Annotated in this window: 44 protein-coding genes (2 of these 44 only partly in view); 19 read left to right on the top strand and 25 right to left on the bottom strand. The window is 66.9% G+C overall.

Going from position 1 to position 57671, the window contains the following annotated elements:
• Together LO55_RS10735 and LO55_RS27190 are read right to left on the bottom strand one after the other, a co-directional pair.
• A protein-coding gene (locus tag LO55_RS10735; protein ID WP_005665436.1) for an MBL fold metallo-hydrolase crosses the window boundary here: on the bottom strand, positions 1-775 show its 5' portion. It extends 188 nt beyond the left edge of the window; the window shows 775 of its 963 coding nt (coding positions 1-775); its start codon is at positions 773-775; its stop codon lies beyond the left edge, outside the window.
• Positions 776-802: 27 nt separating this feature from the next.
• Positions 803-931 carry a hypothetical protein gene (locus tag LO55_RS27190; protein ID WP_267871909.1) on the bottom strand — a complete coding sequence of 43 codons (129 nt, stop codon included), beginning with the start codon at positions 929-931 and terminating at the stop codon, positions 803-805.
• On the opposite strand from LO55_RS27190, the gene LO55_RS10740 reads away from it, so the two are divergent.
• The gene (locus tag LO55_RS10740; protein ID WP_005665437.1) at positions 924-1340 is read left to right on the top strand and encodes a hypothetical protein; all 417 of its coding nucleotides are present in this window, start codon (positions 924-926) and stop codon (positions 1338-1340) included. The two genes, LO55_RS27190 and LO55_RS10740, sit on opposite strands and share 8 nt — an antisense overlap.
• A 9-nt stretch (positions 1341-1349) precedes the next feature.
• Here LO55_RS10740 and LO55_RS10745 read toward each other — a convergent pair whose 3' ends face one another.
• From LO55_RS10745 to LO55_RS10755, 3 genes are read right to left on the bottom strand one after another with little or no spacing between them, the layout of a single operon-like run.
• Entirely contained in the window at positions 1350-2261 is a 912-nt protein-coding gene (locus LO55_RS10745) for an NAD(P)/FAD-dependent oxidoreductase (protein WP_071361450.1), read from the bottom strand.
• The gene (locus tag LO55_RS10750) at positions 2245-2706 is read right to left on the bottom strand and encodes an Rrf2 family transcriptional regulator (protein WP_005665442.1); all 462 of its coding nucleotides are present in this window, start codon (positions 2704-2706) and stop codon (positions 2245-2247) included. Before LO55_RS10750 ends, LO55_RS10745 begins: the two co-directional genes overlap by 17 nt.
• A 42-nt stretch (positions 2707-2748) precedes the next feature.
• Positions 2749-3153, bottom strand: a complete 405-nt coding sequence (locus tag LO55_RS10755) for a YbaN family protein (protein ID WP_005665445.1) — start codon at positions 3151-3153, stop codon at positions 2749-2751.
• 256 nt (positions 3154-3409) lie between these two features.
• Here LO55_RS10755 and LO55_RS10760 point away from each other — a divergent pair, with 256 nt between their 5' ends.
• Positions 3410-5341 (top strand): sensor domain-containing diguanylate cyclase, encoded by a 1932-nt coding sequence (locus tag LO55_RS10760; RefSeq protein ID WP_071361451.1) that lies wholly within the window; start codon positions 3410-3412, stop codon positions 5339-5341.
• A 94-nt stretch (positions 5342-5435) separates the two neighbouring features.
• Here LO55_RS10760 and LO55_RS10765 read toward each other — a convergent pair whose 3' ends face one another.
• Positions 5436-7778 (bottom strand): CHASE domain-containing protein, encoded by a 2343-nt coding sequence (locus tag LO55_RS10765; protein WP_071361452.1) that lies wholly within the window; start codon positions 7776-7778, stop codon positions 5436-5438.
• 136 nt (positions 7779-7914) lie between these two features.
• Here LO55_RS10765 and LO55_RS10770 point away from each other — a divergent pair, with 136 nt between their 5' ends.
• The 4 genes from LO55_RS10770 to LO55_RS10785 all read left to right on the top strand — a co-directional run bounded on the left by LO55_RS10770 (position 7915) and on the right by LO55_RS10785 (position 11725).
• Complete coding sequence (locus LO55_RS10770) at positions 7915-8367, top strand: hypothetical protein (protein WP_071361453.1); 453 nt, start codon at positions 7915-7917, stop codon at positions 8365-8367.
• Positions 8368-8431: 64 nt separating this feature from the next.
• Positions 8432-9052: an LON peptidase substrate-binding domain-containing protein gene (locus LO55_RS10775; protein WP_071363757.1), complete on the top strand. Its 621-nt coding sequence runs from the start codon at positions 8432-8434 to the stop codon at positions 9050-9052.
• A 22-nt stretch (positions 9053-9074) separates the two neighbouring features.
• The gene (locus tag LO55_RS10780) at positions 9075-9833 is read left to right on the top strand and encodes an anti-sigma factor (protein WP_071361454.1); all 759 of its coding nucleotides are present in this window, start codon (positions 9075-9077) and stop codon (positions 9831-9833) included.
• 314 nt (positions 9834-10147) lie between these two features.
• A complete protein-coding gene (locus tag LO55_RS10785; RefSeq protein WP_071361455.1) occupies positions 10148-11725 on the top strand; it encodes a DEAD/DEAH box helicase in 1578 nt (525 codons plus the stop codon).
• 45 nt (positions 11726-11770) lie between these two features.
• Here LO55_RS10785 and LO55_RS10790 read toward each other — a convergent pair whose 3' ends face one another.
• The 3 genes from LO55_RS10790 to LO55_RS10800 are packed head-to-tail and all read right to left on the bottom strand — an operon-like array spanning position 11771 to position 14700.
• Positions 11771-13192 carry a sensor histidine kinase gene (locus tag LO55_RS10790; RefSeq protein ID WP_071361456.1) on the bottom strand — a complete coding sequence of 474 codons (1422 nt, stop codon included), beginning with the start codon at positions 13190-13192 and terminating at the stop codon, positions 11771-11773.
• On the bottom strand, positions 13179-13865 hold the full coding sequence (locus LO55_RS10795) for a response regulator transcription factor (RefSeq protein WP_071361457.1): 687 nt from the start codon (positions 13863-13865) through the stop codon (positions 13179-13181). Before LO55_RS10795 ends, LO55_RS10790 begins: the two co-directional genes overlap by 14 nt.
• 4 nt (positions 13866-13869) lie before the next feature.
• Positions 13870-14700: a MipA/OmpV family protein gene (locus LO55_RS10800; protein ID WP_071361458.1), complete on the bottom strand. Its 831-nt coding sequence runs from the start codon at positions 14698-14700 to the stop codon at positions 13870-13872.
• A gap of 154 nt (positions 14701-14854) precedes the next feature.
• Here LO55_RS10800 and LO55_RS10805 point away from each other — a divergent pair, with 154 nt between their 5' ends.
• Positions 14855-15034: a hypothetical protein gene (locus tag LO55_RS10805; protein ID WP_143054500.1), complete on the top strand. Its 180-nt coding sequence runs from the start codon at positions 14855-14857 to the stop codon at positions 15032-15034.
• 133 nt (positions 15035-15167) lie between these two features.
• Positions 15168-16274, top strand: coding sequence for a sensor histidine kinase (locus LO55_RS10810; protein ID WP_071361460.1), 1107 nt, complete (start codon positions 15168-15170; stop codon positions 16272-16274).
• A 37-nt stretch (positions 16275-16311) separates the two neighbouring features.
• Here the strand turns inward: LO55_RS10810 and LO55_RS10815 are convergent, their stop codons facing one another.
• From LO55_RS10815 to LO55_RS10880, 14 genes are all read right to left on the bottom strand, one after another.
• Positions 16312-18021, bottom strand: a complete 1710-nt coding sequence (locus tag LO55_RS10815) for a response regulator (RefSeq protein WP_071361461.1) — start codon at positions 18019-18021, stop codon at positions 16312-16314.
• A 177-nt stretch (positions 18022-18198) separates the two neighbouring features.
• Positions 18199-20316: a DUF7024 domain-containing protein gene (locus tag LO55_RS10820; protein ID WP_071361462.1), complete on the bottom strand. Its 2118-nt coding sequence runs from the start codon at positions 20314-20316 to the stop codon at positions 18199-18201.
• Between the two features lie 462 nt (positions 20317-20778).
• A complete protein-coding gene (locus LO55_RS26985; protein ID WP_229410122.1) occupies positions 20779-21108 on the bottom strand; it encodes a PIG-L family deacetylase in 330 nt (109 codons plus the stop codon).
• Entirely contained in the window at positions 21098-21952 is an 855-nt protein-coding gene (locus tag LO55_RS10830) for a GNAT family N-acetyltransferase (RefSeq protein ID WP_071361463.1), read from the bottom strand. Before LO55_RS10830 ends, LO55_RS26985 begins: the two co-directional genes overlap by 11 nt.
• Positions 21952-22326: a GtrA family protein gene (locus LO55_RS10835; protein WP_005665468.1), complete on the bottom strand. Its 375-nt coding sequence runs from the start codon at positions 22324-22326 to the stop codon at positions 21952-21954. The genes LO55_RS10830 and LO55_RS10835 overlap by 1 nt, the downstream gene beginning before the upstream one ends.
• Positions 22319-23371, bottom strand: coding sequence for a glycosyltransferase family 2 protein (locus LO55_RS10840; protein ID WP_370659607.1), 1053 nt, complete (start codon positions 23369-23371; stop codon positions 22319-22321). The genes LO55_RS10835 and LO55_RS10840 overlap by 8 nt, the downstream gene beginning before the upstream one ends.
• A 12-nt stretch (positions 23372-23383) precedes the next feature.
• Complete coding sequence (locus LO55_RS10845; protein WP_071361464.1) at positions 23384-26320, bottom strand: glycosyltransferase; 2937 nt, start codon at positions 26318-26320, stop codon at positions 23384-23386.
• Positions 26321-26323: 3 nt separating this feature from the next.
• Complete coding sequence (locus tag LO55_RS10850) at positions 26324-27643, bottom strand: FkbM family methyltransferase (protein WP_071361465.1); 1320 nt, start codon at positions 27641-27643, stop codon at positions 26324-26326.
• Positions 27640-28863, bottom strand: coding sequence for an ABC transporter ATP-binding protein (locus LO55_RS10855; protein ID WP_071361466.1), 1224 nt, complete (start codon positions 28861-28863; stop codon positions 27640-27642). The genes LO55_RS10850 and LO55_RS10855 overlap by 4 nt, the downstream gene beginning before the upstream one ends.
• The gene (locus tag LO55_RS10860) at positions 28863-29663 is read right to left on the bottom strand and encodes an ABC transporter permease (RefSeq protein ID WP_071361467.1); all 801 of its coding nucleotides are present in this window, start codon (positions 29661-29663) and stop codon (positions 28863-28865) included. The genes LO55_RS10855 and LO55_RS10860 overlap by 1 nt, the downstream gene beginning before the upstream one ends.
• Before the next feature lie 168 nt (positions 29664-29831).
• A complete protein-coding gene (locus tag LO55_RS10865; protein WP_071361468.1) occupies positions 29832-30590 on the bottom strand; it encodes a Crp/Fnr family transcriptional regulator in 759 nt (252 codons plus the stop codon).
• Positions 30591-30607: 17 nt separating this feature from the next.
• Positions 30608-30874, bottom strand: a complete 267-nt coding sequence (locus tag LO55_RS10870) for a VanZ family protein (RefSeq protein ID WP_229410123.1) — start codon at positions 30872-30874, stop codon at positions 30608-30610.
• 110 nt (positions 30875-30984) lie between these two features.
• Positions 30985-32253, bottom strand: a complete 1269-nt coding sequence (locus tag LO55_RS10875) for a tetratricopeptide repeat protein (RefSeq protein ID WP_229410124.1) — start codon at positions 32251-32253, stop codon at positions 30985-30987.
• Complete coding sequence (locus LO55_RS10880) at positions 32250-34043, bottom strand: CHASE2 domain-containing protein (RefSeq protein WP_071363760.1); 1794 nt, start codon at positions 34041-34043, stop codon at positions 32250-32252. The genes LO55_RS10875 and LO55_RS10880 overlap by 4 nt, the downstream gene beginning before the upstream one ends.
• A 338-nt stretch (positions 34044-34381) precedes the next feature.
• Here LO55_RS10880 and LO55_RS10885 point away from each other — a divergent pair, with 338 nt between their 5' ends.
• The 6 genes from LO55_RS10885 to LO55_RS10910 all read left to right on the top strand — a co-directional run bounded on the left by LO55_RS10885 (position 34382) and on the right by LO55_RS10910 (position 43546).
• Positions 34382-35758 (top strand): FecR family protein, encoded by a 1377-nt coding sequence (locus tag LO55_RS10885; protein WP_071361470.1) that lies wholly within the window; start codon positions 34382-34384, stop codon positions 35756-35758.
• 371 nt (positions 35759-36129) lie between these two features.
• Positions 36130-37890 carry a DUF4214 domain-containing protein gene (locus tag LO55_RS10890; RefSeq protein ID WP_071361471.1) on the top strand — a complete coding sequence of 587 codons (1761 nt, stop codon included), beginning with the start codon at positions 36130-36132 and terminating at the stop codon, positions 37888-37890.
• Between the two features lie 257 nt (positions 37891-38147).
• The gene (locus LO55_RS10895) at positions 38148-39956 is read left to right on the top strand and encodes a type I secretion system permease/ATPase (protein ID WP_071361472.1); all 1809 of its coding nucleotides are present in this window, start codon (positions 38148-38150) and stop codon (positions 39954-39956) included.
• Entirely contained in the window at positions 39956-41314 is a 1359-nt protein-coding gene (locus tag LO55_RS10900; protein WP_071361473.1) for an HlyD family type I secretion periplasmic adaptor subunit, read from the top strand. The genes LO55_RS10895 and LO55_RS10900 overlap by 1 nt, the downstream gene beginning before the upstream one ends.
• Positions 41315-41317: 3 nt before the next feature.
• Positions 41318-42670, top strand: coding sequence for a TolC family outer membrane protein (locus tag LO55_RS10905; RefSeq protein ID WP_071361474.1), 1353 nt, complete (start codon positions 41318-41320; stop codon positions 42668-42670).
• Positions 42671-42937: 267 nt separating this feature from the next.
• Positions 42938-43546 carry a DUF4214 domain-containing protein gene (locus LO55_RS10910; protein WP_071361475.1) on the top strand — a complete coding sequence of 203 codons (609 nt, stop codon included), beginning with the start codon at positions 42938-42940 and terminating at the stop codon, positions 43544-43546.
• A gap of 13 nt (positions 43547-43559) precedes the next feature.
• Here the strand turns inward: LO55_RS10910 and LO55_RS10915 are convergent, their stop codons facing one another.
• Positions 43560-44441 (bottom strand): sulfurtransferase, encoded by an 882-nt coding sequence (locus LO55_RS10915; protein ID WP_071361476.1) that lies wholly within the window; start codon positions 44439-44441, stop codon positions 43560-43562.
• 229 nt (positions 44442-44670) lie between these two features.
• Here LO55_RS10915 and LO55_RS10920 point away from each other — a divergent pair, with 229 nt between their 5' ends.
• The 5 genes from LO55_RS10920 (at position 44671) to LO55_RS10940 (ending at position 57412) form a co-directional block, all read left to right on the top strand.
• Positions 44671-45330 (top strand): PEP-CTERM sorting domain-containing protein, encoded by a 660-nt coding sequence (locus LO55_RS10920; RefSeq protein WP_071361477.1) that lies wholly within the window; start codon positions 44671-44673, stop codon positions 45328-45330.
• A gap of 189 nt (positions 45331-45519) precedes the next feature.
• On the top strand, positions 45520-45909 hold the full coding sequence (locus LO55_RS10925; protein WP_071361478.1) for a hypothetical protein: 390 nt from the start codon (positions 45520-45522) through the stop codon (positions 45907-45909).
• Positions 45910-46182: 273 nt separating this feature from the next.
• A complete protein-coding gene (locus LO55_RS10930; RefSeq protein ID WP_071361479.1) occupies positions 46183-49467 on the top strand; it encodes a DUF4214 domain-containing protein in 3285 nt (1094 codons plus the stop codon).
• 98 nt (positions 49468-49565) lie between these two features.
• Complete coding sequence (gene dnaE, locus LO55_RS10935; RefSeq protein WP_071361480.1) at positions 49566-53060, top strand: DNA polymerase III subunit alpha; 3495 nt, start codon at positions 49566-49568, stop codon at positions 53058-53060.
• Between the two features lie 359 nt (positions 53061-53419).
• Positions 53420-57412, top strand: a complete 3993-nt coding sequence (locus LO55_RS10940; protein ID WP_071361481.1) for a DUF4214 domain-containing protein — start codon at positions 53420-53422, stop codon at positions 57410-57412.
• A gap of 28 nt (positions 57413-57440) precedes the next feature.
• Here LO55_RS10940 and LO55_RS10945 read toward each other — a convergent pair whose 3' ends face one another.
• On the bottom strand, positions 57441-57671 hold the 3' portion of the coding sequence (locus LO55_RS10945; protein WP_071361482.1) for a glycosyltransferase family 2 protein. Its footprint extends 603 nt past the window's final position; 231 of the gene's 834 nt are visible here — the last part of the coding sequence; its start codon lies beyond the right edge, outside the window; its stop codon occupies positions 57441-57443.

Raw genomic sequence — 57671 nt, forward strand, 5'->3', positions numbered from 1 at the left:
GGGCGAAATGCGCGACCCGCATGGCCGAGCTGTGCTGCGGGCCGGGACCGATCTTCTGCAGCACTTCCTCGGTATAGGTTGCCTCATGCACCAGCACGTCGGCGCCCTGCGCGCCGGCGGCCAGCAGTTCCGGGCTGTCGTTGTCGCCCGCGACCACGATGCGGCGCGCGCGCCGCGGCGGCAGCAGGTAATCGGCGGCGGTGATGGCGCGGCCGTCCGGCAGGACCACGTCGCGGCCCTGCTGGATCTCGCCCCACAGCGCCGACGAGGGCACCGCGTCGGCCCGCAGCTTCTCGGTATCGAGCCGGCGCTCGATCGCGGCCTCGGTGAAGCCGTAGGCCCAGGACGGGATACGGTGCGACAGCGCGGTGGCGTCGACGGCAAGGTCGGGCAACAGCGGCCCATGCGCCAGGTCGTCGGGCGTGAGCCAGGCGAGTGGAAAGGGCAGGCTCAATTCGCTGGCCTGCATGATGCACTCGATCATGGTGCGCAGCGGCGGCGGGCCGACGATGGTCAAAGGCTCGCTGCGGCCCAGCAGGCCGGCGCTGGCCAGCAGGCCGGGCAGGCCATAGCAGTGGTCGCCGTGCATATGGGTGATGAACACGGCGCGCAGGCTCATCACCGATAGCGGGGTGCGCAGGATGCGGTGCTGGGTCCCTTCGGCGCAGTCGACCAGCACCCACGAACGCGCGCCGCGCAGGCGCAGCGCGAGGCCGGACATATTGCGTTGCCGGGTCGGCGTGCCGGACGACGTGCCGAGGAAAATGAGTTCCATGGGTGATTCTCGCGTTAAGGCGTTTCATTATCCGGCAACACGGCCCTGGCCGGCGCGCAGCCAGAACTCGGGGGGCGGGCCGGTGTCATACGGGACGGGAACGCCGCCGATGGCGCGGCCATGCCCGCTTTCGACCGAGGAGAACGATATGCGCACGAGTTTCGTTGCCGCCGCGTTCGCGGCTGGCGTTGTGGCATTGCTGGGACCATCTTCCGCCGTTGCCGCACCGGCGCTGCAAGAGATGCAGGTGCCGGTGGCCGGCATCAGCTGTTCGCGCACCGGGCCGCCGCCGCAGCGGGTGATGCCCAGCGCCGAAGTGATCGAGTCGATCGACGGCGTCTACCGGCTGTCCAACGGCCAGAAGCTCGGGATTGCCGCCAGCGACCAGCAGGTGGTGGCCGACTTCGGCCGCTGGCATCAGATCCCGCTGGTGGCGACCGCGCCCGAGCGCTTCGAATCGCGCGACGGCCTGGTCTGGGTGCGTTACGAGGCCGACGAAGACACCGAGCGCATCGTGGTCAGCTATCCGGCCGACGCGCGCGGCCGCTACGTCGACGCCTGCTAGCGCCTGCCGCTAGTGCTGCGGCGCGAGGCCGAACAGCAGCGAACGGTGGGCGCCGACGCCGGCCATCGCGCCATCGGCAACGGCGAGCGCCACCGAGCTGGCGGCGCGCATGGCGTCGCAGCCGGCGAACACGCCCGGCACCGTGGTCTGGCGTCCTTCGTCGGTGCGGATGTAAGGGCCCAGCGGTCCTTCGTCGAAGGCGCAACCGAGTTGCGCGGCGATCGGGCTGGCCATGTGCAGGCGGCCGAAGGTGAACAGGCCGGCCATCGCTTCCCGCCTGCCATCGGCCAGCACCACGGTGGCGTCGCCGGCAAGCCGCGCAACCGGCGTCTCGTCCACCTGCACGCCGCGTGCCTGCAGGTCGGCCCGTTGCGCCTCGTCGAGCGGGCACACGCCATTGGTGAACAGCGTCACCTGGCCCCAGTGCGGCAGCATCTGCGCCTGGTGCACCGACAGCGGGCCGCTGGCCAGCACGCCGATGCGGCCCTCGTCCAGTTCGTAGCCGTGGCAGTAGGGGCAGTGGAACACGCTCTTGCCCCAGCGTTCAGCCAGGCCCTCGATCGGCGGCAGCTCGTCGCGCACGCCGGTGGCCAGCACCAGGCGCTGGCCGCGCACGCTGTCTGCGCCATCGAGGTCGACGATGAAGCCGCCGGCGTCAGGGCGCGCGCCCTGCGCCAGCCCGTCATGCCAGGCCACGTTGGGATAGGCGGCGACGTTGGCGCGGCCCTCGCGCGCGATGTCTGCCGCCGGCTGGCCGTCGCGGGTCAGGAAGCCGTGCGAGTCGCTGGCGAAGCGGTTGCGGCGCTGCCCGGCGTCGACCACCAGCACCTTGCGGCGCGCCCGCGCCAGCTGCAATGCGGCCGACAGGCCGGCATAGCTGCCGCCGATGACGATGGCGTCGTAGTCATTCGTGATGTTCATGTTCGGCCTGTCGATGAGGATGGTTGTCGTAGCGCAGGTTGAAATCGCGCGACAGGTCGGCCAGCGTCACTTGTCCCAGGCGTTGCACCAGCAGCGCCTCGGCTTCCTGGAAGGCGTCCGCGAGCGAGGCGTTGACCACCTGTTCGACCAGGCATGCGCTGTGCTCGTTGCGGTTGCCCATCGCGAACACGGTGGGGGCGCCGACCGCGTCGTAGACGTCGCGCAGGGTGACCGTGGCCAGGTCGCAGGTGACGGTCCAGCCGCCGCCGTGGCCACGCTCCGAGCTGATGTAGCCGCGCTCGCGCAGCCCGGCCAGCACGCGCCGCACCAGCACCGGATTGGTGCCGAGCATGCCGGCCATCTGCTCCGAGGTCATCGGGCGCTCGCTATGGGCCAGGTGCAGCAGCACGTGGAGGACGGAAGAGAGTTTGCTGTCGCGTTTCATGTAACTAATAATATTACAAAATCGGCGGCAGCATGAAATTTTCTAACGCTCCGGTTGGGATTCCTCGACCGGCCCAGTCTTCGGCGGCAGCTTGAGCGTCGGCAGATACCACCACATATAGGTGCTCACGCAGGCGCCGATCACGACCATCGAGATCAGGATGGCGACACTGTCGAAATGGCGCGTCGACCATGCCATCGAGCCCCACAGCATGACGGTGGCGACGATCTTGCCCTTCAGCGGAATGCCGTGTCCGGCCTCGAAGTTGGCAAGGTATTTTCCGAACACGGGATGGGCCAGCAGCCAGCGGTGCAGGCGTTCGGACCCGCGCGCGAAACAGGCCGAGGCCAGCAGCAGGAAGGGCGTGGTCGGCAGCAGCGGCAGGAAGATGCCGAGGATGCCCAGCAGGACGGCCAGTACCCCGGCCACGTTATAGAACAGTTTCATACCGTCACTCTAGCATCCGGCGCGGCAAGAGGAGCGATCATCCCTGTTATCGATCCGGTTATGCAAAAAGGAAGCAGCCGAGAATATCGGACTGGAACTTTTAAGTTCCGTTCTGCAACTTTTGGCGTCCGACTCGGTATAATGTCCGGCTCGACGACGGACGCGTCTGTTCGGCAGTGGCAGGAATCGTTCTACGCCCGACTCCTTTTCCGCCTGCTGTCCGATTGCCGCCTGGCTCGCGCCGGCCATCGTCTTGATGCCTTATCCCACATCGTCCAATCCCATCGTGGCCCGGTTCGGCGGCTACTTCCACCGGCGCGTGCTGCGCCAGTTCGCGCTCTACCTGACGCTGATGCTGGCGCTCGTATGGGGTGGGGTGGCGGTGGAGCAGGCGCGCTTCGCCTCCCTGGCCGAGAGCGGCGCCCAGGCCAATGTGCGGAACCTGTCGCGCGCCTTCTCCGAGGAAGTCAAGGCCACCGTCGCCCTGGTCGACCTGTCGCTGGTCCAGCTGCGCGGCACCTGGCAGCGCGATCCCGCCAACTTCGCGCGCAGCGCGGCCGAGCATGCGCGCCACCTGCGGGTGCCAATGCACATCACCGTCACCGACGCCCAGGGGCGCCTGCTGTACACCGACGCCGCCGTCGGCGGCGCCACGGCGCCGCAGGGCCTGGCGCTGGGCGACCTGCGCCAGTTCGCCGTCCACCGCGAGCGCGGCGGCGACCGGCTCTACGTCGGCCGCCCCGAACGCAGCCGTCTCTCGCAGCAGTGGGTGGTGCAGTTTACGCGCCTGATCCGCGCCGCGGACGGCCGCCTGGCCGGCGTGATCGCGGTGGCGATCCGGCCCGAATACTTCCTGCGCTTCTACGACAGCATCGACCTCGGCCCGGATGCCGCCGTCAGCCTGATGCGGCTGGACGCCACCGTGATCGCGCGCAGCTCGCGCGCGGACGGCAACCGCCACATGGGCGTGGCGATCCCCGACGCGCCGCAGACGCGCGATGTGGGCATCAGTGGCGCCTTCCGCAAGGCGAGCCGCCTGGACGGCATCGAGCGCTTCTATGCCTGGCACAAACTGCCCGAATACGGCCTGGTGGTCACGGTGGGCCAGGCGGTGCCGGATGCCGAGGCGCGCTTCGCCCAGCAGCGCGAGGTGATGCGCAGCGCCGGCCTGGTGGTGTCGCTGGTGCTGGCCACGCTGGGCTGGGCGGCGATCGGCGCGGCCGACCGCCGCCGGCGCGCGCTCAAGGCCCTGGCCGCGGCCGAGGCGCGCTGGAAGCTGGCCCTGAACGCGGCCGGCGATGGCGTGTGGGACTGCGATATCGCCACCGGCATCGCGACCCTGTCGCCGAGCGCGCAGCGCATCCTCGACAGCGAGCATCCGACAGTGTCGTGGTTCGGCGAGAAGGGCCTGGCGGAGCTGGTGCATCCGGACGAGCTGGAACAGGTGCGCGCCGGCCTGCGCGCCCACGTCGACGGCATCACCGCCGATTACACGATGGAACACCGGCTGCGCACGCGCGACGGCGGCTGGCGCTGGATCGAGGCGCGCGGCGCCGTCACCGAAAGGGGCGAGCGCGGCGAGCCGCTGCGCATGGTGGGCACCTTCTCCAACATCGACGCGCGCAAGCGGGAAGAGCAGCGCATGCGGCGCATGGCGCACGAGGATGCGCTCACCGGCCTGCCCAACCGCGTGCTGCTGCACGACCGCATGCGCCAGGCCATCCTCACCGCGAACCGCGAGGGCCACAAGGTCGGCCTGGTCTATTTTGACCTGGACAACTTCAAGCCGGTCAACGACACCCATGGCCACGCGGTGGGCGACCGCCTGCTGCGCATGGTGGCGCAGCGCCTGCGCGCGGCGCTGCGCGAATCGGACACGCTGGCGCGGGTCGGCGGCGACGAGTTCGCGGTGCTGCTGCCGCGCTGCCAGCAGCCCCAGGACGCCGAGCGGGTGGCCGCCACCATCCTGGCGCGGCTGGAGCAGCCGTTCGAGGACGGCGAGCGCATCCTGCGCATCTCGGGCAGCCTGGGTTACGCGCTGTATCCCGATTGCGGCGCCGGCGATGGCGATGGTGATGCGGCGGCCGCCGCCGAAGCGCTGCTGCATAGCGCCGACCTGGCGATGTACGACGCCAAGGCGCATGGGCGCAACCGCATTTCGGGCAGTTACCGCACGCGGGTCGGCTGAACCCCGTCCGTTTCCACGGTGTTCTCTCACGTATGCTTACGTAGGTTCAGGCACCAGAATTGTGACTAGCGTTCCGCTACAGATCAGTGCTTCGCTAGGGATGGGCGCCCACGTCCGGCTCCGCCAGCGCGGGCAGCACCGGCGCGACATGGCGCGGCAGGTAGATGGTCACCGTGGTGCCGGCGCCCGGCGCGCTCTCGAGCCGGATCTGGCCGCCGCTCTGGCGCACGAAGCCGTGCGCCATCGACAGCCCGAGCCCCGTGCCCTTGCCCTCGGGCTTGGTGGTGAAGAAGGGTTCGAAGGCGTGTTCCATCACCTCCGGCGGCATGCCGTGGCCCTCGTCGGCGATGGAGATCACGACGTAGTCGCCGGGCGCCGGCTCGCCTTCGAGCGGGCTGGCGCCGGCGTCGACCGTCAGGTTGGCCAGGCGCAGCGCGATGCGCCCGCTGCCGTCCATCGCGTCGCGCGCATTGATCACCAGGTTGAGCAGCACGTGTTCGAGCTGGTTGGGGTCGACCAGGGTCGGCCATAGATCTGGCACGGCGGTGCGTTCGAGCACGATGCCGTCGCCGGCGGCGCGCTGCAGCAGGCTGTCGCTGCGCTCGAGCAGCTGGGCGACGTCGACCACGCTCGGATGCAGCGGCTGGCGGCGGGCGAAGGCGAGCAGCTGGCCGGCCAGCTTCGAGCCGCGGTCCACCGCGTCGAGCACGTTGTGCAGGCGCTTGCGGCTGGGCGGACCTTCGGCGCGCAGCATCAGCTGCACGTTGGCGCTGATGATGTGCAGGATGTTGTTGAAGTCGTGCGCCACGCCGCCGGTGAGCTTGCCGACCGCTTCCAGCTTCTGGGCCCGGGCCAGGGCCTGGCGCGCCTCATCCAGGCGTTGCTGGCGCTGCAGCTCGCGCGCCTCGGCTTCGCGGCGCGGCGTGATGTCGCGCACGAACACGGTCGCGCCCGAACCGTCGCCAGGGGGCAGCAGGGCCACCGCCAGCTCCACCGGCACCCGCCGGCCGCTGGCGTGCAATACCTCGGTCTCGGTGGGCTGGCCGGCCATGGGGCCGGCGCCCCCGCGGATGAAGGCGTCGAAGGTGGTGCGGAAGGCGGCGCGCCGTTCTTCCGGCAGCAGCTGCTCGGCCGGGCTGCCGATCGCCTGCGCGGCGTCGAGGCCGAAGATGCGCGTGGCCTGGGCATTCCAGTCGGTGATGCGGCCCTGGCGGTCGACGGCGACGAAGCCGTCGTAGGCGGTTTCGAGGATGGTCTTGAAACGGCGCTGGTCGGCCGCGATGCGGCCGTGCGACTCGCGCAGCTCGAGCGTCATGGCCTGCGCCAGCTGCAGCGCGCGGCGGCGCGAGCCGGCCAGCAGCCACACCACCATGCTCACCAGCGCGCCCAGCACGACGCCGGTGGCGGCCACCATCTGCGGGCGCTCGTGGTCCAGCGTGGCCTCGAGGTTGGCGCTGGACGCCATCCGCACGGTCCAGATGCGGCCCGCCATCGCCATGCGGGTGGCGGTGGAAAAGCGTGGCGTCTCGCCGCGGTCGGCGCCGGGGGAGCGGTACAGCAGCGCGTCCGGGGCCATGTGGTCGCCGTCGTAGATCTCGACGTCGAGCTGGGGCGCGGCGATGCCGCCCACGCCGCGCATCAGGTCCTTCATGCGAAACGGCGAATAGATCCAGCCCACCAGCGCCGCGCGGCGTTGCTCGACAGTCTCGACGTCGCGCCCGCTGCGGTACACCGGCAGGTACATCAGGAAACCGGCATCGCGGCTGGCGCCGCCTTCCTGCACCAGCACCACCTTGCCGCTGAGCGCGGCCTGGCCGCTGTCGCGCGCCGCCGCCATCGCCGCGCGCCGCACCGGCTCGCTGTACATGTCGTAGCCGAAGGCGCGCAGGTTGCGCGCGTTGAACGGCTGGATGTGCGAGATGGCCGTGCGCGGCTGGCCGTCGGCCGGATGGACGCGGTAGTCGGGAAAGCCCTCGGCGCGCACCCGGGCCTCGTGGGCGGCGAGGGCGCCGGGCGGGATCGCGCTGGCGATCGCCAGCGCCTCCAGGCCGGGGAAGGACTGGTCCAGGCGCAGCACCTCGTAATACTCGGCGAACTCGGCCCGGCTCAGGTCGACCGAGCCGCGCAGGTAGCCGCGCGCGCCGCGCAGCACCTGCTCGTAGACCAGCAGGCGGCGTCCGATGGCGTAGCCCATGTCGCGCGTGCGGTAATCGAAGGCTTCGTGCAGCTGGGCCTCGGCGCTGCGCTGGGCGCTGGACCAGGCGCCGAAGGTGACCAGCAGCGTCAGCACGAACACCAGCAGCGCCATCAGCAGTGGCGCATGGCCGGCATGGGGCGCCGGGGTCGGGGCTGGGGTGTGGTTGGCGGTCTGCTGCATGTCCTTGTGCGTGGCAGCCGGAGCGGCGGGGTTGATCGGAGAGACCGGACTACGTAGCATACGCATCCTTGGATTGACGGGGCGCACGCGACTTTGCGCCTTTGTCAATGAAGTTTGTCAATCTGGCACAAGTCATGCTCTGCTAAATGAAACATTCTAATCTGAAACACTTTCCTTGCAAGAGTGCAAAGGCGGGATGAGTTCCGCACTCGCATCGCTGCTGAAACGCCATTGGCCCTTGACTGCGCTTGCCGGCCTGTGCGGCCTGGCGCTGCTGCTGGGCATGGTGGCGCCGTTGCGGGGCGGCAGCCATGAACTGCTGCTGGCCTTCCCGTCCACGGTCGGGGGAGAACTGGCGCTGCCGGCGGAGATCCGGCTGACGCGCGGCGTGCGCGACGTGCTGCTGCTGCGCAACGAAGGCAGGGTGCCGGTGGTGTTCGGTCCGCTCAAGATCGGCGCGGGGCGCGAGCTGCGCCTGCCGTTCGGCGAGGCCGGCCTGTATACGTATGCCTGTCCGCCGGTCGCCGGCAAGGTGGTGCGGGTGAGGGTGGTCGACGCGCCCGGCCCCGGCTGGGGCCGCCTTCGCTGGCGCCTGGACGACCTGCGCCAGTGGGTGCGCTACCTGCCGCTGAGGTCACCGGACGAATAAATCGGTCGTCGATCGACCGCAATCGTACACCCGCGATGGCGCCGATTCTGTCATCATGGAAGCCATGTCGACGATTTCCATGCCACTGTTCCCGCTCAGTACGGTGCTGTTTCCGGACGGGGTGTTGCCGCTGCAGGTGTTCGAGGTGCGCTATCTCGACATGATCAGCCGCTGCATCCTCGAAGGCACCCCGTTCGGCGTGGTGCTGCTGACGCATGGGCACGAGGTGCGCCGGCCCGATGCCGAGCTGGAGCGTTTCGTGGCCGCCGGCACCATCGCCTCGGTCACCGAGACCACCACCGACACGCCCGGCCTGCTGCAGGTGCTGTGCCGCGGCGGCGCGCGCTTTTCCGTCGTCACCGCCGAGCAGCGCGTCAACGGCCTGTGGATGGCCGAGGCGCAACTGGTCGAGGACGATCGCAGCGTGAACATCCCGTCCGAGCTGCAGGGCGCCTCCGACGCGCTCGACCGGGTATTGAATTCGCTGCACGACGTCCCCCAGCACCGCTGGCCGGTGCAGCCGCCGTTCCGGCTCGACGACTGCGGCTGGGTGGCCAACCGCTGGTGCGAGCTGCTGCCGCTGCCGAACCAGCAAAAGCATCATATGCTGATGCTCGACAACCCCGTGATCCGGCTCGAATTGCTGCATGACGTGCTGGATGAACATGGCTTGATCACTTCTTAGGGAAGCAGCGCAGGGGCCCGGCATGACATTTTCTGACGATCTTCTCATCGGGTACATCAACGGCGAACTCGCCGAGCCGGCGCGCGCGGCGGTCGAGCGGGCCATGCGCGCCGATCCGGTGCTGGCGGCGCGCATCGCGCATCACCGGGCCGAGCTGCAGCTCAAGGGCAATACACGCAACGGGCGCGTCGGCGTCTCGGCCAACGGTCACGACGGCAGCCACGCCCAGCGCAGCGTGCCGCCCTGCGGCGCCAAGGTGGTGCAGCTCAACAGCCTGCGCCCCGGCCGCACGGTGCCGCCGCCGCAGATCGCCTACAGTAACTGGTGCAAGCGCCACTGGGTGGCGGTCGGCGCGGCGCTGCTGGCAGGCGCCGCCCTGGGCGCCTTCGGCTGGCACAGCCTGGCGCAGGCGCCCGGCCTGGCCACGCTCGACCACGTCGATGGCGCCCTGGTGGCGCGCGGGCCGCTGGTGGCGGCGCTGGACGGCCAGCTGGCCAGCCCCGGGCCGTCCGACAACGGCGTGCGCATCGGCGTCACCTTCGTCGCCAGGGATGGCGGCTATTGCCGCAGCTTCGTCGTCGACACCACCGCCGGCCTGGCCTGCCTGAAGAGCGGGCGCTGGAGCATCCCGGTGCTGGCCCAGGATGGCGGCGGGGCCGCCTGGGTCGACGGCAGCCAGCCGCCGCCCGTCGTGCGCGAGGCGATCGACGCGCGCATCGCCGGCACCGTGCTCGATCCGGTGGCCGAACGCGCGGCCCAGCAACGCGGCTGGACGCGGTGAGGCGGCCCGCGGGAGAGCCCGTCCGCGCCGCCGCGCGGCAGGGAGTCGATTTCTTTTGGTAAACTGTTTAAAAACAGGCCGGCATATACATGGGTGGCGATTTCGGGTATCGTGTCACCCGCTAAAAGTGTCTCTACGTCCGTTACTCCGGCCTGCCGCCGGGCTGTCCCGCTTGCCGGCTTATCCCCGGTCCCCTGCCTGCCATGCGCGCCGGAGCCCGGTTCCCGTTCCGCCCTTCGCCGCGCGTCCATCGACCCGCGACGGGGAGAACATGCCCGAGCGTAGAGCTGAACGAATGAATGCAACTAAATAATATGTCTGATTCTCCGAGCAACATCGCGAACAACAACGACGTCGCCGCCACCGCTGGTGCCACGCCTCCCATGCCCGCCGCCCCGGCCGCGGCGCCGGCCGCCGCCGAGGCTCCCACGGTACGCTTCGCCGACTTCGGCCTGGCGCCGGAAATCCAGCGCGCGCTCTCGGACCAGGGCTATGTCCATCCGACCCCGATCCAGGCCCAGGCGATTCCGGTGGTGCTGCAGGGCCGCGACGTGATGGGCGCGGCCCAGACCGGCACCGGCAAGACCGCCAGCTTCTCGCTGCCGATCCTGCAGCTCCTGATGCCGCACGCGAACGCCAGCATGTCGCCGGCGCGCCATCCGGTGCGCGCCCTGGTGCTGGTGCCGACCCGCGAACTGGCGGTGCAGGTGGCCGACAACGTCAAGGCTTATGCCCGGCACACGCCGCTGCGCGCGACCGTGGTGTTCGGCGGCATGGACATGAAGCCGCAGACCGAGATCCTGCGCCGCGGCGTCGAGATCGTGATCGCCACCCCGGGCCGCCTGCTCGACCACATCGAACAGAAGAACGTCAGCCTGGGCCAGGTGCAGATGCTGGTGATGGACGAAGCCGACCGCATGCTCGACATGGGCTTCCTGCCCGACCTGCAGCGCATCATCAACCTGCTGCCGAAGCAGCGCCAGAACCTGATGTTCTCGGCCACCTTCTCGCCCGAGATCAAGAAGCTGGCCAACACCTTCCTGAACAACCCATTGACCATCGAAGTCGCGCGCAGCAACGCGACTGCGGAAAAGGTCACGCAGATCGTGTACAAGGTCGATGAGGAACAGAAGCGCGACGTGGTCGAGCACCTGATCCGCTCGCGCGACATGAAGCAGGTGATCATCTTCTCGAACACCAAGATCGGCGCCTCGCGCCTGTCGAGCCACCTCGAGAAGCGCGGCGTCAAGGCGTCGGCGATCCACGGCGACAAGACCCAGCAGGAGCGCATGGCGGCGCTGGACGCGTTCAAGAACGGCAGCGTCGAAGTGCTGGTGGCGACCGACGTCGCCGCGCGCGGCCTCGACATCTCAGACCTGCCGGCCGTGATCAACTACGACCTGCCGTACAACGCCGAAGACTACGTGCACCGCATCGGCCGCACCGGCCGCGCCGGCGCCTCGGGCGATGCGCTGTCGGTGTACTCGGACAAGGACGAGCGCCTGCTGGCCGACATCGAGAAGCTGATCAAGCAGACCATCACGCGCGGCACGCTGGAAGGCTTCGTGGCCCCCGGCAGCCGTGGGCGCGAGTTCGGCCGCGAGGGTCGCGAAGGTGGCCGTGAAGGTGGCCGCGACTACGCTTCGCGCGACGGCGAACGCGGCGCCCGCCGCGGCGATGAGCGCGGTGAGCGCGGCGGCGCAGCGCGTGCGCCGCGCTCCGGACTCGGTCCGGGCGCGCGCCGCGAGAAGATCGATCCGTGGTTCCTCAAGCCCTACGAACCGACCAGCAGCCCGCGCAAGGACGTCGATGCGGCGCCGCACGCGCCGGCCAAGCCGGCCAAGCAGAAGCTGGCTTTCCTGCTGGGCGGCGGACCGAAGGCGCAAGCCTGATCCCCTAGTGTGTAAACGTCGTCCCCGCGCAGGCGGGGACCCAAGTTAATCAATGTAGCCACTGGAATATGCCTTGGTGGTTTGCATGGAACTTGGGTCCCCGCCTTCGCGGGGACGACGTTCCTTGGCTGACAATATAAAACGCAGCCCGGGATTCGCCCGCTCCGCCGCCAGCCGCCAGCCATGCGCCCGCGCCACCTCCTGGCAGATCGACAGTCCCAATCCCGCCCCGAGGTCGCGCCGGTGCGGTCCGCGCCAGAAGCGTTCGAACAGCAGCGCCAGCTGCGCCGCCTCGACGCCCGGCCCATGGTCGCGCACCGACAGGCTGTCGCGGGCGATCTCCACGCTCACGCGCGAGCCGTCGGGCGCGTGCTCGATCGCATTCTCCAGCAGGTTTTTCAACAGGGTGAACAGCGCGCCGCGATCGGCCTGCCACGTCAGTCCCTGGTCCACCGTGGACACCGCCAGCGTCACGCCGGCCGCCTCGGCCATGCGCCGCAGGTAGCCGATCGCCTCGTCGGCGACCTCGCCGACCCTGACCGTGCCGAACGCGTAGTTGGTCGCCTCGCTGGCCTCGGCCAGCAACAGCAGCTGCTGCACCTGGCGCGACATGTAGGCGACGTCCTTCAACAGCGCGGCGCGCTCGGCTTCGCCGTCGACCCCCAGCTCGACCTGGGCCCGGATCATCGCCAGCGGCGTCTTGAGTTCGTGCGCCGCGTTGCCCAGGAATTCCTGCTGCACCCGGTAGGCCTGCTCGAGGCGCTCGAGCACCCGGTTGAAGCTGTCGACCAGCGGCGCGATCTCGCCCGGCACGGCGTCGGCGCGCAGGCGCGCGTGCATCGACTGCAGCGAAATGCCGGCCGCCGACGCCGACACGTCCTGCAGCGGCTTCAAGGTATAGCGCAAGGTGATCCAGGTGCACAAGCCGAAGGCGACCAGCAGCACCAGGGTGAACAGGGCGATGCCGTAGGCCACCAGCGGCAGGGCGACCCGGTGCAGCAGGTGCATCATGCGGCTGCTGGCGGCCACTTGCAGATACAGTCCATGGCGCCCTTCGAGCGCGAGCGGCTCGCTGGCGCCGAAGAAGGTGACGCCGTCGCGGCTGAACTCGAAGCGGTCGCGTCCCGCACCTGGCGGCAGCACGCCGTCGGGCCAGAAGCGCGAGCCCGCCTCGGACAGCAGGGCCGCGTTGCCGGCGCGGTCGACGACGCGGTAGGCGACTTCGCGCCCCAGGCTGTCGAATGCCCATTTGATGGCATGGTGGTCTTCGGTCCCCAGGCGCAGCCTGCCGTCGCGCCCGACGTGCACCTTGGCCGACAGGTCGTGCGCCATGTCCGACAGGTCGGTCCGGGCCAGCACGTTGGTCTGCAGGACGAAGGCCGCGACCAGCACCACCAGCATGACGCTGAGCAGCGTCCCGGCGACGAAGGCCATCACGATTTTCAGGCGGATGCTATTGAGCCGCATCGTCCGCGCGCAGCACGTAGCCGACGCCCCTGAGGTTGACGATGCGCTGGCGCGAGCCGATCGCGGCCAGCTTGCGGCGCAGGCGGTGCAGGGCGACGTCGAGCGCGTTCGGGGTGACGGCGTCGTTCAGGCCCCAGGCCGCCGCTTCCAGCGCGCCGCGCCGCACCGTGGTCTCGTGCTTGCGCAGCAGGAGCAGCATGATCTGCATCTCGGCCGGCGCCAGCGTGATGCGCTCGGCGCCGCAGCACAGCAGGTCGGCATCGGGCTGCAGCGCCAGGTCGCCGCGGGCGTGGTCGAGCGGCCGGAATTCCACCGGACGGCGCAGCAGGGCGCGCACCCGCGCCACCATCTCGTCCATGGCGAACGGCTTGGCGAGATAGTCGTCGGCGCCGGCCTCGAGGCCCTGGACGCGGTCGTGCAGCGCTTCGCGCGCGGTCAGCACCAGGCACGGGATGCCGAGGCCGGCCGCGCGCATGCGGCCCAGCAGGGCCAGGCCGTCGCCGTCGGGCAAGCCGCGGTCGAGGATCAGGGCCTGGTAGGACATCTGCTGGAGCGACGCCCAGGCGCCGTCGATGCGCGTGGCCACGTCGACGGCGATGCCGGCCGCCGCCAGGCCCTTGGCGATCAGCTGGGCCAGGCGTTCGTGGTCTTCGATCAGGAGGACGCGGCTCATCGGCTCACCGGAAGCGGTACAGGTAGCCGACCAGCACCCGGTTCTCGGTCGAGCGGTCGACCAGCGGGCTGTCCTTGATCGCGTCGGCCAGGCGCGCCACCTCGAGGTCGACGAACATGGAATGGCGCCGGTCGAACGCATACATCGCGCGCACGCCCGCTTCGGCATTCACGCCCGACTCGCCGCGGTAGGCCGCGCGGCCGGGGCGCGCCTCGTCGGCCCGCACGCCGTAGTAATAGTCGACGTATTTTTCGTCGTGCCAGCTCGCGGTCACGCGCGGCGTGATCGTCATGCGCTCGCCGATATGCCATGTCCTCTCCACGCCCAGATTGAAACGCCTGCCTTCGCTGTTGCCGGAGGCGTCGCCCAGCGCTTCGGCGCTGAGGACGGCCCAGTTGCTCTTCCATTCGATTCTAGCACCGGCCCAGGCGCCGCTTTTCCGCTCGCGCATGCCGGCCAGGACCGGCGTGTCCTCGATGTCGTCGTCGTCGTAGCCGCTGCCGTCGTAGCGCACCACCAGGTCGAGGTTCAGCGTGTGCGACGGCGCCGGGGCGAGTTCGAGCAGCTTGAAGCCTACCTGCGGACCGGCGATCGAGAGCCAGCGGTTCTCGTACTGGACGAAGGGAAGCGGCAGGTGCTCGCGGTCGATGCCGGCGTAGGCCTTGTCGAAGGTGATGGCGCCGACGCCCAGCGCCCACGACGAGGGAGCCGCTGTGCCCGCGCCCGGTTCGGCCAGGGCGGGAAGGGCGCAGAGCATGGCGGCGAGCAGCGGCATGTGCGCCGGGCGCAAGGCGCGCGCCAGGTGGCGGCGCGGGGAAGTGGGGGAAGTGGGCATGGGTGTCTTTCTCGTTGTCGAAAGCGCCATGCTCGGTCTCTCCGGCTTACGCAACACTTACCGCGGCGACATCGCCGCGACGTTGTTCAGTAAGTATGCGGAAAGTCGTCGCGCCGGATAGTACTGTCCGTCGCGAACCAAGATGGGGATTACGATGGACACTTCCTGCAAGCTGGCGCTGGTCGCCGCTACGTCGATCGCCGGCGCCGCCCTGGTCGCGGGCCTCGCTTCCGGCACGCCGGCCCCGCTCGCCGTGATCGATGCGGGCCCTCACGAAAAGGTTTGTCCATCCGACAGCGTGAGCGGCGATGTGACATTCTGCGTGCACGGTTGACATTTGGCGGCGCCGGGGCCGGGCGCTCCAGTATCATGAGGCGATGAATCACACTCAATCCGAACCGGGTCACGCCTCGTTTGCGAGTGACCAGCAGGCCCCGGAACAGCGGCTTTCCCCCAACGCGAGGCGAATGCTCGCCCTGCGCGAGGTCGTGTTCGCCGAATGGGAAGCGCGCGTGCGCGAGCGCATCGTCCAGGCGCGCACGGTGCAGCACCCGATTCTCATCGATACGCTTCCCGTTTTCTACGACAACATTGCGCAGAGCATCAGTCCGTCCTATCCCCGGACCTCGGGGGTCGACGGCACCACGGTTGCGGCCGAACATGGCGGCGAACGCGCGCGCGTCACGTCCTACGACCATGCCGCGCTGATCGGGGAATACCAGATCTTTCGCATGACCCTGTTCGAGGTGCTGCACCGCGAACGGGTCGTGCTCGACCATGCCGAGGCCCACACGATCCACGCCTCGATCGATTCCGGCATCCAGCAAGCGGTCGAGGCGTTTTCGCTCGTGAACAGCGGCTTTCGCGAACGGTTCGCGGCGGCGCTCACCCACGACATGCGCGGCCCCCTGAGCGCCACCATGACAGGTCTTGAGCTCATCCTGCTGAGCAATGACCCGACCAGGATCAAGACCGTCGCGGCCAAGGCGCTGACGAATCTGCAGCGCATGAGCGGCATGGTCGACGAGCTGCTCGACACGATGGCATTCCACAGCGGCGAGAACATCCGGCTCAGCATGGACAGCGTGGACATCCTCGAAGTGATGAAGGAAGTCCAGGCCGACGCCCTGGCCGCCTACGGGCCGCGCGTGCACGTGCAGGGTGGCAGCGTGGTTGGCTGCTGGGACCGCGCGGCGCTCAAGCGGGCCGCCGAGAATCTGGTGTCGAATGCGGTGAAGTATGGCGTCCCCGGTTCGCCCATCGACGTCCAGATCCAGGAGGTCCACGGACGCCTGCTGCTGACCGTCCATAACGAGGGACCGCCCATCCCGCCTGCCGAACAGGAGTGCATCTTCCAGATGTATCGCCGCGCCGATGCGGCCAGGAAGGGACAGAAGCAGGGCTGGGGAGTCGGCTTGCCTTATGTGCGCGCGGTGGCCGAGAGCCACGGCGGCAGCGTGGGCCTCGACAGCGACGTGGAACGCGGCACCACCTTCGTCATCGACATCCCGCTCGATGCGCGCACGCTCGACGCGGCGCCAACGCTGGAATCCGCGGCGCGGCCAGCGTCCTGAAGGCGGCTTCTGGTGGCGGGCGCGATCCTCGGAATGCTCAGGCAGCCCGCTTGAGCGCGGCCCCGACCCGGTCCAGCAAGTCCTGGTGCTGGTAGGGCTTGGACAGCACGTCGAGCGTGCCGCTGGGCTTGCCGCGGCCGGGCAGTTCGTCCATGTAGCCGGTGGTGACCAGCACCGGCAGGCCGGGACGCCTGGCGTGCACGCGCTCGATCAGCTCCAGCCCGTTCATCCCGCCCGGCATGATCACGTCGGTGAACAGCAGGTCGGCCTGCTCGCCGCTTTCCAGCAGGCCGAGCGCGCGCTCGCCGCTGGGGGCCGACAGCACGTCGTAGCCGGCCATTTCGAGCATGCTTTCGGCCAGTTCGCGCACGTCGTCGTTGTCCTCGACCACCAGGATGCGGCAGCGCCGCTGCTGCGGCTCATCTTGCGTGCCGCCGCGCCGTTCGGCCAGTGAAGCGTCGTCGCTGGCCGCCTGCTCGGCGACCCGGAACACCATGCGCACCTGGGTGCCGCGGCCCGGCTCGCTCTCGATGTCGAGCTTGCCGTGCGATTGCTGCACGAAACCATGCACCATCGCCAGGCCCAGGCCGGTACCCGGTCCCTTGGTGGTGAAGAAGGGCTCGGTGGCGCGGCGCTTGACCTCGGGCGTCATGCCTTCGCCCTCGTCGTTTACGCAGATACAGACATAGTCGCCGGCCGGCAGGCCCAGCAGGCGGCGGCGCTCGTCGCCCAGCACGGCGGTGCCGACCGTGACGGCGCCGCCGTCCGGCATCGCGTCGCGCGCATTGAGCACCACGTTCAGGAGCGCCATCTCGAGATAGGTCGGGTCGATCGTGCAGGCCGGCAGACCGGGCTTGAGGTCGAGCCGCAGGTCGATCTTCTCGCCCAAGGTGCGCACCAGCATGTCGGAAAACTCGACTACCAGGCTGTTCATGCTCAGGCGCTTCGGCTCCAGCCGCTGCTTGCGCGCGAAGGTGAGTAATTGTTGGGTCAACTTGCCGGCCTGCATCGTGGCGCGCTGGGCGCGCCGGATCGGCTCGGCCGCCTTGTGCTGGGGACCGGCGCCCAGCAGGGCGACTTCGAGGTTGCCGTTGATAACTTGCAGCAGGTTGTTGAAGTCGTGGGCCATGCCGGCCGAGAGCTGGCCGATGGCTTCCATCTTCTGCGCCTGCAGCCAGGATTCCTGGTTGTTGCGGCGCTCGGTGATGTCCATCTGCGAAGCGAAGAAGTACAGCAGCTTGCCTTGCTGGTCGAAGATGGGGCCGAAGAACAGGGCGTTCCAGAACGGCGTGCCGTCGGCCTTGTAGTTCACGATGTCGACCGCCACCGCGCGCTGTTCCTCGACCGCGCGGTGCAGCTCGGCCACGGTGGCGCGGTCGGTGTCGGGCCCCTGCAGGAAACGGCAGTTGCGGCCCAGGATCTGCTCGATGGGATAGCCGGTCAGGTCGACGAAGGCGCCGTTGGCGAACACGATCGGATTGTCTTCCTGGCGCGGATCGGTGATCAGCATCGGCATGCGGGTCATCTCGACCGCGGCGAAGAAGATGTTGCCGCGGTCTTGCAAGCCCTCGCGCTCGATGTAGCCGGACTGCCAGTGGTGGATGCCGGGATTGTCCTCGGGCGGTCCCATCGGATGGACGGAATTGCCCTCGACGTCGCCGTCGGCCGGCACGCCGCGACTCTGGCCGCCGCCCTGGACGTCCAGATCTTTCTTGAGTGAATCGTCCTTCGTCGGTCCGAGTACCATGGGGCATCCTGGGCGGTTCGGGGCCGGCGGCATGCCGCCCCCTTTGGAGCTACTCTAGCCGTCGTGGCCGTTGTGTCTCCGTTCGTGAGCGCACAGAGGCGCCGCAGGGACGCCAAATAGGCGGCTATGCCGCCGAGGCTTGCTGCACCACTATTTTTTCACGCCATCAAGGCTTCTTCATTGGTCGGCGCTGTTGCCGATTGCGATCTCGACCAGGCCGATGCCCAGCTCGCGCGGATCAGGCCATTCGCCGCGCGCCTTCGGTGAGATCGGCTTCGGCACGTCGATCGTCAGGGTGCGCTGCGTGCCGTCGGTGGTGAGGCGCAGCCGCGCTTCCTGGACGCTGCCCGGGAGGCGGAAGGTGGCGCTCTGCTCACCCACGCGCACGGTGAACGGCAGGCCCGCATTGTCGGCATAGGCGCGTCCCTTGATGATCAGGTCCAGCCGCTTCGGCAGCGGGCGGGCGAAGTGCAGCGCCACCTGCTTGCCATCCGACCAGCGCCCCCAGCCCTCGGCATGCGACAGGCCCTCGAACCGCGTCAGCAAGCCGCCTTCGACCAGTTCCTGCGACAGCTGGAAGGCGCCGATCGGATGGAATTCGCCGGCCAGGCGCACCAGCGCGTAATCGTCGGTCTTGATTACCGGCTTGACGTCGGCTGGCAACGGGTGTTGGCCGATGACCAGCAGCCACTTCTTGCGCACGGGCAGCTGGTAGCTTTCGATCGGGGCGCCCGGCGCCAGTTCCAGCATGGCGCTGTCATTGTCGTCGATGTGGAATTGGGCGCGCATGATGTCCACCTCCCGGGAGGCGGCGATCGTGATCTGGTTGCGCTCGTGGCGCGGCACGTGGTCGCGCGCGGCGATGCCTGCGTGGTCCGGCGCCCAGCCCGAGACGATCTGGGCCAGGTAGGCGGTGGTCAATTGGGCGCCCAGCGCCACGGTGGTCGGCAGCAGCACGAACAGGAACAGCGAGGCCGCGCTCTGCTGGCCGAACGCCCACAACGCCAGCGCCAGCAGGCCGAGGCCGCCGACCATCCAGCCGCTCCACAGGGCGACGTCGATCGACGTGATTTCCGGGCTGTCGATCGGAGCCAGCGCATAGTGCGGCAGCAGCGCGAGCGCGGCCACGATGGCGGCGCCCACCAGCACGGCGGCGGCGACGCGCGCGCGCGGCGCGGCGGTGCGCAGGGCCGGCATCGAAAATGCGGCGCCGGCCAGCAGCAGCAGCAGCGGGAAGGTGAAGCTGTAGTAGCGCAGGTGCAGGCGCAGCACTTCCTGCGGGCCGACGCCGGCGATCGAGGCGGTGTAGGCCACCGTCATACCGGCGGCCGAGCCGAGCATCAGGAAGGCGTACAGCGCCAGGCGGTTGAAGCGGAGGGCGGCGGCCTCGCGCGTGGCGCGGCTGAGCACCCATTGCAGCAGGATCGCCATCGGCAACGGCAGCAGGATCGCCAGCGCCATCAGGTGGCCGCGGCCGTTGATGAAGCCAGCCGCGGCCAGCAGGCCCAGCTTGCTGCCGGCGCTCGAGCTGGCGGTGGAACCGTAGAAGCTGCCGAACAGGCTCAGGCCGGCGTCGCCGGCCAGCACGTAGCCGAGGCCGAACTTGACGGCCAGGGCGCTGGTGGCCAGCACCAGGGCGGCGCCCGCGCCCTCGCGCAGCCAGCCGCGGCCACTGCGGTCGCCAGCGCCACCACCGCCGCTGTCGGCGGATTCTTCCATCCGGGCGGCGATCACAAGGAACAGGCACAGGCCCGGCAGCAGGAACAGCGCATGCACTTTCACCAGGCTCATCATGCCCAGCACCAGGCCGGCCGACAGCGCAAGGCGTGCCCAGCCCCAGCGCGCTTGGGTGAGCAGCATCCAGCTCAGCACCAGGACGCCGAAGTAATAGGTGGCCTCGGGCATGAAGAAGGCGGTGTACAGGTTGAACGGCCCCATCAGGCACAGCAGGGTGATGGCGATCGCCACCACGGGCCGCGCCACCTGGCGTCCGATCATGTAGATGAAGGGGCCGGCGCCGACATACAGCAGCACGTTGCCGAAACGCGCGCAATCATAGAAACCGGTGCCGCAGGCGCTGGTGGCGCTGAACAGCCACAGGTACAGATAGGACGGCACGATGGCTTCGGCCAGCGGCTGCAGGCGCGACATCCTGCTGTAGTACCACTCGTCGGCGAAGATGGCCGGATACAGGCCGTGGTTGCGCAGCGCCAGCCAGGCGAGGACGGCCGCCAGGCCGGCGGCCAGGATCAGCCATTCGCGTTTGTCGGTTGCAGGCGTGGCCGCAGGCAGCATCGTGGTTTCCTTTTTATTATGGTCGGGAAGGCAGGGCGCGCCATGCCGCGATCGCCGCGTGCATTCGCTCCCAGTCGAAGAATTTGCGCTTTTCGTAGTACAAAGGGCCCGGGTGCGGACGCTCGTCGAGACGGGCCGGATCGACTTTCTGCAGCGCCTGCTCGCCGCGCAGCAGGTAGTGCAGCAGCACGAAGGGGAACAGGCCGATCCAGGTATTGCGCTGCGACGGATAGGACAGGCACAGGCGCAGGTAGCGCCGGCGCGCGGCCCAGGAGATCGGGGTCGCTTCGACCGGGCCGTTGGCCGCCATCGGCGCCAGCACCCGGAACAGCGGTCCGCCCAGGCCCTCGGCCTGGTACAGCGAGAATTGCCAGGTGCGCGCCAGCAGGCCGCGTTCACAGGCCAGGGTCACCGTCAGCGCATGCAGGGCGTCGTGGTCGTGGTGGCCGCCTTCCCAGGCCGTCACATGGATCGCCTCGATCGGGCAGAAGCTGTCGATCCATTGGCCGATCCAGCGTCCGGCCTGTTCCAGGTGCAGCGGCAGGCGCGCGTCGCCGATGCCCAGCTGCTGGCCGGCGAAGAACACGTCGCCGGGGCCACGCCCAGTTGCGCGAGCACCGCCAGCGATTCGGCGTTGCGCTGCGCGGCGCTGCTCTTCGCGGTCTGGCCGTCGGTGAGATAAGCGCAGGCCACCCGCACCCCCTGGCGGCGCAGGGTGGCGATGCGTTCGAACACCCCGAACTCGTCGTCCTGGTGCGCGAACAGGAACAGGGCGACCGGCTCAATAGGCATCGAAGTCGAGGAAGCTGAACTGGATACGGGAAGGATCGAGCGCGGAAACACGCGGCACGAACGAGCGGTAGATCAGGTTCAGCGGCGAAGGCCGCAGGCGCTGCGGGATGCTGGCGTAATTCCACCAGCTGGCGTTGGCGTCCGGGGCCAGGCCGATCAGCAGGCGCAGCGGCGACAGCAGCGGCGCGGCGCCGTTGTCCGGCGCGGCTTGCAGCGGCCCATCCAGCTCGGCATAGGCCGGCAGGCGCAGGCCGAAGGCGGCGGCGTAGAACTGCTGGCGCGCGCCATGCGCGCGGCGGTGCACCGGATTGTGCGGGTTGGCGCAGCGCCAGGCCAGGGCCTCGGGGCTCCAGCTGCGTTCGAACGACAGTTGCGCGGCGGGCGCCTTGGGGCCGTGCGACAGCGTGCCCAGGCCGACCCGCGCCTCGAGCGGGCGCACCAGCTGGAAACCCAGCTTGCGCACGAAGCCCGGCGTGCTGTTGGCGTTGGCCACGCCGTACACGCCGTCGAAACCGGCGGCGGCGCCGGCCTCGAAGGTGGCCGCGGCGAGCTTGGTGAACAGGCCCTTGCCCTGGTAGTCGGGGTGGGTGGCGGTGTTCAGCGACAGCAGGACCAGCGCCTCGCGGCCCTCGACCCAGGCGCGCTGCGGGATGCAGACGTAGTGGGCCGCCAGGCGCTCGCCGTCCCAGGCGTCCATGCCGACCGCGGGGCCGTCCGGGTTGGCGGCGTACAGCCAGGTGAGATACTCGGGCGTGAACTTGTCGGCGCCGGGGAAGCAGGCGGCGAACAGGGCGCCGTATTGCGCCAGCGTGGCCTGGTCATGGGCAATGGAAGCGATGCGCATCACTTGAAGATCCAGTAGCGGCTGAGCAGGTATCCGTTCACCGCCACCAGCGGCAGCGACAGGATCTTCCCGGCCAGCGGGTTGTCGACGAGGGCCACCGTCAGCGCGACGCAGGCGATGGTCAAACCATAGTTCAGGCCCACCACGCACATGTAGCGGGCAAAGCTGCTTTTCGACGCCGCCTGGTCGAACGTGACCCGGCTGTGGAAGGCGTAGTTGACCAGCAGGCCGGCCACGAAGCCGGCGCTGGCGGCGGCCGTGTGGTGGAATCCTTTCATGACCAGCAGCTGCATCAGGCCGACGTCGATGCCGGCGCACAGCAGGCCGCCGGCCACGAATACGCCGAACTGGCGCAGGCGCGCGGCGTCAATCATCGCGGCGGCGCCGGAACAGCGTCTTCTTGTGCAGCGGCCGGCTCGGCACCGAGGCGATGTCGTAGTTCAGGAAGGCCAGGATCAGCTGCACGCCCATGATCACCGGCAGCGCGGCCAGCATCACGGTGCCGGCCGGGGTCTCGACGTCGCTCTGGGCCGAGGCGATCCAGTGCGCGACGCCATACACCAGGCCGAAGGTGGTGAGCAGCACGCCGATCGGCAGCTCGAGCGAGGCTATCGACAGATTGCGCAGGTAGTAGTTGTAGAACAGGCGCTTGAAGAAGTTGCGCACGTTCTTGACCGCGAACTCGGTGATGACCTTCGAGACCTTCAGGTTGCTCACTTCGTCGCCATACACCGCGTCCATCGGCACGTCGACCGCCACCGCGCCCAGCGTGTTCAGGCGGAACAGCATGTCGCTTTCGAAGAAGTAGCGCTTGCTGATCTTGTCGAAGGGGAGGTAGCGCGCGGCATCGGCGTGGATCGCGGTATAGCCGTTGGTCGGATCGAACAGGTGCCAGTAACCCGAGGACAGCTTGGTCATGAACGACAGCATGGCGTTGCCGAACAGGCGCACCGGCGGCATCGCGCCCAGCCGTTCGAGGTTGAAGAAGCGGTTGCCCTTGGTGTAGTCGGCTTCGCCGGCCAGGATCGGGGCCACGAACACCGGGATCAGGGACGCGTCCATCTGGCCGTCGCCGTCGATCTTGACGATCACGCTGGCGCCGTCCGCGATGGCGGCGCGATAGCCGGTCATGACGGCGCCGCCCACGCCCTGGTTCTCGGCGTGCTCGAGCACGGTCACGCGCGGGTCGCGGCAGTTGGCGCGCACGAACTCGCCGCTGCCGTCCGGGCAGCGGTCGTCGACCACGTAGACGCGCGCCACTTCGGGACCGATGCCGGCGATGACGCCGATGATGTGGCGGGTGACGCGGTAGCTCGGGATCACCACTGCGATCGTTGCGGGCGCAGGTGCGGCGCCGGCGGCGCGGGCGCCGGCCGGTTGGTCGATGGCGTTCATGGCTTGGGTGACGGTGACGTTCATGGGATTTTATGATTATCGGGTATTGACGCCCGCCTGTGCTGATCCAGGCAGGGTCTTGTACCAGCGCTGGCGCACCAGCGCGTCCAGCGCCTGCCGGGCGCTGCCGTCCCAGGTCAGCCACGGCATGCCGGTCGACGGCGGCGCCGTGCCGGCGCGCTGCAGCGCCAGCCAGCCGGTGACGGCGTCGGCCAGGTCTTGCGGCGCCAGGCCTTCGAAGTAGGCGGCGTGCTCGCCGGCCACCTCGCGGAACACCGGCAGGCTGCGCGCCAGGATCGGGATGCCGTGCTGGGCGGCCTCGATCAGCGGCAGGCCGAAGCCTTCGCCCTCGGACGGCGCCAGCAGGGCCGAGGAATTCGCATACAGCTTGAGCAGCATCTCGTCCGAGATGCCGGCCAGCCAGAACAGGCGCTTGGCCTTTTCGGGATGGGCGGCCATGCGCTCGCACACCTTCTCGACCATCCAGCCCTGCTTGCCGACCACCACCAGGTTGACGTCGACCCCGCTCTCCCACAGCAGCTCGAAGGCGGCCAGCGCCTGGGCATGGCCCTTGCGCGGCTCGACCGTGCCGACCATCAGGAAGCTGGGGCGCTGGCCAAGGGCGGCCAGCACCTGGTCGGCGTCCGGCGGCAGGCCGAAGCTCGGGGCGCTGGCGTCGATGTCGGCGCCCAGGTGGAAGTGGGCCAGCTTGAGCGGGCTGCGGCGCTCGAGCTTTTCCTTCTCCACCCAGCCGGCCAGTTCGTCGGCCACGGCGCGCGAGATGCACAGCACGCCGTCGGCCACCTTGTGCACGGTGCGCAGGAAGTCGCCGAAATACTGTTCGGTCCCGAACGGGAACACCTCGGGCCGCAGGATCGGCAGCACGTCGTAGACGACGAAATAGACCTCCACGCCGCGCGCGCGCATCTCGAGCAGGCGCTGCTCGTTCTGCGAGGTGCCGTTGGTGAACAGGTCGAGGCCGAAGAACACGTCGCCGGGACGGATCTCGCACGGCGCGTCTTCCAGCGCCAGCTCGGATTCGCCCACCTGCTTCATGCCGAAGCCGCGCGCATAGCAATACGGCTGATTCGCGCCGACCGAGTACACCGGCTCGATCCGGAAGCCCGCCGGCGGCGCGGCGAACAGCGACAGCAGGATGCTGCGCACCACGCGCTGGATGCCGGTCTTGAGGTCGGACTGCACCATGGCCGAGACGTCGACCAGCAGCTGGCGCTGCGGCGCCGGCGCGCGGTTGAACGCGATGGCGGCGGCCAGCGCCGGCAGCTCGGCCTGGGCCGCCAGCGGCGCCGCGGCGTTCACCACGCGGCGGTAGACGGCGTCGCGGCCATTGCGCGCGAAGTCCTCGATCGCCTCGAGGTACAGGCGCCCGACCTGTGGCGGCGCGTGATGGCGCGCCATGTGTTCCAGCGCGTTGCCGGACAGGCGTTCGCGCAGCGCGCGGTCCGCGCGCAGGCTGGCCAGGCCGGCCGCCAGGTCGGCGGTCTCGAAGCGGTCCTCGAGCTTGACCAGGACGTCGTCCGGCAGCAGCGCGGTCGAGCCGTGGGCGTTGACCACGGTCGGCACGCCGTACAGCAGGCAGTCCAGCACCGAGGCCGAGGTCTCGCCGCGGGTCGCATTGCGCAGCTGCACCGCGCCGTCGCAGGCGGCCAGCCAGTCGGCGTACGCCGCGGCGTCGACGAAGCCGGTGATGCGGATGCGGTCGGCCGCGGCGCTGGCGGCGATCCGTTCGGCCAGCTGCTCGCCATAGGGGCCGGGATCGTTGGCGCCGACGAACACCAGCCGGCAGTGCGGATCGGCGCCCAGCGGCGACGCCAGGAAGGCGTCCAGCAGCTCGGCATTGAGCTTGGTGCCGCCCAGCATGCCGAAGGTGCAGACCACGAAGGCGTCGTCGTCCAGGCCGAGGCGGCGGCGCGCGGCGGCGCGCGCCGCGGCGCGCCCGGCGTCGCTGGCGGCGCCGTCCGGACGGCCGCGCAGCAGCGGGATGGTGCGCCAGCCGTCGGCGGCGCCGGGGCCATACCATTCCTCGGCCAGGGTGCGCGAGAAATCGGAATGCACGATCACGCCGTTGGCGTGGTCGAGCACCGCCTTGTTGAGCGGGTAGGTCCAGATCGACGGATTGCGGCCTTCCTTGCGGTGCGACAGCAGGCCGGTATAGCCGTGCGATTCGTACAGCGCGCGCAGGAAGCCCCTGGGCAGGTATTTTTCGCGCTCGAGGTTGTCGAGCACGCCCGAGAAATAAAAGTCGTGCAGCACCACGGTGCCGGGCACGTCGCGCAGCAGCTCGAACATGTGCTGGTGGGCGTGCGAATTGCCGAAGTGGTAGACCACGCGCTCGAATTCGCGGGCGTGGGCGCGCAGCCAGTCGGGGTCGCGCAGGCGCATGCCGTCCAGGCGGCGGTCGTCGACCTTGTCCTGGGCCACCACCAGCTCGACGTCGTAGAACGCCGACAGCTCGGGCACCAGTTCGGCGCTGTAGTCGGCGATGCCGGAATGGACCGGCGGCAGCGGCGAGACGTAGGCCAGTTTCGGGCGGCCGGACGGCATCGGCGCGGGCTGCGCGTGTGCCGTCGTGGCCGCGGCCACCAGCGCGTCGAGCAGCGCGTCCGGCGCGTGGGCGCCGGCGGGGTCGCGCGACAGCGCCGGCCAGGGCGTGGCTTCAGCGGCGCCGGGCTGCCCTTCGAGGACGAGCACCGCGGCCGGCGCCAGGCCGGCGATCGCATGGCGGCGCAGCAGCGCGCCGACGCGCGTGTCGGGCGACAGCTCGAAGGCGCGCACGCGCCCGGCCAGCCTTGGTTCGAGACGCAGGATTTCCAGCGCGTCCATGTCGTGCAGGGGCGCGGCCACCCACAGCTCGCACCGCCCATCCGCCTGGCGCGCCAGCGCGGCGCACAGTTCCAGGACGGCCGGCGCGACGCTGCCGTGATGAGCGAGAAGATCGATAATGATGCGCATGATTCAAGTGCCTGTGTGTGGATTGCGGGCGCGCTGCAGGTCGGCCAGCACGTTGCGGACCGAGACCGGCAATCCCCTCAGTTCGTCGGGGACGTGGGTGACGTCCGCCGGCAGCGGATCGGGCGCCGCCTGCTTGACGGCGACCAGCGTCACCGCCACGCGCCGGCCCAGCGCCGGATAGCGCAGCAGGATCGGTATCAACAGGCGGCGCAGCAGCTCGACCCTGGTCAGGCGCTTGACGATGCGCGCCAGCAGGTTCGGGCCGCGCAGTTTGCGCGCCAGGCTGCCCGCGCGGCGCAGCGGACGCGTCACGCGCCAGGACGTGCTCTGTTCCATGGCGGCGATCTGGTTCTGCATGCCGACCGCCCAGGCATGCATTTTGGCGGCGTCGGCGTGGACGCGGTCCAGCTCCTGGTTCACGGCGGCGATGCGGCCTTCGGCGAGTTCGGCGCGTTCGTGCGCATAGTCGGCGCGCGCGTTGGCCTGGTCGGCGCGCTGGTTGGCGCCGTCCATCTGCCACAGCAGCTCGGTGTTCTGCGCGCGGTAGTGCTCGGTCTGCTCGGACATCTCGCGCACCCGCTGGCCGGCCCCGGCCAGCGCCTCGTTGAGCGTGCGTTCGGCCTGCCAGGCATGCTCCAGGTGCCAGGAGATGAACCCGTCGAACACGTTCGGCTGGATGCCGAAGTGGGCCAGCAGCTCGGGATGCTCCTCGGCCACGTAATAGCGGTTCAGCCCATCGAACCAGGCGAAGCGGTAGCGTTGGCTGGTCACCAGGTGCTCCCAGCTTTCGTGGTTGGTCTCGCGGCTGTTGGGCAGGGTCGCCTCGATCACCAGCACCCACGGGCGCCAGCGCGCGAAGTCCATCCCGCGCAGCACCTCGCCCTCGAATCCTTCGACGTCCACCTTGAGGAAGTGGATCTCGCCGCGCACGTGTTCCGCGCAGACCGACGCCAGGGTGCGCACCGGCACCTTGAGTTCGGCCACGTCGTGGCCCTCGGCGCGGTGCATCTCGGCCACCGACTGCTCGGGCGAGGCCCAGCCGCGCACGGCGGGCACGTCATACAGGGTCAGCTCGCCGTCGGCGGCGCCGGCCGCGATGGCCAGGTTGACGTCGTGCGGGCGCTGCTCTTCGAACGCCTGGTGGAAGGAGGGCAGCGGCTCGATGCTGATGCCGCGCCAGCCGCGCTCGTAGAAGGCCTTGGTGACCGAGTGTTCGACCGGGTCGTTGGCGCCGACGTCGATGTAGAAGCCGTGCTTGACGTGGCCGAGCGCGCGCCACAGCAGCACGTCCTCGGAATTCTGGGCGTAGGATACGAAAGTCATGTGCGTTGGATGTCGATGGCCGGGTCGAGCCAGGCCGAACCTTCGAAATGGGGGCGGCGCATGTTCATCACCGTGAACACCAGCGCCAGGTCGCGCCATTCGTAGTTGTTGACCAGGTGGGTGTCGGTGCTGACGATCGCGGTGGCGACCGAATAGGTGCCCGGTCCCAGGTTCATCGGGAAGGCGAAGCGGTAGACCACTTCCTCGCCGGCCGCGACGTCGTCGAGCGGCAGCGCCTTGAGATGGGTATTGGTGCCGTACATCGCCTGGCCGAGACGGTCCTTGATCATGTAGCCGAGCACCATGCGCGGGATCGGCGCGTTGACCTTCACCTTCACTTCGAGCGTGACCGGGCTGCCGACGTCGACCACTTCGACCCGCTCGCCGTTCTCGTCCAGCAGCGCGATATCGGCCACGGTCGCTTCGCCGGTGCCGGACACGGTCTGCACCTTGCCGTCGGCGATCTCCTTGAGCCGCACGGTGTCGTTCTCGCGCTCGGCGATCATGGCGTTGTAGTAATCCATGATTTCCTCGGGCCGGCCTTCGCGCGCCAGGCGCCCGCCGTCGAGCAGGATGGCGCGGTCGCACACCGACTGGATCGCCTGCTTGTCATGCGAGACCAGCAGCAGGGTGGTGCCCTCCTTGCGGAACTGGCGGATGCGGTCGAAGCTCTTGTGCTGGAAATAGGCGTCGCCCACCGACAGCGCCTCGTCGACGATCAGGATGTCGGGACGGCGCGCGGTGGCGACCGAGAACGCGACCCGCATCTGCATCCCGCTCGAGTACACGCGCACCGGCTGGTCCATGTAGTCGCCGATGTCGGCGAAGGCCTCGATCTGCGGCATCAGCTCGCGGATCTGTTCGACCGACATGCCGAGCAGCTGGCCCGCCATGTAGGCGTTCTGGCGGCCGGTGAAGTCGGGATGGAAGCCCATGCCGAGCTCGAGCAGGGCGGCGACGCTGCCTTCCATCGCCACGTGGCCGGTGCTGGGCTGGGTGGTGCCGGTGATCAGCTTGAGCAGGGTGCTCTTGCCGGCGCCGTTGATGCCGATCAGGCCCACGGCTTCGCCCGGCGAGACCTGGAAGCTGACGTCGCGCAGCACCCATTTGAGGGAATGGCGTGGACCGCGGAACGGCAGGATCCACTCCGCCAGGCGCGACAGCCGGGTGGGGTAGGTCTTGTACGCCTTGCCCAGGTTGGAAACGGTAATCGTGCCCATCAGAGTTCATCCACCATTTCGCCGGCGCGCTTGCGGAACAGGCGCATGCCGAACACGCACAGCAGCAGGGCCAGCAGCGCGACCCATCCGATCGATGTCCAGTCGGGCGCCGTGCCGTGGACCAGGATCGCCTGGTAGGCTTCGATCAGCGGCACCATCGGGTTCCAGGCCAGCATCCCGCGCACTTCCGGCGGCAGGATCGAGGCCGGATAGACGATCGGCGTCAGCCAGAACCAGAACTGCATCGCGATCGTCACGAACTGGCCGACGTCGCGGAAGAACACATTGAGCACGCCGACGATCATGGCCAGCCCGATCGCCAGCAGCACCTGCACCAGCAGCACCGGCAGCAAGGCGGCAAACATCAGGCCCGGGAAGTTGCCGGTCGCGATCAGGAATACCAGGAACAGGCCGAAGATGATGCCGAAATTGACCAGGGCATTGAGCACCACGATTACCGGCAGGCAAATGCGTGGGAAACTGATCTTCTTGATGACGTTGGCCTGTTCGATGAACATGTTCTGGCCACGCGCCACGATCTCGGCGAACAGGCCCCAGGTCAGGATGCCGGCGCACAGGTAGATCGAGTAGGCGAAACCGGATTCGGCGCCGGGCAGCCTGGTGCGCATGACCTCAGAAAAGATCACGGTGTACACCAGGATCATGGCCAGGGGACTGAGCACCGACCACAGGGCGCCCAGAATGGCATTGGCGTATTTCGACTGGAATTCGCGTTTGACGCTGCCCAGCACGAAACCGCGGTAGGCCCACAGGCCTCGCAGCATCAGGGGCGAAATCATGGGGTCGTCGTCAGAGGCGCCTCGGGGGAGGGCAGGAGAGTTGTCGTCATAGTAATGCTGAGCGTGAAGAGCGGAATTATACCCCACGGTCCAGCACACAAATTGTTCAATTGTAACGACCTGTCAATTGGCGAGACAGGCCGCGACAGGCTTCCCGCAGCCGGCGCTTCAGCCGCCCTGCGCCAGCCTGTGCAGGCCATCGGGATCGAGAATGATCAAGCGGTGCGCATCCTTTTGCACGATTCCCTGCTGGGCCAGCAGCAAGAGGGCCCGGGTGACGGTTTCGCGGCTGGTATTGATCATGTTGGCGATGTCCTGGTGCGTCGGCAGGTTCTCGACCACGCGGCGGCCGTCCTTGTCTTCGCTCTGCTGCATCAGGGTGATATAGGTATAGATGCGGCGCGTCGTGTTGTTAATGCTGAGCAAGGCGCGGAATTCGGAATCGCGCTGGATCTTCTGCGCCAGGTGGCCGAGCATCTTGCGCGCCACCGACGGCGAGTGCGAGAACAGGTGCATGGCGGTCGAGGCCGGCAAGAACGCGACCAGCACCTCGGAGGTGGCGATCACCGAGGCCGAGCGGGTCGAGCCGTTGATCAGGGCGATCTCGCCGAAGAAGTCGCCGGCCGCGAGCATGCGCAGGCCGACCGCGCGCCCGTCCTCGGTCACGTCGATCACCTGCAACTGGCCCGACAGCAGGAACAGGAGGGCGTCGCCGATGCCGCCCTTGTGCAGGACGACCGAGCGCTTCGGGAAGTGGCGGTAGCGCAGCTCACCCTTGACCTTGGCGATTTCCTCGTCGCTCAGGTCGGCCAGGAGCGGAATCTTGCGCAGGTGGACCTGGATCTGGCGTTCCTGCAACTGCGGGGCGGCCCCGTTGGCGGCGTCGGAAGCGCTGGCGAGTGCTGATAGCTTGGTGGTGGAACTCATCGATTGCTTCGGTCTCGTCAAAAATGCCCGATCAGGAACATGGCGATGGCGGCGCCGCCAATGCCGGCGGCGTTGGCGCCGATGTCGCGCCAGCAGAAGCGGCGGTCAGGCACCAGCGCCTGCAGGCATTCGATCAGCCAGCCGCCGATCAGCAGGCCGGCCAGCCACCATGCGGCCTCGCTTCCGGTCCGGGCGATGCGCAGCGCCAGCACCGTCAATACGGCATAGGCGGCGAAATGCAGGAATTTATCGTTCGGCAGCGGCGGCAGCCAGCGATTGGGCACCAGGCACCCCACGCATAGCCCGAGGGCCGCGCATACGAACAACATCACATCCAGACCCATCTCGCCAATCGCTTCCCGCCAGATTCAAGACAGCGATTGTACCGCCTGGATCACTGAGTATGCCACTGCCAACTCAGCTGCAGCTGGCGGTTATTGTACTGAAAGATCGAGATGTTCTCGCGGTTGCGCACCGCGCGTGCTTCCAGCACGATGCTCTGCTGCTTGCCTATCCGGTAACTCAGCGAGGCGCGCGCCACCTGGGTGCGCTGGGCGCGCACCTGGTCGATCAGCAGTTCGGGCGAATAAGGGCTGGCGCTGTCCCAGGTCTGGCGCGTCCAGGCGAGTTCGCCGGTCAGGCCCCAGGCGATCGGCTGGCGCAGGTTCAGGCTCAGGTAATTGCCGTGACGGTTGCCGCCCGGGCGGTCGCCCAGCGCCCGGTCGGACATCAGGCCGGCGCTGGCGGTGGCGCTGAAGCCGTCCAGATGATGGCTGAGCAGCACGCGGCCCTCGAACAGGTTCGAATCGAAGGCGCTCAGCGTCGCGTAATCGTTGCGGGTGACGGCGCCGATCAGGTGCAGCTGGGTGCGCGCCGGCAGCGGCAACGGCGGCGTCACCCGCAACTGGGCCTGGCCCTGGCGCTGGTACAGGTGGCCGCCCATGCCCGAGACGCCGAGCGAACCGGTGGCGCGCAGCAGCCAGGTCTTCAGGCGCCAGGCCGACTCCAGGCCGCCATACAGCGCCGCCGTGTCATAGTCGCGCAGCTGGTCGTAGCGCCGGCCCTGCAACTGCAGGAAGCCGAGGGTGCCGTTGGCGGTGACGTCGCGCACGTAGTCGGCGCTCACTTGCGTGTACCCGTCGCGCTTGGGCAGGAAGTCTTCCAGCAGCGGCAGTTCGACGCTGCCGTCCGGCCCCTCCACCACGAAGGACGAGTTGCTGGCGCCCTGGTTGACGTTGTCGTCCACGCCGCGGGTCAGGCTGACGGTGCCCGAGACGGTCGGGGTCCAGCTGACGCAGCCCGTGTCGCGCGCCTCGGCGATCAGTTCCAGGATCTCGCGCCGTGGATTGAAGCGCGTTTCGACGTTGGCGAACAGGCGTTCGGCCTCGTCGCCCTGGCCCAGGCTGCACTGGATCAGCGCCAGGTCGAGCCAGGCGCCGGCGTGCTGCGGCACCATCCCGATCAAGCGCGCCATCTGCTCGGTGGCGTCGTTCCTGCGGCCCTCGGCCAGCGATTGCAGGGCTTCCTGGTACAGCAGCTCCGCGGCGGTCGGCGCGCCCGGCGTGGCGGACGGCGCGGCGGCGGACTGCGCCAGCCCCCAGCAGGGGGCCAGCGCGACGGCCAGGCAAACGAGCGAGCGGATGATGGCGGACGGCTGGCTCACGGCGCGCCCTCCATGGTGGCGCGATTGGCGCTGGCCTGCGGATTCATGCTGGTATCGAGAGTATAGAGGGGAGTTGCTTTTTCCTTGCCGCGCAAGTGGCGTTCGCCCAGCGGGAGAAAGCGGTGGCGCCGGCTGTGCTCGACCGTGCCGGGCCCGATGATCATATCGTGCGGAAAATCGCGCGCGACCTGCTCCAGGCGGGCGGCCGTGTTGACGCTGTCGCCGACGGCAGTATAGATGCTGCGGAACGAGGTGCCGAAGTCGCCCGCCATCGCGGCGCCGCTTTCGATGCCGATGCGCACCCGCAGCGGCTTGTGGCCCTGCGCCACCCGCGCCGCGCTCAGTTCGGCAACGCGGCGGCGCATGGCGCAGGCGGCGTCCAGCGCCAGGTCGGCGTGCTCGTCGAGCGGTAGCGGCGCACCCCAGAACGCCATCATGCCGTCGCCGGTATATTTGTCGAGCGTGCCCCGGTGAGCGATCACGGGGCCGGTCAGGCAGTCGAGGAAATCGCGCGTCAGCCTGGCCGCTTCTTCCACCGGCAGGGTCTCGACCTGGCTGGTATAGCCTTCCATGTCGGCCACCAGGGTGGTGACGTCGCGCCGGCGCGGACGCAGCGGGTCCTGCTCTTCGCTGCGCAGCAGCTGCTCGACCACGGCCGGGGCCACGTATTGGCGCAGCGTCTGCAACAGGTGACGCGAACGGCGCTGGGCCTGTTGCCATTGGTAGGGAACGGCCACCGCCAGCAGGAACAGATTGGTCGCCAGCGGGCCGACCGGCGCGAAGTCCGGATCGTGCGGCGCCGCCAGGCAGGCGAGCAGCAGCCACAGCGCCGAGCTGGCGCCCAGCAGGACCACGCCGGCCGCGGCCGACAGGCGCGGGAACAGCAGCGTGCAGGCGATGCACGAGGCGGCGGCGAACAGGCAGGCGATCAGGCGTCCCGGCCACGGCGCGGGCAGCTTGCCCTCCTGGCGGTCGAGCAGGGCCGACAGGATGGTGGCCTGCACGCCCAGGCCCGGACGGTTGGCGGCGAGCGGGGTCGAGACCCGGTCGCCCATGCCGAGCGAGGACGAGCCGACCAGCGCCAGGCGTCCGCTGGCGCTGGCCGGGACGATGCGCTGGGCCAGGATATCGGCGGCGCTCACCACGGTGTAGGCGCGCCAGTCGCGTGCGTAGGGAATGCGCATCATGCCGGTGTCGTCCAGCGCCGGCGGCGCCTTGCCGCTGCAGCAGTTGAGCAGGGCCAGGCCCAGCGCAGGGTAAGCCTGGCCGCCGAAGCGGGTCACCAGTGGCACATGGCGCAGGGCGCCGTCGGGATCCGGGATGAAGCCGATCGCGCCGATATGGGGCGCCGCCGCCAGCGCGGGATAGTTGCCGATATAGCCGGTGGCGGGGACGCCGCCGGCGTAGCCCTTGACGGCGCCGCCCAGGTGGCCGTCGAGCACCGGCTGCGGCCGGTTGCCGGCGAAATCGAAGTCGAAGGCCTGGGCCGGCACCACCGGGCCGTGCGCCGCCAGCAGGGCCAGGCGGGTGTCGCCTTCGGTGCCGGTCGGCGCCGGCAGCAGGATGTCGAGCGCGACGCCGCGCGCCTCGTAGCCGGTGAGCAGGATCTCGACCAGGTGGGCCAGGCGTTCGCGCGGCCAGGGCCAGGGGCCGAGTTCGTCCAGCGAGGCTTCGTCGATGTCGACCACCAGGATGCGCGGCTCGGGGGCATCGCTCACCTGCAGGCGCAGGAAAGCGTCGCGCAGCCATTCGTTGGGCAGGAACGACACCTGGTTGAGCGTCAGTCGCATCCAGCTGTTGTCGGAAAGCGACAACGGCGCATGAATGCCATATTGCGACCACAGGGTCACGACGAAGGCCAGCGCAGCGATGACCCAGCGTCCCCGGGGTCGTGCTTGATTTCTCGGTTCAGCCACGCGCTGCGCTCTTATATTAGGTCGGTCGATCAGAAAAGGTGAGCAAGTATAGCGTTCGGGTTGCTCAATTGCATTGTTTTTATTGAAACGTCATCAATAGTAATTGATAGGTTGGCTGATGGGTCGGATCGGGCCTTTGCGCTAGAATGTGATGGTTGTCACAGATCACTGTCTTGACGGCACGGTACAGTGGAGAAGAAAGGGGAACCATCTTGCAAAAATTATTGTTGATCGCAACGCTCGCATGCGCCGCACAGTTCGCCCATGCCGCCGATGCGGGCAAGATCGTCTTCGTTGCCGGGGCCGCGCAGGCCGGCGACCGTCCCGCCGTGGAAGGAAGCCAGGTCGAGGAAGGGCAGATGCTCTCCACTGGCGCCGACGGTTATATCTATGTGAAAACGCCCGACAACGGCCTGTTCATCCTGCGCCCGCAGACCCAGGCGCGCATCGTCACCTACCGTATCGACGAAAAGAACCCGGCCAATACCCGCGTCAAGTTCGAGCTGATCAGCGGCACGGCGCGCAGCAAATCGGGCGACGCGGTCAAGCACGCGCGCCAGAATTTCCGCTTCAACACCCCGGTTGCCGCGATCGGCGTGCGCGGCACGGACTTCACCGTGTTTACCGATAACGACACCTCGCGCGTGTCGGTGTTCTCGGGCGGCGTGGTGGTCAGTGGCTTCGTGGGTGGTTGCCGTCCGGATGGCGCCGGGCCGTGCGAAGGCGCGACCAGCCGCGAATTGAGCGCGGCCCAGCGCGGACAGCTGGTGCAGGTCACGCGCGGCCAGGGCGCGCCGCAGGTGCTGGAAGAAAGCGCGCAGGGAGCAGGGAGGGCCGCGCCGGCGCGGCCGGACGAGCCGCTGTCCAAGAAAGATAATGACCAGCCGAAGGTGAACGTCGAGGTGGCCAAGAATATCGGCTTGAACGAGGCAATCGACAAGGTCGTCAATGCCAATCCGGGCGTCCCGGTCGACCCGGGGCCTGGGCCGACGCCAACGCCGGTGCCAGTGCCGGAGCCGGCGCCAGGTCCGGTCGACCCGGTCGGACCGCCGGTCGGCGTGCCCAACCCGCTCGAACGCACGGCGATCTGGGGCCGTTGGCAGCCCTTTGAAGGCGAGCCTCCGGTGATCGATTATGCGACCCAGGGCAAGGACAGCGAGCTGATTGCACTGAACGGTTATTTTGCGCTGTATCGCTCCCGCGGGAATGAATATGTCACGCCGAATAACGGCAGCGTTGGCTTTGGCCTGCGCAGCAGCGAGGCATATGTCGTGACCGAATATGGCAGCGGTAATACGGTGACCAACAAGGCGACTTTATCCGGCGGCAGCTTGAATGTGGACTTCGGCAAGCGAAGCTTCTCCACCAATATGGACCTGGTCACGCGGACCGATACCGTCAAGCTGCGCGGGGAGGGCACCGTGACCGGCGATGGGCGCTTGTACAGCACTGCCGACGGCCGCCTGGGCTACCTGAACATCCAGGGGTTGATCACCAACGAGCGTGGTCCATCCAGCACCGCTGCGACGATTTTCGACGGTCGGATCGACGACCGGCGGACAGTCAACGGCGGCGCGACATGGCGTTGATCCACTTTCTGACGTATTTTGCAAACCCCGGGTAACCGGGGTTTTTTTATTTCCCACATATTTAAATGCGGAATTAAATGATATGTATCGAGTGTTTCAAAATGTAAGCGTCGACAAGGAATAAAGGCGGGATATTGACGCTCTGCCGCAGGTGAGAATGTTAGAGAATCGCAGTTGAGTACGGACGAAGGCAAAGAATTTGTCGAGATTTTGTAATTTTTTCGAGAACTTTGTCCGTTGTGTGACGGCCATCACACAACACATGAGTCCGCTTCTGTCATGATGCGGTCCGTTGGGCTTCAAGGGTGCCAGCACTCTTGCAATAACGAAACAACATTTCGATCGATCGATCTATTTTATTGGAGTAATACATGGCAATCGTCGCTACCCACGTCGCAGCAGTTCAAGAACTGTACGTCGCATACTTCGGCCGTCCAGCTGACCCAGCTGGCCTGGACTACTGGACCAACATCGTCGAAGCCCAAGGCTCGACCGCTGCTGTGTCGGCAACCTTCGCTGCTTCGCCAGAGTACATCGTTTCGTACTTCGGCAAGACCAATGGCCAGATCGTTGACCAGATCTACACCAACCTGTTCGGCCGCACCGCTGACACCGCTGGCCGCGCTTACTGGGTCAACCTGCTGAACAACGGCACCATCAAGGTCGACACCATCGTCGCTGAAGTCGCTGCCGCCGCACTGACCACCGACGCTGAAATCATCGAGAACAAGGTTGCTGCCGCTACCGCCTTCACCGCTGCTGTCGACACCGACGCTGAAATCGCTGGCTACAACGGCACCGCAGCCGTGACCCTGGCCAAGGCATTCATCACCGGCGTGACCACCGACGCATCGCTGGCTACCGCTATCGCTACCGCTAACCTGAACGCCAAGGTTGCCGAAGTCGTCAAGGCTGGCACCCCGTTCACCGTGACCGCTGGCCTGGCTGCTTATGAAACCGCTCAGGACAACCTGGCTGACTTCGTGGAAGAACACGACGGCGCCACCTCGGTCACCCTGACCGCCGATGTCGACGCCGCAGTCGGCGTGGTCGACGGTCTGGTTGCTGGCACCTACACCGGCGCAGCTGCCGGCGTTCAGGCAGCTCTGCTGGCTGAGCAAGTTCGTCTGAACAACGTCGCTCTGACCACCGCCAACACCGAACTGACCAACGCCAACGCCGCAGCCGCTGCTGTGAGCTCGGCTCTGGTCGCAGCGATCGCCAACAAGCGTTCGGCTACCGTCGCTAACGAAGAAGCCATCGAAGCTGCTGCTGCTTCGCAAGTCGAACTGGACGTCGCTCAAGCTTCGCTGAACGCACGTGTCGGCGGCACCCTGGACGTGACCCCAGTTGCTGCACCTGCAACCGGCACCACCCCGGTCGTGACCTTCGAAAACACCGACGGCGACACCGTCAACCTGATCTCGATCAATGCTCGCGGCAACCTGGTCCTGGCTACCGGCGTGACCGAAGCTGACTACCCAGGCGTGACCGCCCTGCGCGACGCACTGGCAACCGACATCGCCGCTGACGTCGACGCTGGCCTGGCTGCTACCGCCCTGACCCAGGCTTCGAACGAGCCAGTCCTGACCGCCAACGCTGCTGTCGTGACCCGCGTTGAAACCGCCGTCACCGGCGTGGAAAATGCTCAGACCGCAATCGAGACCCTGACCGATGCAGTTGCTGACCTGACCGAAGCACGTGCTGACCTGGCCGAGTTCAACGCTCTGACCAAGGCTGTCACCGACGCAGGCGCCGCGTTCACCGCTGCTGGCTACGTTGCTCCTAAGTTCCTGGAAGTCGACGGTCCTCAAGCCGCTACCTCGGGTTCGGACATCTTCGTCCTGGGCGACGCTGACACCGTGTCGATCACCAGCTTCGGCCGTTCGGGTTCGGACTCGCTGTTCATCGGTTCGCAGTTCACCCTGAACACCGGCGACCTGGATGCAGGCAACGACGCAGTGATGGAAGTCTTCTTCATCCAGAACGGCACCCGCACCGAAGTCCACGTCGAGCAAGCTGCTTACGGTTCGGACAGCGGCGCTGTGAGCGTCATCACCCTGATCGGCGTTGATGCTGACGACCTGCAACTGAGCAACGGCATCATCTCGCTGAAAGCACCGACCGCCTAATGTCTTGCCCGCATTAGCGGGCGGCATGAAACAGTCGAAACCCGCCACCGCAAGGTGGCGGGTTTTTTTTATGGGGACAGCTGTGGATGGCGAGCCACTGAACAATGATTATCATGACAATTATTTGTGACGAGGATCACATCTTCCGTTTGTTTTAGGTCATAATACGCGTGCTGAGCAATTTGCTTGTTTTTCGGCAACTTGTGGGGCCAGTCCGAGTTCCGCTCGATACTGTTCTGCATTCCAGATCACAGCCCATGAAAAAACTGCTAGACGAAAAAAACGAGATCCAACGCGCCTTACTCGGGTTCAAAAGCACGTTCATCACCATCGGGGTGTTCAGTGCGATCATCAACATACTGATGCTCACGCCGTCCATCTACATGCTGCAGGTGTACGATCGCGTGCTGGCCAGCCGGAACGAAATCACGCTGCTGATGCTGACGCTGCTCATGCTGGGCGCGTATCTGTTCATCGGCGCGCTGGAAGTGGTCCGCTCCTTCGTGCTGGTGCGCGTTGGCGCCAAGTTCGACATGACGCTCAACAAGCGGATCTACACTGCTGCATTCGAGCAGAACCTGAAGCAGGCCGGCGGCAATGCCGGCCAGGCCCTGAACGACCTGACCAGCCTGCGCCAGTTCCTGACTGGCAATGCGCTGTTCGCATTCTTCGACGCGCCCTGGTTCCCCATCTATCTGTTCGTCATCTTCCTGTTCGAGCCGTCATTGGGCTGGTTCGCCCTGGGTGGCACCGTCATTCTGGTGATCCTCGCGATCGTCAACGAACGCGTGACGCGCGCGCCGCTGTCCGAAGCGAATTCGATGGCCGTGTCGGCCAGCACCATGGCCACGAACAACCTGCGCAACGCGGAAGTCATCGAGTCGATGGGCATGCTGCCGAACCTCATGGGCCGGTGGTTCAAGACCCATGGCAAGTTCCTTTCACTTCAGGCGGATGCGAGCCAAAAGGCCGGCAGCATTGGCGCCGCCACCAAATTCGTCCAGACTGCATTGCAGTCGCTGGTGCTGGGCTTCGGCGCACTGCTGGTGTTGGAAAACAAGATCACGCCGGGCATGATGATCGCCGCGTCGATCCTGGTGGGCCGTACCCTTGCACCGGTCCAGCAGGTGATCGGCGTGTGGAAGAGCTGGGCCAGCACCCGCAGTGCGCACGAGCGCCTGACCAAGCTGCTGGAGACCAACCCGGCGCGTCCGGCTGGCATGGAACTGCCCAAGCCACACGGCGCGCTGACGGTCGAAGGGGTCACCGCAGCGCCGCCGGGCGTGAATGTGCCGATCGTCCGTAATCTGAATTTCGGCATCAACCCCGGCGACGTGCTTGGGGTGATCGGCCCGAGCGGATCGGGCAAGTCTACCCTGGCGCGCCTGCTGGTCGGTGTCTGGCCGTCCATGGTGGGTAAGGTGCGCCTGGATGGCGCGGACATCTACCAGTGGAACAAGGCTGAACTCGGCCCAAATATCGGCTACTTGCCGCAAGATATCGAACTGTTCAGCGGCACGGTCAGCGAGAACATCGCCCGCTTCGGCGACGTCGACGCCGAAAAAGTGGTGACGGCCGCCAAGCGTGCCGGTGTGCATGACATGATCCTGCGCCTTCCAAAGGGCTATGACACCCCGCTGGCCGACGGCGGCGGCGGCTTGTCCGGTGGCCAAAAACAGCGACTGGGCCTGGCGCGCGCCATGTACGACGACCCGGCGCTGATCGTGCTCGACGAACCGAACTCGAACCTGGACGACGTCGGCGAGCAGGGCCTGGTCAATGCCGTGATGGACCTGCGCAAGCGCGGCAAGACCATCATCCTGATCACGCACCGTTCGACCATTCTGGGCGCCACCAACAAGCTGCTGGTCATGAAGGATGGCTCGGTCCAGGCCTTCGGCCCGACCCAGCAGGTGATGGCGGCGATTCAGGACGCCAATAAGAAGGCGCTGGAAGCAGCGCGGGCGGCGGAAGCCGCGAAAACGGCGCAGCCTCGCGTCGCCGGGCCTGGAGCGCCGGCAGCGCCTGCCGCCACTACCACGCCAGCTACTGGAGAAACGAACTGATGAAGTTGGTAAAGAAAGAGAAAGACGCGGCGGAAGTGATCACGCACGACGTGACGCCGCTCGAAGTGCAGACCGATGCGCGCGCCTTCAGCCGCATCGGCTGGTTTGTCGTGCTGTTCGGCTTCGGCGGCTTCCTGCTGTGGGCGCTGCTGGCGCCGCTCGACAAGGGCGTGCCGCTGTCCGGCACCGTGGCCACCGAATCGAACCGCCAGGCCGTGCAGCACCAGGCCGGCGGCACCGTCCAGGAGCTGCTGGTGCGCGATGGCGACGTGGTCAAGAAGGGCCAGGTGCTGGTGCGCATGAATCCGATCACGGCCCGTTCGGCGGTGGAGGTCACCGACGCCCAGTACCTGTCGGCGCTGGCCAATGTCGCCCGCCTGACGGCGGAACGCGACGGCGCCCGGGCGATCAAGTTCCCGGAAGAGATGGAAAAGCGCCGCGCCGAACCGCGTGTCGCTGAACTGATGAGCACGCAAAACCAGCTGCTGATGGCGCGCCAGAGCTCGCTGCAAAATGAACTGGCCGGCATCGACGCCAGCATCGAAGGCCTCAAGGTGCAGATCAGCGGCCTGCAGGAATCGCGCGACAGCAAGAAGGAGCAGGTCGAGTTCCTGAAGGAGCAGCTGGGCGGCATGCGCGACCTGGCCAAGGAAGGCTACGTCGCCCGCAATCGCCTGCTCGACCTCGAGCGCACTTATGCCCAGCTGGGCGGCGCCATCTCGGAAGACATCGGCAACATCGGCCGCTCGCAGCGCCAGGTGATCGAGCTGACGATGCGCCGTGCCCAGCGCGCGCAGGACTACCAGAAGGAAGTGCGCACCCAGCTGGCGGATTTCCAGCGCGAGGCGGATGCCCAGGGCGCGCGCCTGCAGGGGCAGCGCTTCGAGCTGTCGAACGTCGAAGTGAGGTCGCCTGCCGACGGCGTGGTGGTTGGCCTGGCGGTGTTCACCAACGGCGGCGTGGTGCCGTCCGGCTTCAAGATGATGGACATCGTCCCGAGCAACGCCCCGCTGATCGTCGACGGCCAGCTGGCGACGAACCTGGTGGACAAGGTTCATCCGGGCCTGCCGGTGGAGCTCATCTTCTCGGCCTTCAACACCAACAAGACCCCGCACATCGACGGCGAAGTGCTGTACATCTCGGCCGACCGCAGCGTCGACGAAAAGACCGGCGCGCCGTACTACAAGGTGCACGTGAAAGTGACGCCGGAAGGCCAGAAGAAGGTCGCCGCGCACAATATGGACATCCGCTCCGGCATGCCGGTCGAGCTGTTCGTGAAGACCGGCGAGCGCACGATGATGAGCTACCTGCTCAAGCCGATCATGGACCGCGCCCACTCGGCGCTGAGCGAGGAGTAAGCGATGGCGCGCACACACGCATTCCGTTTGCGCGGCCTGGCGGCGGGCGCGCTGCTCGTCGCCGGTTTCTGCGGCGCGGGCAGCGCCGGCGCGGTCACGCTGGAAGAGGCCTACCAGGCCGCGCTCAAGAACGACCCGACCTTCCGCATGCGCTACTACGAGAACGAGAGCGGCAAGGAAAACCGCATCCTGGGGCGCGCGCAGTTGTTGCCCCAGGTGTCGGCCAGCCATTCGGTGAACCGCAACATTACCGACCAGTTGCAGTACGATCAGTTAGGTCGTCCTGTGCTGCAGCATCCGAGGTATTTCAGCCGGTCGTCGGTGGTTCAGCTTCGCCAGCCGCTGTTCAATATGGACGCTGTTCAGCGCTATCGCCAGGGTAAGGTGCAGAGCGACCAGGCCGAACAGGCCTATGAGGCCGGGGTCGACGAGGTGTCGGTGCGCGTGGTGAGCGCCTATATGGACGCCTTGTTCGCCGAAGACCAGCTGGCGCTGGCGCGCGTGCAGCGCGATATGTATGCCGAGCAGCAGAAGGTCAATGACTTCCTGTTCCAAAAAGGCGAGGGCACCAAGACCGATTCGCTGGAAACCCAGGCCCGGCTCGACCTCGCCGAGGCTCAGCTGGTCGAGGCCCAGGATCACGTGGTCGCGGTGCGCAACACCCTGGCCGGCGTGATCGGCATGGACCCGGGCACGCTCGACCAGCTCGGCCCGAATTTCCGTCCGGTGACGCTCGACGTGGCCGGTTTCGAGGAGTGGCGCAAGCTGGCACTGGAGCGCAACAACACGCTGGCGGCGACCCGCCTGGGCGTGGAAAATGCGCGCCTGGACATCAACCGCAACCGCGCCGGCCACTTGCCGCGGGTGGACTTCGTCGCCGCCTACAGCAAGAACGACAGCGAAACCCTGAACCTGCGCGGCACGGAGTCGACCAACCGCTCGCTCGGCATCCAGGTCAACATCCCGATCTATTCGGGCGGCGCCATCAACGCCCAGACGCGCCAGGCCGCAGCCACCTATGGCCGCGCGCAGGCCGAACTGGACGCGCGCACCAACGAAACCCTGCTCGAGCTGCGCCGCGCCCACGACCTGGTGATGAGCAGTGGGCGCAAGATCGACGCCCTGGTCAAGGCCGTGGACTCCAGCAAGGAGCTCATGAAGGCCACCGAGCAGAGTATCAAGGGTGGGGTGCGCATCAACCTCGACCTGCTCACCGCCCAGCAGACCTTGTTCACCAGCCAGCGCGACCTGGCCCAGGCCCGCTATTCCTACCTGGTGGGCCTGATGCGCCTGCGCGCGGCGTCCGGCACGCTGGCGCCGGACGCCATCCGCGAGATCGGCGCCTTCTTCCGCTGATCCGAAAAGGGGGGGCACTTGCACCCCCTTCATCTATCTGGGCTGGCAGTGGGCGCTCGATGGCGGGCGAGTTACTTCTGTCGAGCAATTGCTGCGTATTGCATTCGGGGTCATCAACAGATAACGGTGACAGCGCCTTTATCTGCGGTCAACCAGGCCTATCTGGATGGCAATTTCCGTTAAAAGATTTCATCCCGCCATCAACCAGACGCCGCCGTTATGCGGATTGGATTAATATCAATTATCCATTCAATAACGGAGGTAGCAATGGCAGTTGATGCAATCGAAGTTCAAAAACTCTATGTGGCCTACTTCGGCCGTCCAGCCGATCCGAACGGCATGGATTACTGGACCGACGCGCTCGACGCGAATTCCATTGGCATGGCCGACGTCTCGGCCTCGTTCGCCGCATCGCAGGAATACCGCGACACCTACGCCGGGCTGGATAACCGCGCCATCGTCGCCGAGGTCTACCAGAACCTGTTCGGCCGCGCGGGCGAGGAAGCCGGCGTGAATTACTGGACCGACCTGATGGACCGCGGCGTCATCTCGATCGATGACGTGGTGAAGGATATTTCCGAAGCCGCCAATGGCAGCGACAGCGTCGCCTTCAACGGCAAGGTGGCCGCCGCGAGCCTGTTCACCGCGCGCGTGGACGAACCCGACGAGATCGCCGCCTACACGGGCGATGCCGCGAATGATATTTCGATGGAATTCCTGGCCACGATTACCGACCTGGGCAGCGCCGCCGACGCGCTGAAACCGGACGTGGTGGACGCCTGGATCGAGCGCATCGTCGATGCCCATGGCGCCAGCGCCGAAGGCATCGCGCTGGTCGGCGTGGCGCCGGCGGCGGAGCCGCTGCCGGGCGCCTGACGCATCGGGCGGGTCAGGCCGCCGCGTGGCCGGCGACTGGCGCGCCCGTCTTGGTCTCGCCCGCGCAATGCGGGCACGACACGCCCACGACATAGCTCGGCGACAGCTGCTGGCGCGGCGTGACCACGGCGCGGCACGCGAAGCACTGCGCGGTCTCGGTCGGTTCCAGCTTTGGATTGAGGGCGGTGCGGTAATCGAACACGAAGCAGTCGCCCGTGTAATGGTCGCCGCCGACTTCCTCGAAATACTTCAGGATGCCACCCTCGAGCTGATACACGCGGTCGTAGCCGATGTCCTTCATGTGGATCGCGGCCTTCTCGCAGCGGATGCCGCCGGTGCAGAAGGTGACCACGGTCTTGCCGTTCAGCTCATCCTTGTGCTCGGCCGCGACGGCCGGGAATTCGGTGAATTTATCGATGCGGTAGTCGAGCGTGTTGTCGAAGGTGCCCACGTCGACCTCGAAGGCGTTGCGGGTTTCCATCATGACGACTTCGACGCCGTCGTCGTCATGGCCCTGGTCGAGCCAGCGCTTGAGCGTCCTGGCGTCGACCGCCGGTGCGCGGCCCAGTTCCGGCTTGATCAGCGGCATGCGCATGGTGATGATTTCTTTCTTGATCTTCACCAGCATGCGCTTGTGGGATTGTTCGCCCGACAGGCTTTCTTTCCATTCCAGGTCGGCCAGGCGCTCGTCGCTGCGCACCCAGGCCAGGTACTGGTCGATGTGCTCGCGCGTGCCCGACAGGAACATATTGATGCCTTCCGGCGTCAGCAGCACGGTCCCCTTCAAGCCAAGCTCGTTGCACAGGGCCTGGTATTGCGGGCGCAATTCCTCCAGGTTGTCGAGCGTGATGAATTTATAGGCGGCAATATTGACGTACTGGTTTTCGGAAGACATGGTCGATGGGCCTTGCAAAGGCGGTTGAAAAGACAGGGCGATATTATAAGTCAGCAGGGTGGGCTTACCACATGGAGCAGGATTTTTCCGTGTCGAAATTTCTTACAGTAAATACAAAGCGATCTTGACTAGAAACAACTAAGTTGTTGATTTTTAAGTATAGTGACCGGTTGGCATCATAATTGCTTGGTTGAGCATGTTCTTGACCTTTAAATAACTAGGGATAACCATGCTTCGCAAACTCGCCTTCCTGACCGCCGCGCTCGCCGCAGGCACCGCTTCGGCTGCCCAGATCCTGCCATCGCAGTCGTTTACCACTGACTCGAACACCGCTTACACCTACACCCTGGCCGAGACCCAGACCGGCAGCTTCGTGCTGGATTTCACCTTCAGCTTCAGCGGCAAGGTGCAGAACAACGATTTCCTGGGCGTCTGGTTCGGCAATGCGAACAACATCAATGAAGGCTACAAGGGCCCGAACGTCGGCTTCAAGGCCAACTGCGACGAAAAAGGCAGCTGCACCGATGACCTGTTCGTGCGCACGGTCGGCACCGGCGGCTACTTCGTCCCGAACAGCAACCTGGTCGAAGGTGAGACCTACCGCCTGTTCGCCCACCTGTACAAGAGCGCTGCAAACGGCTTCTACGACCGCTTCGACCTGTGGCTGAACCCGACCGCGACCGAGATGACCACGCTGACCGGCGCCGACGCCTCGGCCACCGAAGCAAGCAAGCTCAAGTCCTTCGACACCGTCGGTATCCGTACCGCCAATATCAACGGTGGCCTGGTGTTGAACGTCAACCCGGCCGAGGTGCCGGAGCCGGGCAGCGTCGCGCTTCTGGGCCTGGCAATGGCCGGCCTGGCGTTCACCCGCCGCAAGCGCGCCTGATCGCGGCCAGCGCGACCGGTCGCGCAACGATTCGCCGATCATGAAAACGGCGTTCCCGCCAGCGGCGGGAACGCCGTTTTTCATTTCCCATCCTCGAGGCGCTGGCCGATCAGGCGCCGCGCTCGCTGGGAGAGATCGAAGAGGCGGTCGCCACGCGGCATCAACCTGATTCGCATCGTCGAAGCGGTCATGGTATTGGCCGGCAACGGCACGCTGCACCCGGCCCAGGACGACGCCGCGATCGCCCATGCCCGCCCGCGCACGGTGCTGCTCAATGCGCGCCTGTGCGCGCTGGCGCGCCACGCCGACGACGTCACTTGCCTGGCTTCGCCCGTCACCGGCGGCGCGGTGCAGGTGGCCCGGATCGACCAGCTGTTCCTGCTGGCGCGCTCGCTCGGCCATGAGGGGCGTTGCGGCCATGGCGGGCTTTGCCGGCCAGGTGCTGGCGCCCAGGGCCAGCGCATCGTCCAGGACGGCAAGGCGCTGGCGGATGCCGAGCAGGCGCAGGCGCTGGGGCGCGAGGCCCAGGTCTTCGACGCCGAGCGCCTCCCGCTGTTGCGCGCCTTCGGCCTCGCCTGAGGCAGCGACTGCGCTCGATGCGGCCTTGCCCGCCTGAAAGCCGGCTTGTCGTCACAACAAGATGGTCCTGGCGAAATACATAGCATGTCGATGTGTACGGGCTTGTCGAAAACACCAAGCTGCAACCGCTTATTATTGTACAAAATGTATTTCTTGTAGGAAAAAGACGACAGATTCATACTATTTTGGGATAGTTTCCTGTTCGCATTTATCCACGCCCTCATACTCATGCTGCATGGCAACTTTAGCCATGGTTCATCTTAGCGACGACACATGAGCACATCCAGCATCCACGATTCCACCGTCAATGCCTTCTATCTCGCCTTCTATGGCCGTCCCGCCGATCCGGCCGGTCTGAAGTTCTGGGCCCAGCAGCTCGCCAGCAACAACGGCGAACTCGGCGCCATCACCCAGGCTTTCGCCACCTCGGAAGAAGCCCAGGTGCGCTTCGGCGACGAGACGCTGGCCGGCCGCATCGGCGAGATCTACCAGGCGCTCTTCAACCGCGCCCCGGACGCTGCCGGACTGGCATACTGGATGGGCGTCGTCGAGCAGGGCCACGCCTCGCTGGCCGACGTGTCGGTGGCCATCATGCGCGGCGCGCGGGGCAGCGATGCGACCCTGACCGCATTGCGCCAGCAGGCGGTCGATGCCTTCACCGCCCAGGTCGAAGCGGGCGGCACCGAATACAGCGGCTACGCCGCGGTCGAAGCCGCGCGCATCCTGGTGCGCGCGGTCACCGCCGACGCGACGGCCGCCGACGTCGACGCGCTGGTGAAAGCCGCCGTCTCGTTCGCCGATACCGCCACCACGACCCCCGCGGTGGTCGAGGCGATCGCCGTCAACACCACCCTGCTGGCCCTGTTCGACACCACGCGCGGCAAGGGTGATCCGGTCGCGCTGGCCCAGGCCCTGTCCGACACCGCCAAGGCGGCTGCCGGCGACCCGGTCACGCTCGAATCGCTGCTGCGCGGCGGCGGCATGGACAAGGTGCTCAAGGTGATGCCGGCCAGGGCGACCCTGCAGGACGTGGTGGACGCGCTGGCCAAGGGCGGCCTGCCGGCGGCGGTGGAAGTCGTGTACCCGAGCGCGCCCGCGACGCCGCCGGTGAAGGCCATGGCGATCCAGTTCGCCGGCGTGGCCCAGGGGGAGGATGACCTGGCCCCTGCCGACAACGTCACCAATGTGAAGTACGCCGACGTCAAGTTCAAGTACTCCGGCAAGGACCTGGCCGCCGGCCAGCACTTCGAATACAGCACCGACGGCGCAACCTGGCACACCGTCGACGCCACCGGCGTGGACGCCCAGGCCAGGACGGTCACGATTGCCGGACTGAACCTGTCCGGTTCGCTGGACGAATACCGCGTCGCGCCGGCGCCGGCCGCCGACGTGACCACCACGGTCGCGCTGCGCGCGGTCGAGGGCAGCAAGGTCATCGCCAGGGCCGAGACGGACATCGTGTATGACGCCAGCGCCCCGCTCGGACAACTGAGCTTCCAGGGCATCGACGACGGCCCGGCGGACGTCAACACGACGACCGCCGGCAAGGCCGACATCGCGTTCGGCCTGGACGGCGCCTATGCGGATGCGATCGTCCAGTGGCGCATCGCGGGCGACGAACAGTGGGCCGTGCTGGACAAGCCGAGCATCAATGGCGTATTCACCCTGGCCGACATCGACCTGTCCGAGGACGATGTGACCATCGAGATGCGCCTGATCGACGCGGCGGGCAATGTCGGCGACACGATCACGCAATTCATCGACGGCCCGGCAGGCGTGGCGGTCACGCCGACCTTCACCGTGATGCCATCCGTCGATGGCTTGATGGCCGGCGCCAATGTGGCGGGAACGCTGCAACTGGTGGACGGCAAGCACGTGACCGACGTGAAAGCGGCCACGCAAACCCAGAATGGCATGACCGTGTTCACGATCGGCGCCCAGGACGCTGTCGCGAGCGGCACGCTCCACTTCAAGACGACCGGCGGCGCGCTGCTGGACGACCAGTTCGGCCTGGCCTACACGCTGGGCACCGACGACGGCGACACGATGTCCGGCCCGATCGTATGGGGCTTCGATGGCGACGACACGATCACCGGCACGAGCGGCCGCGACACCCTGGTGGGCGGCGCCGGCAACGACACCATTTCGGCGGGCGCGGGCGCAGACATGGTGTATGGCGGCGCGGGCGCCGACCTGATCGACCTGGGCGCCGACGAGGCTGCCGACCGCGTGTTCTATGAAGCCGGCATAGCTGCCGGCGCGGTGTTCGTCGACGGCGGCAGCACGCAGGCCATGGACAAGATCTCGTCCTTCGGCACGGGCGATACGATCACGGTGCAACGCTCATTGCTCGGCACGTCGACCGTGCAGTCGACCTACCTGAGCGCGGGCGACAGCACCGCGTGGGCGGTCGTGCGCGGTTCCGACGCGGACGGCCATTTCAAGGCCGGCACGGGCGCGAGCGACGACGACTACATGGTGCAGTGGGGCGACGGCGAGCACGTCAACAGCGTGATCGTCCGCGACTACGGCACGCTGGCGCCGATGGCCATGTTGACCGACAACGCCAACACGCTCGGCTTCATCCCGCGGCCGACCTCGACGTATGTCTCCAGCAACCTGCAGTTACAGGGCGTCACCAGCCACCTCGTCATGTGGACGTCGGAGGGCGGCATCGGCGACGTCACGGATCCCGCCGGCTTCGCCCTGTACGACGTCGCGACCGGCAGCGACATCGCGGCCACCGCCTACACCAGTCCGGTCACGGTGGCGGGAAGCGTGCTGTCCTTCAGCGGCCGCCTCGACATCGGCCTGTACAAGATGAGTTGGGACACCGGCGCCTTCACGACCGGGCCGAAGGTCCTGGCAGGGAAGGACGTCCTGATCGCCGGCGGCGTCGTCGGCCACTTCCACTATCGCGGGTTCGAGATGGCGAGCCAGGTCACCGTCCATGGCGATGCAACGTTCGCCAACGACGAGGTCAAGAACCAGGCTTTCGTTTCGGACGGCCTGCATGACGCGCGCATCCGCACCGGCGGCGGCAACGACGTGGTGTCGGACAATGGCGCCCGGCTGACCATCGTCTACGACGTCTTCGACGAGGCGGCGCACGACATCATCCTCGGCTTCGACAGCGAGGGCGAGGACGACGCGATTTCGTTCGAAGGCGCTGCCGCGCTCCTGCTGGACAAGGACGGCAGTGGCCTGATCGAGTGGGTGGAGGCGCCTGGCGCCGCCGTCCTGGCGGACAGCGAAGCGGTCGCCATCACCGCCACCAGCGACATGCATTTCGGTCCCGGCACGGCCCTGGGCACGTCGGCCAACGCGATCAGCCGCGTGGTCAACGTGGGCGCGATCGCGCAGGACGATCACCTCCTCATCCTGGTCCGGGACGACGTCGAGGATGCCGGCGTTCTGCTGCTGTACCGTAACCTGGACGGCTCGGGCACCATCGAGGGCAACGAGCTGACCACGATCGCGCTGTTCAATGACGGCATTCCGGACACGGACGACATCGTGGTGGTCGGCACCGCGCAACTGGGCATCCCGGGCGGCTGATCCGGCAAATCCGGCGGCATTGGCGGATTCGCCACGCCGCCGGCCGCGGGGGAGGGCCGGGCATCGCGACCGGCCCCGGGTCGCGGTAAAATACCCGGATGACTTCCCCGACTTTCACCCACCTGCGCGTCCACTCCGAATACTCCATCGTCGACGGCCTGGTCCGCATCGACGACCTGGTCAAGGCGGCCGTCAAGGACAACCAGCCGGCGCTGGCCGTGACCGACCTGGCCAACACCTTTTGCCTGGTGCGTTTCTACAAGGCCGCGCGCGGCAAGGGCATCAAGCCGATCGTCGGGGTCGACGCCTGGATCACCAACGACGACAACCGCGACAAGCCGCACCGCCTGCTGATCCTGGCCAAGAACCATACCGGCTACCTGCAGCTGTGCGACCTGCTGGCGCGCGCCTGGCTCACCAACCAGCACAAGGGCCGCGCCGAGATTCGCACCGAGTGGCTGGAGGCGCTGGCGACGTCCGTCTCGACCCTGCATCCCGACGAGCCCCAGGCCAACGCCCTGATCGTGCTGTCGGGCGCCCATTTCGGCGACATCGGCCAGGCGATCGAGAACGGCGATTTGCCGAAGGCCGAGGCGAACGCCCAGCGCTGGGCGCGCATCTTCCCGGGCCACTTCTATATCGAGATCCAGCGCGCCGGCCAGCCGAACCAGGAACAGCAGGTGCGCCACTCGGTGGCGCTGGCCGGCCGCCTGGGGCTGCCGGTGGTGGCCACGCACCCGGTGCAGTTCCTGGACAAGAGCGAGTTCATCGCCCATGAGGCGCGCGTCTGCATCGCCGAAGGCGAGATGCTGGCCAACGCCAAGCGCGTGCGCCGTTTCAACGAGAACATGTGCTTCAAGTCGCAGGACGAGATGCTTGAATTGTTCAAGGACTTGCCGGGCGCGCTGGCCAACTCGGTCGAAATCGCCAAGCGCTGCAACGTCACGCTCACCCTGGGCAAGCCGCAGCTGCCGAACTTCCCGACCCCGGGCATGACGATCGACGAATTCCTGGTCGCGGAAACGAAAAAAGGCCTCGAGGAGCGCCTGGTCCAGCTGTATCCCGACCCGGCCAAGCGCGAGCAGGAACGGCCGCGCTACGAGGCGCGCCTGGAGTTCGAGAACAACACCATCATCAAGATGAAGTTCCCGGGCTACTTCCTGATCGTGGCGGAGTTCATCCAGTGGGGCAAGAACAACGGCGTGCCGATCGGCCCGGGCCGCGGCTCGGGCGCGGGTTCGTTGGTCGCCTACGCCCTCAAGATCACCGACCTCGATCCGCTGAAGTACAACCTGCTGTTCGAGCGTTTCCTGAATCCCGAGCGCGTCTCGATGCCCGACTTCGACATCGACTTCTGCCAGGAAAAGCGCGAACTGGTGATCCAGCACGTGAAGGACCTGTACGGCCGCGACGCGGTGTCGCAGATCGCCACCTTCGGCACCATGGCGGCCAAGGGCGCGATCCGCGACGTCGGCCGCGTGCTCGACTTCGGCTACAACTTCTGCGACGGCATCTCCAAGCTGATCCCGTTCAAGCCGGGTAAACCAGTTTCGATCGCCGAGGCGATCGAAGAAGAGCCGCTGCTCAAGGAGCGTCTCGAGAACGAGGAAGAAGTGAAGCAGCTGCTCGACCTCGCGCAGCAGGTCGAGGGCATCACGCGCGGCATCGGCATGCACGCCGGGGGCGTCCTGATCGCGCCGGGCAAGCTCACCGACTTCTGTCCGCTGTACACCCAGGGCGGCGACGCCGGCGTGGTGTCGCAGTACGACAAGGACGACGTGGAGGCCGTGGGCCTGGTCAAGTTCGACTTCCTGGGCCTGACCACGCTCACGATCCTCGACCGCGCCGTCAACTACATCAAGGATCTCGACCCGGCCGAGGCGGATTTCGACCTGGCCGCGCTGCCGCTGGACGACCGCGCGTCGTACAAGCTGCTGTCCGAGGCCAAGACGGTCGCGATCTTCCAGCTGGAATCGCGCGGCATGCAGGGCATGCTGAAGGACGCGCGTCCCGACCGCTTCGAGGACATCATCGCGCTGGTGGCGCTGTACCGTCCGGGTCCGATGGACCTGATTCCCGACTTCTGCAAGCGCAAGCACGGCGAGAAGTTCGACTATCCCGACCCGCGCACCGAGTCGATCCTGTCCGAGACCTACGGCATCATGGTCTACCAGGAGCAGGTGATGCAGATGGCGCAGATCGTGGGCGGCTACTCGCTGGGCGGCGCCGACATGCTGCGCCGCGCGATGGGCAAGAAGAAGGCCGAAGAGATGGCCGAGCACCGCGAGATCTTCCGCGCCGGCGCGGCCAAGGACGGCCTGTCGACCGAGAAGGCCGACGAGATCTTCGACCTGATGGAAAAGTTCGCGGGCTACGGCTTCAACAAGTCGCACGCGGCCGCCTATGCGCTGCTGTCGTACCACACCGCCTACCTGAAGGTGCACCATACCGCCGCGTTCATGGCAGCCAACATGTCGCTGGCGATGGAAGACACCGAGAAGATCAAGATCCTGGTCGAGGACGCAAAAGAAGTCTGCAAGCTCGTGATCCTGCCGCCGGACGTCAACGAATCGCAGTTCCGCTTCACGCCGGAAGGCGAGCCGAGGTCGAAGACTGGCAAGCAGGTGACCAATATCCGCTACGGCCTGGGCGGCGTGAAAGGCGCGGGGCAGGGCGCGATCGAAGCCATCATCGCCGCGCGCAAGGAGGGCGGCAAGTTCAAGGACCTGTTCGATTTCTGCAAGCGGGTCGACCGCAAGCAGATCAACCGCCGCACCATCGAGTCCCTGATCCGCGCCGGGGCGATGGACGCCTTCGGCGTCGACCGCGCCGTGTTGCTGGCGTCGGTGGCGTTCGCGATGGAAGCGGCCGGCCAGGCGGCGGCGGCGGCCAACCAGGTCAGCCTGTTCGGCGGCGACGATTCCGACCTCGTGGCGCCGCCCGAGTACGTCAAGGCCACGCCCTGGACCGACCGCCAGAAGCTGTCCGAAGAAAAGATCGCGCTCGGCTACTACCTGTCGGGCCATATGTTCGACTCGTACGCGCAAGAGGTGCGGCGCTTCGCCAAGACCAAGCTGAAGGACCTGGAGCCGTCGCGCGACCCGCGCATGATGTGCGGCGTGATCACCGGTGTGCGCACCCAGATGACCCAGCGCGGCAAGATCCTGATCGTGGCGCTGGACGACAAGACCGCGGTGCACGAGGTGACGATCTACAGCGAGGTGGCCGAGGCCAACAAGCACGCCCTCAAGGAAGACGAGTTCCTGCTGGTGGTCGGCAAGGTGTCCGAGGACCGCTTCAACGGCGGCCTGCGCATCACGGCCGAGAAGGTGTTCGACATCGCGGCGTCGCGCATCCAGTACGGGCACAAGCTCGAGATGGACCTGAGCACGTCGATCGACCCGGCGAAGATCGCCGACGTGCTGCAGCCCTACCGGGTGCAGGACGGGATGCCGGTGAGCCTGCGGCTGGAGACGAACGGGATTCCTTATGTGGTCCAGCTGGGCGACGACTGGCGGGTGGCGCCGTCGGATACGCTCAAGCAGGCGCTCGAGCTGACGCTGGGGGCGAAGGACGTGGCGGTCGAGTATTGAATGTCAGCCACGCGGCGCGAACCTCGTCCATGGGCGAGGTTTTTTTTTGCGCTGTCACCGTTTAGTGTTGAAACTGCCGAGCGCCGCTTGCGCCGCCCATCGTGCGAACGCCGCCGCTTTCATCGCCCGCTCCGTTCCAGGCGCGATAAAGCAGAAAGCAAGGTGTCTTTGCCAAGTACTGCTTTTTACAACTATGCGGCTTTGCTATAAAGACGCGTAGATGCTCTAACAATATATGTCGGAATAATCCCACAATCCAGCATATTCGAACATCAATTTTGCTTATGTTGTTTCCTCATGGATATACTTTCAGCCGTCTCAAAACTAGTTGCATCTGTTGTCAATACTGAAAGATATTCATGAATAATTATGATTCGGTGGTCAGTTCGTTTTACCTGGCCTATTACGGCCGTCCGGCCGATCCGGCCGGCCTGGCATTCTGGAGCGCTCACCTCGAGCGCGCGAACGGCGACCTGACCGCGATCACCCGCGACTTCGCGCAATCCGAAGAAGCCCTCGTGCGCTTCGACACGAAAACGACTTCCGAGCGCGTCGCGGACATCTACCTGCAACTATTCAATCGCGCGCCGGATGGGGCTGGCCTGCAATTCTGGGCCGAGGCCGTCGACAGCGGCCGCACCACGCTGGCCGATGTGTCGATGGACATCCTGAAAGGGGCGCAGGGAAGCGACATCACCATCTCCGGCAAGCGCCAGGCCGCGGCCGAGGAGTTCACCAGGATCGCCGACGCACTCGATGCGAAGTTCAGCGGCTACGCCGCCGTCACGGCTTCGCAGGCGATGCTGATGGCGATTAACGAAGATACCACTCAGGCCACGATGCTCCAGGTGGTCCAGAGCCTGGTCCCGATGGTCAACGCCCTGGATGCCAATCCAGCGGTGCTCGACGCGCTCGCTCCCAAGGGCGATATCGGCGCGCTGTTCCTGTCCCCGCGCGGCCGCGCCGAGCCTGAAAACCTGTTCCTTGCCATGTCCGACCTGACGAAAGCGGCGGCCGGCAATCCCGCCACCCTGGACACGCTGCTGCGCGGCGGCGGCATGGGCAAAGTGCTCGAGGTGATGCCAAGCAAAGTCAGCCTGAACGACGTGGTCGGCGCACTGGCCCAGGGGGGCAAGAATGGCCTGGATGCTGCGGTGGAGCTGGTCTACCCAACCCCGCGCCCGGGTCCGATCACGGTCCCGGCGCCAACGATGAAGTTTGGCTTCGAGGCCGGCGCGCTCACGCTGCACGGCAAAGCCACCGATCCGGTCGTGGTCGATCTCGGCAAGAATATCGTCACGTTCAAGGGCCAGGACCAGCAGGTTGCGGGCACGATCGAAAAAATCGTCGCCAGCGACTACGCCGGCAAGGTCGCGGTGGCAGGCAATATCGCGCAGCTGAAACTCGTGGGCCCGCAGTCTCCGGGCGTGGATCTGCAGATTATCGACAGCAAGACCGTGATCTTCAACCTCGTGCAAGGCAACACGTCGGTCGCGCCTGAAATCGCAGACCTGATCGTCAAGTCGACGTCGATCAAGCTGCTCGAGACGGTCTCGGCAAGGGAATTCGAGGCGCTGAAGGCGTTGGAAGGCTTCGACATCGCCAAGCTGCAGTCAAGCATCGATCTGACCCCTCCGGTCGCCGGCAAGATCGTGTTCGAAGGTCTGGACTTCGCCGATCCGCAAAACCCGGTGGCCTACACGAACAAGGACAGCATCTCGTTCAAGGCGCTCGACATGGAAGCCGGCGCCCAGGTCCGCTTGCAGCAATTCGACGAGCAACTGTCGGACTGGAGCGACCTGCCGACGTTTGAAGTGAATGGCCTGGCCGAGGGCGAGCACAGGTTCCGCAGCGTGGTCGAGGATGCCGCAGGCAACGTCAGCTATGCCGAAGCCATGGTCAGCATCGACAAGACGCCGCCCAAGGTCACCAAGCTGCAATTCGCCGCAAACGACGGCACCATTGCCGCCGGCGAGAGCATCGAGCTGACGGTGACGTTCGATGGCCCGATCAACGTCAGCGAAGACACCCGCATCCAATTCTCCAATGACGGCAGCGCGGCATACCAGCGCGGCAACGGCACCAGCGAGCTGGTGTTCAGCTACACGCCGCAGGCGGGCCACGGCACGCCGGTGCTGAAGCTCGACCCGTTCAATCCGTTCACCGGCACGATCGTCGACCGCGCCGGCAATGCGCTGTCGCTGGGCGCGTTGGCCGATATCGAACTTGGAGCGGCGCCGCAAGTGGACGTCTCCGCGCCGGCCCAGTCGATCGCCTTCACGACCATCAGCCAGCGCCAGGGCGCCAGCGCGAGCGTCGAAGGCGGCAACGATCCTTTGACGACCAACCTGGAAACGGCCACGATTTCCGCGACCCTGTCGGGCGTGCTCGGCAATGGCGAGTACGTCGAGTATTCGCTCGACGGCGGCCAGAACTGGTCGGAAGACGGCGTGCTGGTCGAGGGGCGCAGCGTCTACATCAATGGCGTGGCCACTGCCGGCAATCCGGTCATGACGGTGCGCGTGGCCGACGCGGCCGGCAACGCCGGCAATGAGACCAGCCATGCCATCGTGCTCGACCAGATTGCCCCCGAGGCCGGCAGCCTGGCCTTCGCGTCCGTCACCGACAGCCCGCTCGAAGACGATACCGACACCGTCACGAACGAGAACGTGGTGACGGTGGAATTCACGCATGCAGGTCCATGGTACGGCGCCGGCGAACGGCTGCAGTACAGCACCGATGGCATGTTCTGGCATGAAAATGGCTTGACGGTGGATACCGATGCCAACCTGGTCAGCATCGCCGGCGTAGACCTGAGCCACGGCAAGCTGGTTCCCGATAGGAGCGGCAATCTCATGACCACGGTCACGGTGCGTGCGATCGACGCCGCCGGCAATACCAGTCAGGTGGGCGGTGCCGAGCTGGTGCTCAATGTCCCGCTGCCGGCGCCGGGCCTGCGCCTGTCGAGCGATACGGGCGTGAGCGCGGTCGATAACATCACCTCCAAGGGGTTCGTCGTCATCAGTGGGCTGAACAAGGCTCAGGGCAGCAACTGGCAGTGGGCAGTGGACGGCGGCCCGTGGCAGAATGGCTGGGGCAGCGACCAGAACGGCGTCGCCACCCATACCATCGGTGGCGAAGGCAAGCATACCCTGCTGGTGCGCCAGTTCGACAAGGACGGCGATTACAGCGCTGAAGGCAAGCTCGAGTTCACACTGGATACCAAGGCCGCGGTGCTGAGCTTCCAGTCGGTCAGCGGCGCGACAGTCGCCGAGCCGAACGTCGTCGACAGCGACCGGGCGGACGTGACCTTCGGCTACACGGGCGACGTGGGCGCGGACGATCGCATCGCATACCGGATCGATGGTGGCGAGTGGATCAGCGATGACAGGATCATGCTGGACACCGCCCACGGCACGATCACGCTCGTGAACATGGACCTGAGTAAGTCGGACCCGCTGATCGAGCTCCAGGTCACCGACGTCGCAGGCAATGCCAGCAATGTGGCGCAAGTCACTGTCGATGGCGCGTATGGCGTGGTGGCGCCGAGCGTGACCACCATGCCGACCGCCGATGGCCTGGTCGTTACCAGCACCGTGGCCGGTTCGCTGTTCACCATGTTCGACGCTACCGCCGGTTACGGCGCCTATCATACGGGGGGCAGCGACGCGATCGCGGCCAACGTGCCCGTCACGATCGGCGCCCAGCCCTGGGTCGAGCCAGGCCCCCTGGCCGTGGGTACGGGCGGCGCGAACTTCGTCTACGATGCGAGCGGCCGCTTCTACCTGTTTGGCACGCCAGGCGAGGACACGCTCGAATACCTCGGCACGTCGAACGCAGGTGTCTGGGGTTTCGATGGCAATGACACGATCCGGACCGGTGACGGCGACGACATCATCTATGCCGGCAATGGCGCCAACACCATCACCGGCGGCAAGGGCGCGGACCGTATCGACCTGGCTCTGGGGGCGAATACCTTGAAGTTCGCCGCCGGCGATTCCTCGATCGCCAACGGCATCGACGTCGTGGACTTCGGCAGCGGGAACTTCGATACCCAGAAGTTCCAGTTCCACGTGATGGCCAATGCGCAATCCACCCGCGGTGGGCAGGCCGACCCGGTCGACGGCTCGGATGCCGCCCTGCTCGCGGCGCTTGCCAGCGGCTATGCCGAGGTGAACGGCAACGCGCAGTCGATCATCACGATCGTCACCTTCGTCAACCAGGACCGCTACCTGGTGCTCGATACCGGCGATGGCGTCATTGATGCCAATGACTACGTCATCCAGCTGGTCGGCGCCGTGCCGGGCATGGGTGTGATGATGGGCGAGGCCTGGTTCAGCGCGGCGCCGTAAACGCTTCGCGGGCGGCGCACGTGGGCAGCTACGTCGCCTCGTGCGCATGCTCGCGCAACCCGATGGTGGCCTGGGTGGTCCCGTTCGCGGCCCGCTCCAGCACCACCTTGCGGTTGCTCGATTCCTGGTCGCGCTGCGCCTCGCGGTGCCACAGGTGCAGCACCTCGGTCGCCAGCGCCCCGTCCTTGCGCAGCACGCCGGCGTGGAACAGGCGCACCACCAGGTCCGAATCCTCGTGGCCCCAGCCGGTGAAGCTCTC

The organism is Massilia timonae, from assembly GCF_001866515.1.
Classification (GTDB): Bacteria; Pseudomonadota; Gammaproteobacteria; order Burkholderiales; family Burkholderiaceae_D; genus Telluria; species Telluria timonae.

Excerpts from the sequence above, each read along its gene's own strand:
- LO55_RS10835 (WP_005665468.1), bottom strand. The coding sequence starts at position 22,326 with ATGATTGACGCCGCGCGCCTGCGCCAGTTCGGCGTATTCGTGGCCGGC.
- LO55_RS26985 (WP_229410122.1), bottom strand. The coding sequence starts at position 21,108 with ATGCCTATTGAGCCGGTCGCCCTGTTCCTGTTCGCGCACCAGGACGAC.
- LO55_RS10820 (WP_071361462.1), bottom strand. The coding sequence starts at position 20,316 with ATGCTGCCTGCGGCCACGCCTGCAACCGACAAACGCGAATGGCTGATC.
- LO55_RS10845 (WP_071361464.1), bottom strand. The coding sequence starts at position 26,320 with ATGCGCATCATTATCGATCTTCTCGCTCATCACGGCAGCGTCGCGCCG.
- LO55_RS10815 (WP_071361461.1), bottom strand. The coding sequence starts at position 18,021 with ATGGTACTCGGACCGACGAAGGACGATTCACTCAAGAAAGATCTGGAC.
- dnaE (WP_071361480.1), top strand. The coding sequence starts at position 49,566 with ATGACTTCCCCGACTTTCACCCACCTGCGCGTCCACTCCGAATACTCC.
- LO55_RS10795 (WP_071361457.1), bottom strand. The coding sequence starts at position 13,865 with ATGAGCCGCGTCCTCCTGATCGAAGACCACGAACGCCTGGCCCAGCTG.
- LO55_RS10830 (WP_071361463.1), bottom strand. The coding sequence starts at position 21,952 with ATGCGCATCGCTTCCATTGCCCATGACCAGGCCACGCTGGCGCAATAC.
- LO55_RS10865 (WP_071361468.1), bottom strand. The coding sequence starts at position 30,590 with ATGAGTTCCACCACCAAGCTATCAGCACTCGCCAGCGCTTCCGACGCC.
- LO55_RS10760 (WP_071361451.1), top strand. The coding sequence starts at position 3,410 with ATGCCTTATCCCACATCGTCCAATCCCATCGTGGCCCGGTTCGGCGGC.
- LO55_RS10745 (WP_071361450.1), bottom strand. The coding sequence starts at position 2,261 with ATGAACATCACGAATGACTACGACGCCATCGTCATCGGCGGCAGCTAT.
- LO55_RS10900 (WP_071361473.1), top strand. The coding sequence starts at position 39,956 with ATGAAGTTGGTAAAGAAAGAGAAAGACGCGGCGGAAGTGATCACGCAC.
- LO55_RS10805 (WP_143054500.1), top strand. The coding sequence starts at position 14,855 with ATGGACACTTCCTGCAAGCTGGCGCTGGTCGCCGCTACGTCGATCGCC.
- LO55_RS10785 (WP_071361455.1), top strand. The coding sequence starts at position 10,148 with ATGTCTGATTCTCCGAGCAACATCGCGAACAACAACGACGTCGCCGCC.
- LO55_RS10775 (WP_071363757.1), top strand. The coding sequence starts at position 8,432 with ATGTCGACGATTTCCATGCCACTGTTCCCGCTCAGTACGGTGCTGTTT.
- LO55_RS10855 (WP_071361466.1), bottom strand. The coding sequence starts at position 28,863 with ATGGGCACGATTACCGTTTCCAACCTGGGCAAGGCGTACAAGACCTAC.
- LO55_RS10790 (WP_071361456.1), bottom strand. The coding sequence starts at position 13,192 with ATGCGGCTCAATAGCATCCGCCTGAAAATCGTGATGGCCTTCGTCGCC.
- LO55_RS10920 (WP_071361477.1), top strand. The coding sequence starts at position 44,671 with ATGCTTCGCAAACTCGCCTTCCTGACCGCCGCGCTCGCCGCAGGCACC.
- LO55_RS10780 (WP_071361454.1), top strand. The coding sequence starts at position 9,075 with ATGACATTTTCTGACGATCTTCTCATCGGGTACATCAACGGCGAACTC.
- LO55_RS10840 (WP_370659607.1), bottom strand. The coding sequence starts at position 23,371 with ATGAACGTCACCGTCACCCAAGCCATGAACGCCATCGACCAACCGGCC.
- LO55_RS10895 (WP_071361472.1), top strand. The coding sequence starts at position 38,148 with ATGAAAAAACTGCTAGACGAAAAAAACGAGATCCAACGCGCCTTACTC.
- LO55_RS10910 (WP_071361475.1), top strand. The coding sequence starts at position 42,938 with ATGGCAGTTGATGCAATCGAAGTTCAAAAACTCTATGTGGCCTACTTC.
- LO55_RS10765 (WP_071361452.1), bottom strand. The coding sequence starts at position 7,778 with ATGCTACGTAGTCCGGTCTCTCCGATCAACCCCGCCGCTCCGGCTGCC.
- LO55_RS10740 (WP_005665437.1), top strand. The coding sequence starts at position 924 with ATGCGCACGAGTTTCGTTGCCGCCGCGTTCGCGGCTGGCGTTGTGGCA.
- LO55_RS10890 (WP_071361471.1), top strand. The coding sequence starts at position 36,130 with ATGGCAATCGTCGCTACCCACGTCGCAGCAGTTCAAGAACTGTACGTC.
- LO55_RS10860 (WP_071361467.1), bottom strand. The coding sequence starts at position 29,663 with ATGATTTCGCCCCTGATGCTGCGAGGCCTGTGGGCCTACCGCGGTTTC.
- LO55_RS10925 (WP_071361478.1), top strand. The coding sequence starts at position 45,520 with ATGGTATTGGCCGGCAACGGCACGCTGCACCCGGCCCAGGACGACGCC.
- LO55_RS10810 (WP_071361460.1), top strand. The coding sequence starts at position 15,168 with ATGCTCGCCCTGCGCGAGGTCGTGTTCGCCGAATGGGAAGCGCGCGTG.
- LO55_RS10755 (WP_005665445.1), bottom strand. The coding sequence starts at position 3,153 with ATGAAACTGTTCTATAACGTGGCCGGGGTACTGGCCGTCCTGCTGGGC.
- LO55_RS10800 (WP_071361458.1), bottom strand. The coding sequence starts at position 14,700 with ATGCCCACTTCCCCCACTTCCCCGCGCCGCCACCTGGCGCGCGCCTTG.
- LO55_RS10915 (WP_071361476.1), bottom strand. The coding sequence starts at position 44,441 with ATGTCTTCCGAAAACCAGTACGTCAATATTGCCGCCTATAAATTCATC.
- LO55_RS10750 (WP_005665442.1), bottom strand. The coding sequence starts at position 2,706 with ATGAAACGCGACAGCAAACTCTCTTCCGTCCTCCACGTGCTGCTGCAC.
- LO55_RS10770 (WP_071361453.1), top strand. The coding sequence starts at position 7,915 with ATGAGTTCCGCACTCGCATCGCTGCTGAAACGCCATTGGCCCTTGACT.
- LO55_RS10905 (WP_071361474.1), top strand. The coding sequence starts at position 41,318 with ATGGCGCGCACACACGCATTCCGTTTGCGCGGCCTGGCGGCGGGCGCG.
- LO55_RS10940 (WP_071361481.1), top strand. The coding sequence starts at position 53,420 with ATGAATAATTATGATTCGGTGGTCAGTTCGTTTTACCTGGCCTATTAC.
- LO55_RS10850 (WP_071361465.1), bottom strand. The coding sequence starts at position 27,643 with ATGACTTTCGTATCCTACGCCCAGAATTCCGAGGACGTGCTGCTGTGG.
- LO55_RS10880 (WP_071363760.1), bottom strand. The coding sequence starts at position 34,043 with ATGCGACTGACGCTCAACCAGGTGTCGTTCCTGCCCAACGAATGGCTG.
- LO55_RS10930 (WP_071361479.1), top strand. The coding sequence starts at position 46,183 with ATGAGCACATCCAGCATCCACGATTCCACCGTCAATGCCTTCTATCTC.